Below are 57,671 nucleotides of genomic sequence, written 5' to 3' on the forward strand. Positions count from 1 at the left end.
GTACCATACATTATGTCTGGCTTATGTTCTGTCATAAGGAAACTCCTTAATATTAACTTTACTTTTTAATATTGATTTCTTTTCATACAATGTAAAACTCAATTACTATTGTCCTATTTAAGAACATATACAGCAAAACACAATGATTCAGCATAACTCAATTTGTTGAAAATTGGAAAAATGATATCATTGTTGTCAATGTAAATTACTGCTAAATAGCTTTATATAAACAGTTTGTGCTTTTTAGAGGAAAATTATGAAAAAAATAGCCATAGGGACCTTAGGTGGAACAATTGCAATGACTGCTGATAGTTTTGGTCACATGCAACCGACTTTAACTTCAGATAACCTCATAAAAAGTGTTCCTGATTTAAATAACGTTGCTGATATTCATGCACAAACATTAATGCAAATACCAAGTGGATCTTTATCGTTTCAAATGTTTTTTGAAATAATTAAGTGGGCAAAACAACAAATAAACGCTGGTGCAGAAGGTATTGTTTTAACACAAGGGACTGATACTCTGGAAGAAACAGCTTTTTTTCTTTCTCTTTATTGGAAGGAAGCCGAACCACTCATCATAACCGGCGCTATGCGCATGCCTCATGAAGCAGGCGCCGATGGCCCCGCAAACATTTTAGCAGCCACTCGTGTCGCAGCAGCCACACAAAGTCGTAACAGGGGCGTTCTCGTTGTCATAAATGATGCAATTCATTCACCTTATTGGCTCTATAAAAGCCATACCGTCAAAGTCGAAACATTTCAATCAGGTCTTGCAGGTGTTTTAGGAACTATTTTAGAGGGAAAACTTATTTATTTCAATGATCGAAAATTTTTTCCGACAACGTTTGATCTTCCCCAAAACCATGACCATCAAATTGCACTGCTCTATTCCTCTTTATCATCTGGTGCACAATTAATGAAACTATGCCTTGAAAGTGGGTATTATGCTGGAGTTGTTATTGCTGGTTTTGGTGCAGGACACTGTAGTTTTCAAGAAGCAGACCTTGTACAACAATATGCACAAAAAATACCAATCATTATTGCTAGTCGTTGTTGTAATGGCTCAACAACTCGTATAACTTATGGCTATAAAGGCTCCGAAATTGATATGATTGCTTCTGGTGCTCTCATGTCTGGTTATTTATCAGCCGTAAAAGCGCGTCTACTTTTATGGGCTTTTTTGGCGCAAGGGCACTCATTAGCACAAATCCGTGCAAACTGGAATGACTGGACTATAAGTTAATGAAAAATGATCTATTATCTTAAAAGAAGAGAGCATGCAAAACAAAATTTATATGAAAATAAAGCCGCTCATCTGTCTACTCTTAATCAATTGCTGCTGCAAAAAAATCTCGACAAATACAAATGATTGATACGACTATACAAAAAATTAATCAGAAAGATAATCTGGTCAAATCCGTTTCTGACCGATATTCACCCTATCGTGTTTTTACTGCACAAGAATGGTCAGAGTTTCGTGAAGACACACCTCTTACTTTGACTTTTGATGAAATTAAGCGTTTACGCTCTATTGATGATCCTATCGATCTTAAAGAAGTCCAACGCATTTATCTTTCTTTATCGCGTCTGTTATCATGCCATGTTGAAGCAGTACAGGAACTTTTTCACAAACGTCAGCAGTTTCTCCATCAAGAAGAGAGTAGAAAAACGCCCTTTATTATTGGAATTGCTGGTTCTGTAGCTGTAGGAAAATCAACCACGGCTCGCATTCTTCAAGAACTGTTGAAACGTTGGACATCTAGTCTTAAAGTTGATCTAATCACAACGGATGGTTTTCTCTATCCTAACGCAATCTTACAGCAAAAAAATCGTATGAATCGTAAAGGATTTCCTGATTCCTATGACATTAAAAAACTGCTGTGCTTTCTTTCGGCTATAAAAGCAGGTATCGGAAATGTTCGTGCCCCACTTTACTCACATATGACCTATGATGTTCTAGAAAATCAGACAATTACCATTGATCGTCCTGATATTTTAATTGTTGAAGGTATTAATGTATTACAAGTCAGTGATCTTCCTAAAGATGGAAAAGCTATTCCTTTCGTATCAGATTTTTTTGATTTTTCAATCTATGTCGATGCCGAAACAGAAGTCATTCGTCACTGGTATTTGGAGCGCTTTAAACGTTTGCGTAAAACAACTTTTCAAAATCCTGAATCCTATTTTCATCGTTATGCCCACCTCAATGAAAAAGAAGCCTCAAAAATCGCTGAGGATCTTTGGCAAACGATTAATTTAAAAAATTTACAGGAAAATATATTGCCAACACGACCACGGTCCAATCTCATTCTACGAAAGGGAAAAAATCATTTGGTCGAATATGTCGCACTTAGACGACTATAAGGATCTCATAACTATGCACCACCACATTCATTTTACCTCAACGCGTATCGATAACAGTTGCCCTATCATATTGGTAAACCAAAGAACTCTTGCCAACTTATCACTTGATGCGTCAACAACAGCATGGATAAAAGTTAATGACTTTACTGGTAAAGCAGGACAAATACTCTTTATTCCTCACGAAACGGGGCATTTAAAAAAAGTTTTATTTGGAATTGGCAATGGTAACGATCCTTTTATCACAGGACTGCTTGCTCAAAAGCTTCCTGCTGGTCAATGGCATTTAGAAGGTACAACCTCTGATGAAATAAATACCTATCTTGGATTGGCATTTGGTAGCTATCAATTTAATCGCTATCGTCAAAATTCTTCTTTCAAATCATTATCTATCCATGTCAATGAGGCGATTGATCTCAATGAGCTCCAACGAATTTATGAAGCTGTCTTTTTCGTCCGTGATCTCATTAATATTCCAGCCAATGATATGAACCCTGATACTCTCGAAAAAGAAGCTCGAAAACTAGGAAAAACCTACGGTGCTCATATCAAAAGTATTTGTGGAGACGATCTCTTAATCCATAACTTTCCGATGATTCATGCTGTAGGACGAGCAGGCAGCACTGCACCACGACTGATTGAGTTACTCTGGGGGCAAGAACATCATCCTAAAATAACGTTGGTGGGCAAAGGCGTAACTTTTGATACTGGAGGTCTCGATATTAAATCAGCCAATAACATGTTACTTATGAAAAAAGATATGGGGGGTGGAGCAAACGTTTTGGGATTGGCTAAACTTATCATGGATGCAAAATTGCCTTTCCGTTTACGCGTTTTGATTCCAGCTGTAGAAAATGCAATTTCTGGGAATGCTTACCGACCAGGTGATATTCTCAAAAGTCGTAAAGGTTTAAGTGTTGAAGTAGGTAATACAGATGCTGAAGGGCGCCTTGTCCTTGCCGATGCACTCGCCTATGGTGATGAAGAAAGTCCACAATTCATGCTTTGTATGGCTACTTTAACAGGGGCAGCGCGTATAGCACTAGGACCAGATCTTCCCGCATTTTATTGTAATGATTCAATATGGGCACAACAAATTTCTGAATCTGCTCACGCTGTCTTTGATCCTCTTTGGCAAATGCCCCTTTGGAAACCTTACCAAGAGATGTTATCATCACCAATTGCTGATCTTAACAATGTAACTGGAAACAGCTTTGCTGGTTCTATAACAGCTGCTTTATTTCTTAATTCTTTTGTTGAAAAAGCTGAACATTTTGCGCATTTTGACCTTTATGGATGGGTTCCAAAAGAAAAACCAGGATACCCTATTGGTGGATCAGCACAAACTATTCGTGCCCTTTATAATATTTTTAAAAATGAATTTTGACACAAATATCCACAAAAATGGACAATTTTGCAGCTTAAAGAATAATTGGTCTTACACTGTGTTCTTAGTTTTGTTTGAGGATAAAAACCTTACCAATAGAGTTTTCATGAGTTTGTTTAAAGGTAAGAAGTAACAAAATGGAAAGCAAAAAGATGATCTCTAAAGACCCAAGACTTCATGCATTCAGAGATGATCTAGCAGATCAACGTCTTGAAACAGAAATTACAGCTCAACGCTTTGTTCAAGGTGAAAAAAGACGTGTTAATACAGCGGTCGCTGGACTTTTTAAAGAAAATAGTAAAAAAAGTGAAAGACAAACAGAATGCTTATTGGGAGAAGAACTTCTCATTTTTGAACAAGGGAAAACATTGTCGTGGGGACAATCACTCAAAGATGGTTATGTCGGTTATATTGATACAAAAGTTCTTTGTACATCAACCATAAAACAAACGCATGTGGTTTCAGTACCACGCACATTTAAATATTTACACGCTGACTTACGTGGACCAATAGTATCCCCATTATCTATGGGAAGCAAAGTCAGTGTTGTTGATGAAATTGAAGTCCGTGACACAATGTATTCTATTCTTGAAAATGGAACAGCAATCATTACGAGTCATCTCAACCCCATTGGACGCGTATATGAAGATTATGTCACAGTTGCAGAAACCTTTATCCGTACACCTTATCTTTGGGGTGGTGTCAGCGGTTTTGGAATTGATTGTTCGGGACTCATTCAGCTCTCTATGATGATGACCGATCAAATAGTTTTACGTGACACCGATATGCAGCAAGAAACTATAGGCAGTCCTCTTACAGATACTGATAAACTTCAACGAGGCGATTTAATTTTTTGGAAAGATCATGTTGCTATTATGGTTGATCACGCAAATATTATTCACGCAAATGGTTTTTCTATGGACGTTATGATTGAGCCCTTGGAAAAAGCAATTACGCGTATCGCTAAAAAAAATCAATATCCCATCGCAAAACGCCGTCCAATTCAAGAAACTTCATACATGCCTCCTATAAAAAATTAATTGAATGTTTTATTATTACAATATATTGATTTATAAGGATAATTATCCATCATTCACTCTGCGTCAAGCATTCTAAATATCGTAAGATTTTTTATTTCAAATCTGTTTTTATGTTGGATCAATCAAAGCCGCTTGTCTGTTCATCACAAGCGGAATTGATGTATAAGTAAAAATGATTACGAAAAGAAAAATATCCCTTCTGAATGCCCTCAAATGCCAAGAGCTATCGTAACTAACATTGGAACTAGCTTACTCCTTCATAAGCGTAAAGATAGTGGCGCTCAATAGATTTTATCTTATAAAGCTTTACCATTATACCATTCACGAGTGCCGGCACGAAATGGGCTTTGGAATATTGCGAGATGCCTCTTTTAAACAACCCCGCAAATATGCAACACAATGGCGTTCTATATTACGTAAGCGATATGCCCCTCTTAATCAAAAGCAACATTTTTTGAAATTTTTCCTATTATCGATATCTTATGAAATAAATACTCCTAATATCTCTCGGTGCCTCCAAGACAATCTCTCAATAATAATCGCGAAAAGTATAAATCCATTATCTACCACCATTTTTATGCTTATGAAGCGTGCAAAGGCATCATTATACACTTTGCCAATTCTCAATGTTGCGATAACCCTTGGCTATTGGAGAGTGTTCTTTCAGCACGTATTTTATTTCTTTCTTAAATAATTTTATCCACATGAATCTCCCCGCTTGGAACGTGCAAAAGAATGGTTTTGATTAATTTAACATAAAACAGACTTGAAATGAGAAAAATTTTTACGACTCTGGACTTCCCCATGCAACATAAAAAAATTATAAATTATCATTATAACTCAATATATTAATTTATATTTAAACAATATTTCCTTCTTATAACACATTAAAGAAGGTGATTTTTCAATACCTGAACCAATGGTTTATCAGCATCAGGCATAGGGTATTTATCAAGATCATTAATAAAAACCCATTCTAAATTTTGCCCTTCTCGTCCTTGCGCAACGCCCTCATAATGGTCACAAAGGTACAATGGCATTAAGAGATGAAATGTTTTATAGCTATGGCTCGCAAACGTTAAAGGGTGTAAATTATTTGGTTGAACATAAATACCAAGCTCTTCCTCTAGTTCACGAATTAATGATGCTTCCGGAGTTTCACCTTGCTCAACCTTGCCACCAGGGAACTCCCATAAACCAGCCAGTGATTTTCCTTCAGGACGCTGTGTAAGCAAAACACGATTATTCTGATCTAACAGTGCACATGCAATAACAAGAAGAATGGAACTTTTCATACACATATCACTCCCCAATAGGGAACATAAAGATAACTGACTTTTCTATCATATCCCCTCTGCTCCTAAAAGAGCTCACATACCCCATTTGCTCTGAAAAATAATAAACTGTTAAATATAAAGTGCATCCATTAACTTCTGTAATCGCTATTGATCATAACGTACTCTTTTGTTAAATCGCAAGACCAAACCGTCGCCGTACTCTTACCCAAACCGATATCAACACGAATCGTGATGTGCTTACCTTGCATATAAGTACCTATTGTCTCTTCACAATACTCAGGATCTCGTACGCCATTCACGGCCACACGATGCTCACCAAACCAAATCGTCAATAGATCACGATCGACTTCAACACCGGCCTTCCCAACTGCCATAACGACCCGCCCCCAATTCGCATCTTCACCGGCAATAGCCGTTTTTACGAGCGGTGAATTTGCAATTGATAAAGCAATAGTTTTAGCTGCATTATTTGTTGTAGCACCCACCACATTAACCTCAATTAAATGACGAGCACCTTCACCATCACAAACAACTTGTAGTGCAAGTTCATGCAGAAGTGCACTCAATTGTTTCACAAAAACCCCATAACGCGGATCAGATTTACTTGTAAGACATGGAACATGTTCTTTCCCTGTCGCAAACAACATAAGCGTATCTGAAGTTGAGGTATCGCTATCAACAGTAATTGAATTGAAAGAACCCTCAACTGCCTCTAATAACATGGATTGGAGTGCATCCGAAGAAATGGTAGCATCACTAACCACAAATGACAGCATTGTCGCCATATCGGGTGCAATCATACCAGCACCTTTTGCAATTCCATTAATGGTAACACGCTCTCCCCCACAGTCAAAAGTGCGCGTCGCAAGTTTTGGAAATGTGTCCGTTGTCATTATGGCTTTTGCAGCTTCCAACCAATTTCCCTCTTCTGCTGTCTCTGTCATACTTGGTAAAAGATTGACAATACCCGATGCATCCATTGGCTCACCAATAACACCCGTAGAAGCTATAAAAATTTCATCTTCTCTAACCTTTAAAGCGTTCGCTGCTGCACAAATAATTGCATCGGTTGTGTGCTTTCCTTTGCTTCCTGTAAAAGCATTTGCATTTCCAGAATTCACAACAACACCCCTTGCAACCCCATGAGGAAGCGATGCACGACAATGCTCTACAGGTGCAGATGGACATTTTGAACGAGTAAAAACACCGGCCACACTCACTGGCTTATCGAATATGATGAAAAGAAGATCTGTACGATCTTTATATTTAATCCCAGCTTCAGCTGTTGCTATCCGTACACCAGATAATGGAGAAAGCTCTTGGATCTTTTGAGGCGACAAAGGAGAGATTTTCAAAACCACAATATGCTTTCTATAAAAAAATGAAATGATTGCAGATCAATAACCTCTCATAGAAAACTGCTAGGCTTTTTGAACAAAACTAACCTAGCAAATTATCTATTAAAGAGGCTATCTACTTATTTTTCCTAGCTATTCCGTATCTTCTTCATCAGATGTTTCATCGGGAAGTAGCGTCCCATTTTGATGAAGCGATTCCATGATTTTTGTAACATTAGGATCAGGGTATTTCACATCTATCTTGCTACGCAAATCAACAATCAGTTCTTGATAGCGCTTTTTTATTAGCTGTGTCCGCAACATCTCTTTAACATCATCAAATGCAGGCGGTTGTTTTACACGACGATCTTCTAATTTAATAATATGCCAACCAAAAGGACTTTCAACGGGTTGTTTTGTGTATTCGCCAACTTTCAAACCAAATGCGGCATCTTCAAAAGGCTTGACCATTTGACCATGGCTAAAATAACCAAGATCACCCCCAACGGCAGCAGAACCATCTGTTGAACTTTTCTTTGCAATCTCTTCAAAATTTTCGCCTTTATTTAAATGCTTAATGATAGCTTCTGCTTCTTTTCTCGTTTTGACCAAAATATGACGCGCTTTAACCTCATCCTCTTTAGGTAAAGCAGCAACTTCTTGCTTATAAAGAGCTTCCAAATCAGTATCCGATATTTTATCAACAATCGCCTGTTTAAAATAAAGCTGTTGAAGAACATTGTCACGCATGACTGCCATACGTTTATCGTAAGCTTCTGTCTTATCAAGACCTTTGCTTCTTGCTGCTTTTGCGAGGGCCTGCATATCTAAATAAGCTTTTAGAACCATCATACGGCGTTGTTCATCAGGAAAACGTGCTAAATTAGGATTTATTTCAAGCGCTAAATCATCCAATTGGCCTGCTGTAATATTTTTCCCATCAATAACCGCCATAACATGAGAAGGAGAAACGGCTTTTTCAGAAGTTTTCTCTAAAGTCTTTAAATCACTCGACGATGAATTCAAACCTTCTTGAGCACTCACCCCTAAACTTGTACTTGCCAATAAAGTTGATGCTAAAAAAAGCGTGATAAAGTTAAATTTCATAAATATACTCCTTAAAAATGAAGGCAGGTTCAAGATTCCAATTTTCTTTACCATAACACTTTAATCTTTAAACATAGAGAAATAAATTAGTAATTTTATTTTAAAAAAGTATAAAATTATCCTTTTATCTCAGTTTCTCCAATCCTATCTAATGCAGATGAAAAACATGATAATAGAGAAAAATGACATATTGTATCTTAAATTACTTTGTATTGTATCAGTTAAATAGCATACTTAAAGTTGACATAAAGCGCTTAGCCTCTTATCTCTACTTTATAATTAGAGTGAAAAATTGCACACCAGCAAGTATAATGGTACCATCTGCATTTCATGATGTCACTAATGATATCAGATAATTTGAAGAAAATGTAGAGTATGGGGAGAGCGTATGAATTACCCAACAAGAGTGACAACAATTAAAAGAAAGGGCCAGAGATGGTCAGTTTAGGTGTTTTTGCCCGTAAGTTTTTTGGTTCAGCTCATGAGCGACATCTCAAAGCACTCCGCCAAAAAGTTGCACAAATTAATGCTTTGGAAGAACAATTCGTAAAATTAAGTGATGAGCAGCTTTACCAAAAAACAGATGCCTTTCGTAAACGTCTTAGTGAAGGTGAGGGTGTTGATTTACTCTTACCGGAAGCTTTCGCGACTGTTCGTGAAGCCGCAAAACGTGTTTATGACATGCGTCCTTTTGACGTACAACTTATTGGTGGAATGGTCCTTCACGACTGCGGCATAGCTGAAATGCGTACTGGTGAAGGTAAAACATTAATGGCAACTCTACCAATTTATCTCAATGCATTGGAAGGTAAAGGCGTTCATGTTGTGACAGTAAACGATTATCTCGCCAGTCGTGATGCTGAAACAATGGGGAAAATTTTTAGTTTTCTAGGGCTTACAACAGGCGTGATTCTTCATGATCTTGATAGTGATGCCCGCCGAGAAGCCTATGCATGCGACATCACCTATGCCACAAATAATGAACTAGGTTTTGATTATTTGCGTGATAATATGGCCTTCGATCATAGTCAAATGGTCCAACGTGGACATCATTACGCAATTGTTGATGAAGTTGATTCGATTCTTATTGATGAAGCCCGTACCCCCCTTATTATTTCTGGTCCTCTAGAAGATCGTACTGACTTCTATAACCTTATTGATACATTTATTCCTGCCTTAACTCCAGAGGACTATGAAATAGACGAAAAACAAAAAACAACGACCTTTACCGAAGTTGGTACTGAAAAAATTGAAAAAATGCTCGAACAAGCTGGGCATCTTAAAGGTGAGAGTCTTTATGACATAGAAAATGTCGCTATCGTTCATCATGTCAATAATGCTCTAAAAGCTCATAAACTCTTTGCTCGCGATAAAGATTATATTGTTCGCAATGATGAAATCGTTATTATTGACGAATTTACAGGGCGAATGATGCCTGGGCGGCGTTATTCTGAAGGACTTCATCAAGCGTTAGAAGCTAAAGAGCATGTTGCTATTCAACCAGAAAACCAGACACTTGCTTCCATCACTTTCCAAAATTACTTCCGTATGTATAGAAAATTATCTGGCATGACTGGAACTGCAACAACAGAAGCCGAAGAATTCAGAAATATTTATGGTCTTGATGTTGTCGAAGTCCCTACAAATTTGCCAATACAACGTATTGATGAAGATGATGAGATTTATCGAACAGCAGAAGAGAAATATCGGGCAATTGTGCATGATATCCGTCAAGCTCACGAAAAAGAACAGCCTATTCTTGTTGGAACAACCTCTATTGAAAAGTCAGAACAATTGGCAGAGCGTTTGCGAAAAGAAGGCATTACCGATTTTAGAGTCTTAAATGCTCGCTATCACGAACAAGAAGCATATATCATTGCGCAAGCAGGAGTTCCTAGAGCTCTCACCATTGCAACCAACATGGCAGGACGCGGTACGGATATACAGCTTGGTGGTAATGTTGAAATGCGCATCCGACAAGAGTTACAGGATATCCCAGAAGGTCCAGAGCGGACAGCTAAAATTGAAGAAATAAAAAAAGATGTTCAGAAGCTTAAAGAAAAAGCTTTAGCGGCTGGAGGGCTTTACGTTATCGCTACTGAACGTCATGAAAGCCGTCGTATTGATAACCAACTTCGTGGACGTTCTGGTCGCCAAGGCGATCCTGGTCGCTCAAAATTCTTTCTCTCTCTTCAAGATGATCTTATGCGTATCTTTGGCTCTAACCGTATGGATGGTATGCTGCAAAAACTTGGATTGAAAGAAAATGAAGCTATTATCCATCCATGGATTAATAAAGCCCTTGAAAAAGCACAAAAAAAGGTCGAAGCACGAAACTTTGAAATTCGTAAAAATCTGCTAAAATATGATGATGTCATGAATGATCAACGCAAGGTTATTTTTGAACAGCGTATGGAGGTCATGAACGCAGATGATTTATCAGAAATGATCCTTGAAATGCGCAATGAAGTCGTAGAGGATCTCGTAGAGGCTTATATTCCATCAGGGACATATTCTGAAAAATGGGATGCAAAAACTCTTGAAGAAGAGCTTCAACAACTCTTTAATCTTGAGCTTCCAGTGGAAGAATGGGCAAAAGAAGATGGAATTGCCGAGGAGCAAATTCTAGAGCGTGTATCAGATGCTGTTACAAAACTTGAAAATGAGCGTACTGAACGATATTCTCCAGAAGTTATGGCTTATTTTCACAAAGCAGTATTGCTCGAAACTATTGACACGTTATGGCGTGAACATCTGGTGAGTTTAGACCATTTGCGTTCTGTTGTTGGTTTTCGTGGTTATGCGCAGCGGGATCCGCTCAATGAATATAAGACAGAATCATTTGAACTCTTTCAAAGTATGTTGAAAAATTTGCGCCGAATTGTCACTTCTAAGCTTATGCGCTTTGAAATCATTCAACACCCCACAGAACCGGCCATGCCTGAGCAAACTGATGCTGCTTCTTCTGTCTTTAATGATCAAAGTCAAGAAAATGCTCCCACCTTATGGGCACGATCACAAGAAAATAGATTTGTTAATCCACAAGATCGTGACCCTAACGATATAACCACATGGGGAAAAGTTGGACGTAATGAGCGTTGTCCTTGCGGTTCAGAGAAAAAATACAAACACTGTCATGGAGCCTTTGTTTGAAAAGCAAACTATGCAAATGAATAAAAAGCGAAATTATGAGCAAGAATTGCGCACAGCTGGTTTAAGAGTAACACGTCAACGACGAGTTATTCTTGATATTTTGACTGATACAAATGATCATCCTAATGCATTTGAAATTTTTCAGCGTGCAAACAAAATAGATTCGAATATTTCACTCTCAACTGTTTATCGAACCATGAAAATATTAGAAGGAAATGGAACAATTCATCGCCATAGCTTTAGTGGTGGTCCATCTCGTTTTGAGCAAGCAGATGGGCAACATCATGATCATCTCATTGATATAGAAACAGGACAAGTTATCGAGTTTCATTCTGATGTTATTGAAAAGCTGCAAGAGGAAATTGCAAAATCTCTTGGCTATGATATTATTCATCACCGCCTTGAACTTTACGGAAAAAAAAACTCTTAAAAAAGTAATCATATATCATTAGATAAAATACCTTAGGCAAATCAAATTTTATAAAAATTTACCTTTAAAATATAATAGTTTTCATTGGCAAAAAAAAGAATTGCTTTATTACCCCTCTTTGTATGATGCTATACAGTAATTCATTGCCAATATTATAACAAAAAATCATTGCAACAAAATATTATAAAAATTGTATTATGAAAAATTAGGCCAATATTATCATGGTTTCTTTGCCACAAGATCGTATGAGACAGCTTGAAAAGCGCTTTGAAATAATTGAAAGCCAAATGACGACGAATCCAAATGCTGAAACATATGTCAAATTAGCTTCTGAATATGCAGAACTACAACCCGTTATTACCTCTATACGCGCATTAAATGCTCTTTACGAAGAGATTACAGAATTAGAAACGATTATTAACGATAAACAAACAGATATAGAGATGCGTAATCTTGCCCAGGAAGAGCTATCATCGTTATATAAAAAAGTAGAGCAATTTGAAAAAGAACTCCAGATTCTGCTTTTGCCTAAAGATGTTGCTGATGAAAAAAGCGCTATTATTGAAATTCGAGCAGGAACGGGTGGATCAGAAGCAGCACTTTTTTCCGGTGATCTTTTTCGCATGTATGAACGTTATGCCCATGCTCACCATTGGAAAGTAGAAGTTATTTCACTCAGTGAGGGGGAAGTTGGCGGATATAAAGAGATTATTGCTAGCATTTCAGGAAAAGGTGTTTTTTCTAAATTGAAATATGAATCAGGTGTCCATCGTGTGCAACGCATCCCTGAAACAGAGACAGGTGGACGTATCCATACATCTGCTGCTACCGTTGCTGTACTTCCAGAGGCTGAAGATATTGATATTGATATTCGTCCTGAAGATATTCGTATCGACACAATGCGTGCATCTGGAGCAGGAGGACAGCATGTTAATACAACGGATTCAGCTGTTCGTATCACGCATATTCCAACAGGAATTATGGTCGTACAAGCAGAAAAATCACAACATCAAAACCGAGCACGAGCCCTTCAAATTTTACGGGCACGCTTATTCGATATCGAACGACAAAAAGCGGAAAATGAACGTTCAGCTTCCCGTAAGAGCCAAGTTGGTTCTGGTGATCGTTCAGAACGCATTCGTACCTATAATTTTCCACAAGGACGCATCACGGATCACCGTATTAATCTGACCCTGTATAAGCTTGATCGCATTTTGGAAGGAGATCTTGATGAGCTTATTCATGCACTCATCTCAGATCACCAAACAGCACTGCTGATGGAAATGGACAATAATTGAGCAAATATTCTTTCAAGAATGTTATCCAACAAATGCAAGAAAAATTGCGCACGAAAGGGATTGCTGAAGCCGATCTCGATGCGAGAATACTCGTTGAATGGATAACAGGAATAAATGCTGCTGAAAGAATTTCTAAACCAGATATGCATCTATCTTCTGAGCATATTATACAAATAGAACAGGCTTTACAACGCCGTATTGCAGGCGAACCCATTTACCGTATTATAGGAGCACGAGAATTTTATGGTATATCTTTTACGTTGTCTCAAGAGACGTTAGAACCTCGCCCTGATACAGAAACGCTGATAGATCTTGTTCTCCCTTTTCTCCAAAAACAGATCAAAAACTCGAGAAAAATAACACTCCTTGATATGGGGACAGGAAGTGGCGCCATTGCCATTGCCATTCTTAAACAAATTCCACAATCCTATGCAGTCGCTGTCGATATTTCTGAAGATGCCCTTAAAACAGCGACAAAAAATGCAAAAAATGCTGAAGTAATACATCGCTTCACACCTCTTCTTAGCGATTGGTTTGATTCTGTCACTGGTCACTTTGATTTTATTGTTTCCAATCCACCTTATATTCCCGCAAAAGATATCAAAAAACTTGCAAAAGAAGTGCGCTTACATGATCCATTGCGCGCTCTTGTCGGTGGAAAAGATGGTCTTGATTTTTATCGAAAGCTCGCCCATGAAGCAGCCAACTACTTAAAAGAAAACGGCACTATCGCTGTTGAAATTGGTTACTCTCAAGAAAAAGAAGTATGCAATTTGTTTGAAACAAATGGCTTTCAATGTTTAGAAATGCGCAAAGACCTCAGTGGAATACCCCGCGCACTTCTATTTGCATGCAAACATTAAAATTCCCAATCATCATCCGTAGTAGCAACCGCCTTGCCAATGACATAAGAAGAACCTGCCCCTGAAAAAAAGTCATGATTTTCGTCAGAGTTTGGTGATAAAGCTGCCAAAATAGCGGGATTAACACGACAAACCTCAGGGGGGAAAAGAGCTTCAAAACCTAAATTCATTAAAGCCTTGTTAGCGTTATAATGAAGAAAAATTTTAACATCTTCTGTCAATCCAAGCGCATCATAAAGATCTTCAGTATATTTGCACTCGATGTTATAAAGATCAAAGAGCAGGTTAAAAGCAAAATCTTTAATTTCTTGTCTTTTGGCTTCATCAAGCTTTGCAAAGCCCAATTGGAATTTATAACCTATATAATAACCATGGACTGCTTCATCACGAATGATTAGTCGAATAAGATCTGCTGTATTGGTCAACTTAGCGCGACTGGCCCAATACATGGGCAAATAAAAACCAGAATAAAATAAAAAGCTTTCCAGCAAAGTCGAAGCAATTTTTTTCTTAAGTGGATCATTTGCTTCATAACGCTCAAGTACTAATCTAGCCTTTTTCTGCAAATGAATATTTTCTTCTGACCATCTAAACGCATCATCAACTTCTACCGTCGAACAAAGGGTTGAAAAAATAGAGGAATAAGAACGTGCATGAACCGCTTCCATGAAGGCAATATTCGTCAAAACTGCCTCCTCATGCTCTGTTATCGCATCAGCCAGAAGCGAAATGGCTCCTACAGTGTTTTGAATTGTATCGAGAAGCGTTAGTCCTGTAAAAACACGAATCGTTAGCTTGCGTTCTTCATCCGTTAAGCTTGACCATGAGGGAATATCATTGGAAAGTGGAACTTTCTCAGGTAACCAAAAATTCCCAGTTAAGCGGTTCCATACTTCAAGATCTTTCTCATCATGTAATCTATTCCAATTAACAGCACACACAACAGGATTTTTGGTTGTAATCTTTGTCATATGATGATCTCCTATAAACTGCACGAAACACAGCCATCAACTTCTGTTCCACTTAATGCTACTTGCCGTAATCGTACATAGTAAATACTCTTGATACCCTTTTTCCAAGCATAAATTTGTGCGCGGTTAATATCACGTGTGGTCGCTGTATCAGGAAAAAATAATGTTAATGAAAGACCTTGATCAACATGCTGTGTTGCAGCAGCATAGGTATCTATAATTTTTTCAGGACCAATCTCATAAGCATCTTGGTAAAAATTCAAATTCGTATTATCCATATAAGGAGCGGGATAATAAACGCGCCCAATTTTTCCTTCTTTGCGAATTTCAATTTTTGAAGCAATTGGATGAATGGAAGAAGTGGCATGATTAATATAGGAAATAGATCCCGTAGGTGGAACTGCCTGCAAATTGCGGTTATAAAGCCCATACTCAATAACTAATTTTTTGAGTTCCTGCCAATCCTTTTGATCTGGAATAACAATATTATTCCGTGCAAAAAGCTCTTGCACAAGCGGAAATTGCGGTTTCCATTCTTTTTCAATATATTTTTCGAAAAAACGTCCATCTGCATAAGCTGATTTTTCAAACCCTGCAAACATTTCTTGACGTTCGTGCGCAATTAAATTGGAAGCCCGTATGGCGTGATATGTCACAATATAAAAATAGATATTGGTAAAATCAATCGCTTCTGGAGACCCATAATAGATCTGCTCACGCGCTAGAAACCCATGCAAATTCATTTGTCCCAAACCAATCGCATGACTTTCAGTATTGCCTTTCGCAATGGAAGGCACACAAGCAATATTGCTCATATCCGAAACAGCAGTAAGAGCACGAACAGCAGATTCCACGGTCTGTCCAAAATCAGGACTTTCCATTGCATTGGCAATATTCATGGATCCAAGATTGCAGGATATATCACTTCCAATCGTGCGATAAGTTAAATCTGTCTCCAGTTCACTCGCCTCACTCACCTGCAAAATTTCTGAACATAAATTGCTCATACTTATGCGCCCAGCTATCGGATTCGATCGATTAGCAGTATCCTCAAATAAAATATAGGGATAACCGGACTCAAATTGAATTTCCGCTAATGTCTGGAAAAAAACGCGTGCATTTATTTTCTTTTTACGAATCTTTGCATTATCAACAAAAGAACGATAATGCTCCGTTAAAGAAATATCGCTAAAGGGCTTACCTGTCACACGCTCGATGTCATACGATGAGAAGAGATACATATCCTCATTATTCCGTGCAAGCTCAAAAGTAATATCAGGAATAACGACACCAAGCGAAAGCGTTTTAATTCTAACTTTTTCATCAGCATTTTCACGCTTTGTATCCAAAAACTTCATAATATCTAAATGATGAGCATGCAAATAAACAGCTCCAGCCCCCTGTCGTGCCCCAAGCTGATTGGCGTAAGAAAAAGAATCTTCTAAGAGTTTCATCACCGGTAAAACACCTGAGGACTGATTTTCTATTTGCTTAATTGGCGCCCCTGCTTCCCGCAAATTCGTTAAACAAAGCGCTACACCTCCACCACGTTTTGAAAGCTGCAAAGCCGAATTAACCGAACGACCTATCGATTCCATATTATCTTCAACACGTAGCAAAAAACACGAAACCAATTCACCTCGTTGTTTTTTCCCAGCATTTAAAAATGTCGGTGTTGCCGGTTGAAAACGTCCTGTAATAATTTCATCCACAAAACTTTCAGCAAGAGCTTTATTCCCTTGTGCCAAATATAAAGCTACAAGACAGACGCGATCTTCATAACGTTCAAGATAACGTTTCCCATCAAAAGTTTTCAGTGTATAGCTGGTATAATACTTAAATGCGCCTAAAAAGGTAGGAAAACGAAACTTAAATGCATAAGCACGTTTAAAAAGCTTTTTAATAAAAGAAAAATCATAAAGCTCAAATAAAGCTTTTTCATAATAACCTTCTTCTATTAAGTAATCTATTTTTTCCTTCAGGTTATGAAAAAAAACTGTATTTTGATTAACATGCTGAAGAAAATATTGCCGCGCAGCAAGCCGATCCATATCAAATTGAATATGACCATTTTCATCATAAAGATTAAGCATCGCATTCAACGCATGATAATCAGTAATCTGATCCGATTTCTGCGATTGTCCTATACCAATTGTTTCCAAAATCTTTCCAATCCCTTTTTTACATAAATAACGTCTTCATCAGTTCCACGCAGCTCAAAACGATAAAGGCAAGGTACACAACATTTTTCAGCAATAATTTTACTTGCTAGATTATAATAGCGACCAAAATTACGATTCCCACCGCCAATAACACCACGAATTAATTTTCGGTTCTCAGCTTCATTAAGAAACTGGACAACGGCTTTCGGCACGGCCCCTCTTCCTTCGCCATCTGCATATGTAGGAACAACCAATACATAAGGTTCTCCAACCAATGCAGAAGGCTTTTTTTTATCAATTTTGAAGAGTCGTTGCCCAAGCTGCGAGACAAAATGTTCTGTATTACCCGTTGCACTCGAATAATAAACAATAAGCCCCATTAAGCACAAAGACCACTAATCATATCTGGTCTAAAACCAGACCAATGATTTTCACCACAAACAACGACAGGAACCTGACGATACCCCAGAGATTGAACAAAACTGTATGCTTGTTCATCACAAGAAATATCAACAACACGATAATGAATGCCTTTTGCATCAAAAGCGCGGCGTGTAGCATCACATTGGACACAAGATGGTTTGCTATAAATAGTGATCGACATTTTCTTCAACTTTCACAATTCCAAACAATCAACCCTGAAAGGTCAATCTAATAATTTTATAGGTACTCAAGAATAACAAAAAATAGAAATTGTACGCAAAACATGTGGTTATTTTCAAATAATACACAGCTTCCTGAACATAACAGAATTCCTCTCATCAAATAACTTCAAAAACTATGATGAGAATAAGCGATTATTCTACAACTTAAATGGCAAAGCCCCCTAGTTATAAAACAATCTTTTGCTTGCATTACAATTCCCTCCTGCTGTCTAAAAAACTAATGTTCTAAACTACCGTTTTTCAAGAGCTCTGTTTGCTCTTTTACGGCAAAAATCAATTACAAAAACGAAAGGAAATCCTTCCAAAAGAGACCCTTCAGTAAAAATACTGCTATACCTTTGGCCAATAAACTCTTTACAATAATGGAAATAACTTAGATACCAAACGAAACACACTAACACCCTCTCTTGTGCTTATTTAGAATCACCAATCATTTTGATACTATATATAGTATATACTCTCTCTCTTTCGTCAAGGTGAATTCAATTATTATTTTTAATTTTCCACGATCTTCCCACTAAAATTTTCAGTACTCAAAACTATGTAATAATATAACATTTTGTTGACAAACGTTATATTATTACATAGTTTCCAAAATAATAAGTAACGATGGTAAAAAATATGGATCTGTACTTCAATAAGACAACATTAGGCTATAGGAATAGAATAGCAATAAAGAACTTTTCAGCAAAGTTAAAAGCTGGTTCATTGGTTGCAATAACAGGTGATAATGGCGCTGGAAAATCGACACTGCTAAAAGCCATCGCCGGATTGATTAAACCTCTTAAAGGAAAAATTACAAAACCAAAAAAAAGCCGCATTGCTTATCTTGCTCAGCAATGTGATGTGGATAAAACATTTCCAATTGATGTGAAAACGCTTGTAAAAACAGGACTGTGGTCTTTTTGTGGATTATGGAAGAATCAGCGCCCTTATGATTCTAAGATTCAAAATGCTCTTAAAATGGTTGGGCTTACAGAACTCGCACCCCGTTCGCTTGAAACATTATCAGGCGGGCAATTACAACGCGCTCTTTTTGCACGTATCATTGTACAAGATGCCAATATTATTTTACTTGATGAACCTTTCAATGGTGTAGATCATAATACCCAAAAAGACCTTCTTGCTCTGATCACATACTGGCAACAGCAAGGACGCACAATTCTCACAGCACTCCATAACCCTCTCATCGTGCAAGAATTTTTCCCCCAAATGATTCAAATTGATCAACAAAACGCCTTTTATGGAGAAACAACACAGTTTTTAAACAACACCCTTCATCACGTTATGCCACCTCTCACATCCAATTCTTTTCCTATTAGCGCACAAAAACAAAATCTTCTCATCAATGATCCTCTCTTTCTTAGGTTATAAGACGTGTATACATTTTTTCTTGCCCCCTTTGTTGATTTCCAATTTATGCAAAACGCCCTTATCGGTTCTATTTTTCTGTCTATTAGCGCTTGTCCTGTTGGTGTATTTTTGATGCTCCGTGGAATGAGCTTGACAGGAGATGCTATCTCTCATGCCATTCTTCCTGGTGTTGCAATTGCTTTTCTGATTTGTGGTTTTTCCCTCATATCTATGACACTTGGTGGCATCTTCGCTGGTCTTATTGTTGCTTTAGCAACCATTTTGATTTCACGAAACAGCTTTCAGAAAGAAGATGCATCCATGACCGTCTTTTATCTTATTGCACTCGCAGCAGGTGTTATTATTATCTCACTGAAAGACTCAACAATTGAGCTGCTTCATCTCTTATTCGGATCGGTTCTTGCACTTGATGCACAAGCCCTTTGGTTAATCGCTACTATAATGCTGATTACACTCTGCAGCCTTTGTATTTTTTGGCGTGCACTCGTTTTAGAAAGTTTTGATCCCCTCTTTTTTAAATCACTCTCTCCATTGAGTAAATATATTCATATTTCATTGCTTGGACTTGTGGTGTTGAATCTGGTTGGAGGCTTTCAATCACTAGGAACATTACTTTCCGTTGGTATTATGATGATTCCAGCCATTACAGCCCGTTTTTGGTTTTCACGGCTAGGCCCTATTTGCGCGCTTTCCACTCTTTTTGGAATCATTTCTAGCGTATGTGGTCTCCTGCTTTCTTTTCATCTTTCACTTCCCTCCGGCCCTGCTATCATCATTGCCGCAGGATTTATTTATCTTGTTTCCTGTTTGATAAGTCCACGTGGCTTTATTGTAACATGGTTTCCCCACCTCTTTTATACCTCCTCACTTTAAGGAAAAAAATGTGCCTAAGTTTGCTCAAAAATTTGTTCTTCTTGGAGCTTTATTGCTTGCCCTTTCTCCATTTTCTGCTTCTGCACACAATAAAATCAAAGTTGTTGCGAGCTTTTCTATTCTCGCAGATCTCGTAAAAAATGTAGGAGACAACCATATCTCTATGACCACTTTTGTAGGTCCAAATGCGAATACCCACACTTATGAACCTACCCCCCATGATGCTCAGGCTCTTAGAAATGCTCAAATTATTTTCATCAACGGGCTTCATTTAGAAGGATTTATTGATCGCCTCATTACAGCAAGTGGGACAAAAGCACTTCTTGTCGAAGTTAGCGCTAACATTCCTTCCCTCAAAATGAAAAATCAAGAACATAATGCCCATCACCACCACAGCGTTATTGATCCACACGCTTGGCAAACAATTCCCAATGTCAAAATCTATGTGAAGAATATCGCTGCTGCTTTTTGTAAAATCGATCCACAATCCTGTACCAGCTACAAAAAAAATGCCGAAACCTACATCCAAAAACTTAAAATAGCACAAGATACCCTGAAAACAAAAATTGCTGCCATTCCTAAAGATAAACGTATCATTATCACATCTCATGACGCGTTTGGCTATTTTGCCAAGGAATATGGTTTTACTATCCTTGCCCCTCAAAGTGCTTCAACAGAAGCTGAAGCAACCGCAGCCGATGTTGCCAAGCTTATCCAACAAATTAAAGCGAATAAAGCAGCTGCCCTATTCGTTGAAAATATCTCTAATCCCCGTCTCATAAAACAGATTGCAAAAGAAACAGGTTTAACAATTGGTGGAACACTTTATTCTGATGCATTGTCAAACAAAAATGGCCCTGCAGCAACTTATCTCGATATGATGGAACATAATGTAAATACCATCATTGATGCTATCACGAAACCTTAAAAAATCTTCTACGAAAGAGAGAAGAAAAAAATTCATAAAATCATAGATCTATGATTATGTTACCAATAATACTCAATCCTCATGATTGGTGACAATGATATAAAACAAAGTTGATTTTACAGAAAAAATTTATACCCTATAGATGCTAAAATGGATCAAAGTTAAGATATAAGGTGCATAGTGCCATCATCTATGAATAATTTTCTCTCTCTATTTTTCTTATTCATTCTTTATAAGATACATAAATTATTACATCAGGAAATAGATAATAATAGATTGTTTTTTATTGATAAAGTACCTTTCTAAATGAGAAGAAATATGGTTAATAAATGGTTATTATCTCTTGATGTTTTTCTACAATGAAAAGAACTTTATTATGTTTGATGTTTGAAAATAATATTCTTCTTATAGACCATAAAAGTGCAAGATTTCATTATATGAGCGTTTCGAATATTCTCAACATCATGTGACAATGAACCATTACCAAAACTTTTAAAATTTTATTTTTAATCTCATCGGTTATACTCTGATTTTGTGAATGTAATCGAGAAAGTCAAAATACAACATTATCATGACGCAGCATAAAAGAGAGTCGTATCACATCAATTAATGCTTACTTATTATTTGTGCGCTTTCCTGTGTTTTTATTAAAAGTATGAAAATTCTGATGAGCAACAGTGAAACTTAGTTTTTGACCATAGTCGTGTGTCAAGCGTTCTTTTATTTCAATCGTAAAGATGATACCATTCCAACGCGTTAAAACATGGCAACCTGTTCCAATAAGCTTGATAAGCTCAATTTTTGTGTGAAAGACAGGCCCTTTATCTGGATGTTGGCCCAATAAGATTATTTCAGGTCTGAATGCTAAAAGATCAGTTTCTTCACCATAAGAAAATGAATGCCCTAAATGTTGTTCTAAGACATGGCGATCAAGAAAATTCATAGGAGGAGAACCAATAAAATCAGCAACAAATGTTGTTGCTGGAGTATCGTAAATTTCCATTGGTGTTCCAATTTGCTCGATAGCTCCTTTATTCAAAACGACTATTCTATCAGCTAATGTCATAGCTTCTAGTTGATCATGGGTAACATAGAGGCTCGTTGTTCCTAATGAACGCTGTAGTGTTTTTATTTCAATACACATTTGCGCCCGTAATTTTGCATCAAGATTTGAAAGAGGTTCATCAAAGAGAAAAACACGGGGTTGACGTACAATCACACGCCCCATTGCAACACGCTGACGTTGTCCTCCTGATAATTGTCGTGGTTTACGATCAAGAAATGGTTCTATCTCCAAAAGCTTTGCAGCATGTGCGATACGTTTTTTAATTTCTTCTTTAGGAGTTTTACGATTTTTAAGACCATATTCTAAGTTTCCACGAACTGTCATATGGGGATAAAGGGCATAATTTTGAAAAACCATAGCGATATCACGATCAGCTGGTTCACGATCATTGATACATTCGTTATCAATGCATAATTCACCTGAGGTAACTTGTTCAAGTCCTGCTATAATACGTAATAAGGTCGATTTTCCGCACCCTGAAGGACCGACAAGAACAAGAAGTTCTTTATCGGCAACAGTTAAGTTTAAATCATCAATGACCAGAATGCCGTTGTCATACTGTTTTTTTATATTTGATAACTGGATTATGGCCACAATTACTTCTCCGTTTCAATAAGGCCTTTGATAAAAAGCCGCTGCATGAAGATAACAACAAGAACAGGAGGAACCATGGCAACAACCGATACTGCCATGAGTATATTCCATTGAGGATCATGTTGAAGTGATTCGACAATAAGCTGTTTTAAAATAATAAGGATCGTTTGATGATTTTGATCCGTTGTGATGATAAGAGGCCAGAGATATTGTATCCATCCATAAATGAACATAATGATAAATAAAGCAGCGATATTGCTTTTACTAAGAGGAAGAAGAATATCCTTAAAAAATTTAACTGGACCTGCACCATCAACACGTGCCGCCTCTAAGAGTTCATCTGGAACAGTCAAAAAAAACTGGCGAAATAAAAATGTAGCGGTTGCAGATGCAATAAGTGGAATAATCATTCCACTATAGGTGTTGACCATCCCCAATTTTGCAACAATCTCATAGGTTGGAAGAATACGAACTTCGACAGGGAGCATCAATGTAACAAAAATAAGAACAAAAGCAGTTTTTCGGAAGGGAAAGCGCATGTAGATAATTGCATAAGCAGACAAAAGTGAAATAATAATTTTTCCAACGCTAATCCCAAGAGCCATAATGAATGAATTCATTAAGAGTGGCCAGAGGTTGGGCAAACCCAGCTGTGCAAGGCCATCACCAAAGATTGTTTTATAATTTTCCAGAGCATATTTCCCAGGCAAAAGAGGAAGTGTTCCTGAGTTAAATGCTGCTGAACTATGAGTTGATGCAATGATAGCAACATAAACTGGAAAGCAAATAATGATAATACCAACAATGAGAATAATATGGGTTAGAAATTTCAAAACAGGGCGATTTTCAACCATAATTTGTTTCCTAATATTGTACACGGCGCTCAATCCAGCGAAACTGGATAAACGTTAAGACAATAACCATCAACATCAATATTGTTGATTGTGCTGCTGATGCACCGATTATTTGATTTCTAAAGCCATCGTCATATACTTTATAGACGAGGATGCTCGTTGCACGCGCAGGACCTCCAGAAGTTGTATTATCAATAATACCAAAAGTATCAAACATAACATAATTGACATTGACAATAAGAAGGAAAAACGTCGTTGGTGAAATTTGCGGGAAAACCACTGTCCAAAATCGTTTAAAGGGACCAGCACCATCAATGGCGGCTGCTTCTATTTGAGAACGCGGAACAGACTGAAGACCTGTAAGAAAAAAGAGAAAATTGTAAGAAATTTGTTTCCAACTAGCCGCAATGACAATAAGAATCATTGCTTGAGTGCCATTAATACGATAATTCCATAGCACCCCTATTTTCTCGAGAAAAAAAGGGATAATTCCGATGGTGGGATGAAAGATAAACAGCCACAATATACCTGCCAATACTGGAGCAACAGCATAGGGCCAGAGCAAAAGCATTGTATAAGCCTTTTTTGCACGTATGACACGATCAACACAGACAGCTAAGAGAAGTGATATTGTCATTGAAGCGACAGTAACTGAGATGGAAAATACTGCGGTTGTAAGAAGCGATTGCCGATAAGTAGGATCAGAAAGAACGGTTAGATAATTCTCAAAACCAATAAAGGTTGTTGTAAAGCCAAAAGGGTCTTCACGCTCAAAAGATGATTTTATTGCTTGGGCAGCAGGCCAAAAGAAAAACAAAAAAGTCACAAGAAGCTGAGGAAAAAGCAATCCGTAAGAAAGTAGACTATTTTTAAAATATGCATGTTTTTCTTGCATTCGTAGGGCTCTTTAAATGTAGAGACTTTAAAAAAGTAAACAAAAAGGACTCAACCGTTTTTGTTGAGTCTTTAATGTTTAACAATAAAACGAAATTAATGATTAGATCTTTCAAATTCACGCAAGAGTTTATTTCCACGTTCAACGGTCTCATCTAAACCATCTTTCGGCGTTTTTGAACCACTAAGAACAGCTTCCAACTCTTGATCAAGAATGGCACGAATTTGTGGTAAATTACCAAATCTTATCCCTTTTGAGTTAACTGTTGGTGGATTAAGATTAATCTGTTTGATAGCTATATCCGCACCTGGCGTTTTTTCATAGAAATGTTGTTTTTTGCTCAATTCATAAGTCGCTTTTGTGGTTGGGAGATAACCTGTTTCCTGATGCCATTTTGCTTGATTTTCTGTTTTTGAAAGAAATTTAAGAAAAGCGGCTGCCCCTGCATATTCCTTTGGAGTATGTCCCTTAAACGCCCAAATAGAAGCTCCCCCAATAACTGAATTTTGTGGTGCTCCTTCTGTATCCTTATAGTACGGTAGCATACCAACCCCCACATTAAACTGCGCTTCAGAAACAATCCCAGCATGTGATCCTGAAGATTGCATAAAAATTGCACAATTTTGTGCCATAAACATTGGTGTTGAATCTAATGCACCTGCTGGACCACCGTAACGGAAAATACCTTGATCAGACCACTTTTTCAGGTCAGTCCACATACGCACTTGTAAAGGTCCATTAAATGTAAGTTCTGAATCAAGTCCTTTGAAGCCATTTTCCTTCGTTCCAAAAGGAACATTATGCAACGCTGAAAAATTTTCTATACCAATCCATTGAGCGGCATAAGCCATTGTAAAACCACAAGTCGCCGCTTTAGTCTCAAGAATTTTCTTGGAAAAGTTTTCTATATCTTGCCATGTTCTAGGAGGCTGTTCTGGATCAAGCCCTGCTTTTTTAAAGATATCTTTGTTATAATAAAGGATGGGTGTTGAAATATTAAATGGCATAGAGACGATACGTCCCTGTTCATCGGAGTAATAACCACTAATAGCAGGGAAATAATCTGTAGGATCAAATTCTTGTTTTGTATCAGCCATAAGTTGATAAAATGGGTAGATTGCGCCTTTTGCAGCCATCATAGTTCCAGTACCAACGTCATAAATTTGAGCAAGTACTGGCTGTTTCTTTCCACGAAATGCTGCAATGAGTGAAATCAATCCCTCTTCATATTCACCGCGAAATGAAGAAACAACTTTATACTCAGATTGACTTGCATTAAAATCGTTAATGAGACTTTCAGTTTGCTTTCCTAATTCACCACTCATAGAATGCCAAAAGCTGATTTTTGTCTGTGCAAAACTTTCTGTCATCCCCGCTGTGGACATTATGATAGCAACCGTGGCCGCTATGGAAAGATAAAAACGACTCATGCTTCACCCTTTCTGAAGTGATGGAATACAAACTACCCCTAAATTTATAGTATTACACATGAACATGCTATGACTGTTTTATTTCAGAAACATATTCTCTCATTTAAACAGGAACCACTTAAAGGTCAAATGAATTTGTTTAAATTTATTTATTTTCTTTTATAAGCTTTCTTATGTATTCACGAAATACGCGTTTGTAACTATCTGAAAAAAGTGAGATGGCTTAAATAAGCAAAGTCACTTGGTAAAAAGATATGGATCGTAAATATCATTCAATGACTATTTTAATATCTGGATTTACTTTTTTAAAAAGAATTGTTTATTCTTTTATTATTTGTCTTATAACTTTCGGCTTATAACTTTAACACGATGCTGCTACTGAATTTAAAGAAGAGACAAATAGAATTTTTTTAAAATTAAGAAAATCATTTTGAAGCGCTTAATAGCCTCTTTCCCTGTAACAAGGTCACACCCCTCACGCAAAACAAAATGACACTGTATGACCAATTTCCATGCTGTTAAAAAATCTTTCAATACATCTACATTTCATGATAGAACCTATAAAATAAGCCCTAAAGCCTCTCCATTAAAGTATATAAGACTTTTTGTATGCCATCATTTTTACACTTCATAAAAGTGCAAAACGACATCATCATGTGCGACCCTAATGCTTAAACAAGCCTTGCATTTGAAATATGTTAAATGAATATTTTTATTCTTTTCTCAATCATTTTTTATCCACACTCCAACCCTGCTTGTAATGTTCAAACGAATGATTTTGATTGATTCATTGTAAAAATATTTTAAATAAGAGAATCTTACGTATTAAGGTCTCTTACTCACATGAGTAAAATATTAATTATGATTATAATCAATGTATTATTGTTATATATTAGATAATTTTTCTTCTTTCATTACGCTAACTTTATGAAGATATATAGTTCCTTTTGTGTTGATGTATTTTTACCTTTGTGCACACAATTGTAATGCGAGATCAGGTTGATCTGTCGTAATATAATGTACAGGCATATCAAGCCAATATGATAACCGAGCTTTTCCATTAATTGTCCATACCCCTACAGTAAAACCAGCCTCAAGAGCAGATTCAATAAAGTTCTGTGAAACAATAGAGCCATCTAAACTTAGATCAGAATAACCTAATTGCTTCCATTCAGAAAAATGACGGTACATATCACCTTCAAAATTATCAACACATGGACCAGATGGTATTCCTGCTTCAATAAAAGGACGAAGGATAAAAGGATCAAAACTAATTGCAGAAACCCGTTCTGATAAATTTCGGCTTTTTATTAGCGCAAGCGCTTTTTGGGATAATATTGTTTCGCGCTCCACTTCACCGCATGTCTTGATTTCAAGATGCAATGCAACATTCGTTGGTGCTAAAAGATCAAGCACTTCTTCTAATAAGGGAGGTGCTTCTTGGCTTCCTTTTACGCAGAGTTGTTTGCGCGTTTCATTATCAATGTCGTGAATATACCCCTTTTTTCCAACCAATTGGTCTAGACGGAAGTCATGAAAGACAACCACTTCACCGCTTTTCAGCAAATGAACGTCGCATTCAACTTCATCAACACCTAACGCTATAGCATTATTAAATGCCGAAAGGGTATTTTCAGGATAAAGATGAGCTCCTCCACGGTGTGCAACAATTTTTTTCTCAGACATGCAAAATCCCACACTTCTCAATTTTAAACGATATTGACGTACAGATTGCCAGATAAAGGCTTATATCATATGAAAATACACAATCATTTTTAAATGATTTTTTCTACACTTTTCGAATATCAAACCCTCAGTCATATTTTATTCTTAAAAGACTTATCCTTCATTTTAATTATTCCCATTCAATAGTACTAGGAGGCTTTGAGGTTACATCATATACAACACGATTAATCCCTCTAACTTCGTTAATAATACGTGCTGCTGTCTTACTTAAAAACGCCATATCATAAGGATAAAAATCAGCAGTCATTCCATCTACAGATGTGACGGCGCGAAGAGCACAAACAAATTCATAAGTGCGACCATCCCCCATCACGCCAACAGTTTGAACAGGAAGAAGAACAGCAAAAGCTTGCCAAATTTCGTCATAAAGACCAGCTTTATGGATTTCCTCAAGATAAATAGCATCTGCTTCACGTAAAATTTCTAATTTTTCACGTGTTACAGCACCTGGACAGCGAATTGCAAGACCGGGACCTGGAAAAGGATGGCGACCAATAAACTGCTCTGGTAATCCTAACTCTCGCCCTAGCAAGCGAACCTCATCCTTAAAGAGCTCACGTAACGGTTCTACAAGTTTCATCTTCATCTGTTCTGGTAGCCCACCCACATTATGATGGCTTTTAATGGTTACCGTTTCACCAATAGCAGAAACACTCTCAATCACATCTGGATAAAGTGTTCCTTGTGCTAAAAACTCTGCACCTCCTATTTTTTTCGTTTCTTCTTCAAAAACTTCAATAAAAAGGCGACCAATTGTTTTGCGTTTTTTTTCTGGATCTGTCTCACCTTTTAAAGCATTAAGAAACACATCAGCAGCATTAACGTGAATAAGCTCTATATTATAGTGATCACGAAAGAGCGTGAGAACTTCTTCAGCTTCATTCTTGCGCATCAGCCCATGGTCTACCAAAATACATGTCAGTTGATCTCCTATGGCTTCGTGAAGGAGTACCGCTACAACAGATGAATCCACTCCCCCTGAAAGACCACAAATCACACGACTTTTCCCAACTTTTTGTCGTATCGTAGCAATTTCCTGCTCACGATAAGAAGCCATTGACCAACTACCTTTAATAGCAGAGATCTTATGAACAAAATTTTGCAAAAGTTTTGTACCATCCGGTGTATGGATAACTTCAGGATGAAACTGTACCGCATAAAAATATCTTTTCTCATCAGCAATAGCCGCATAGGGAGCTCCTTTTGAGGTTCCTATGACACGAAAACCTTCTGGTAAAGCTGCCACACGGTCACCATGGCTCATCCATACTTGATAACGAGAACCTTTTTCCCACACTCCATCAAAAAGGGCACTCTCTTCTTGAACTTCCAAAAAAGCACGCCCAAATTCACGCTCATGTCCAGCTTCAACCTTTCCTCCAAGCTGAACACACATGACTTGTTCACCATAGCAAATACCCAAAATCGGAACACCCGCCTCAAAAATTTCCATTGGAGCACGCGGAGAGCCCTCATCAATAACGGAATAAGGACTCCCTGATAAAATAATAGCTTTAGGATTTATGCGGCGCACAGCTTCTAAAGCCAATTGAAAAGGAGTAATTTCACAATACACTCCCATTGCTCGTACCCGTCGTGCAATAAGTTGTGTAACTTGTGAACCAAAGTCAATAATAAGAACAGTGTCTGGATGTGATATGCTCATAGAAAACCAATCAACAATTATAAAAGAAAACTCATGAGAGTTATGATTCAATCTTTCTCTTTTCACAAGCCTGTTTTCTTAAGAAAAAGATTATTCTTGTAAAGTTTATGATAAAAAGTGCAAAAATATGGATCAATGTTTTTTTTGCAACACAGATAAAAAGAACCCATCTGTTTGTGTTGTGGCCGGCGACAAAGTAAGTCCATAATTTGAAAAAACTGGTTGCACAGGAGAAAAACTAAAATGTTTCTGCCAAAGCGCTGGCATATCTATTGGAGAAAAATGAGAATGTTGTTGAAGGAAATGGGAAATTTGTTCCTCATTTTCATCTGTAAAAAGAGAACAGGTAATATAGATTAGGCGCCCATTTGGCTTAAGATAAGCTATCGCTTCATTCAAAATATCCCTCTGTTCTGTTTGGCGTTGTTTCACTTGTTCTAATGTTAAACGCCATTTCGCATCTGGACGACGACGCCATGTTCCTGTCCCACTACATGGTGCATCTAGTAGAACTCTATCCATCTGGCCTATTAATGGCTTCAATTCTTCTTTTTGTGCTCGTGTTTGTACATTACGAACACCAGCACGTCGAAGACGATCAAAAATAGGAGCTAGGCGCACTTTATCAAAATCATAAGCATAAATTTGCCCACGATTGTTCATATCGGAAGCTAAAGCTAATGTTTTGCCCCCAGCACCTGCACAATAATCTAATACCTGCATGCCCTCTTGCGCTTCCACAAGGTGAGCAACAATTTGAGATCCTAAATCCTGTATTTCAAAGTGTCCTTTTTGAAAAGCTGGTTCCACTTGAACATTGGGATGACGATTAAACTTTTCAATCGGTGCAATTCTTAAAGCTTGCCCAAACCATGGAAAAGATTTAAGTTTGGTTTTTGCTAATTCTTTCAGCACCTTTTCTGGTGTTGCCTTTAGGTTATTTACCCGTAGGTCTAAAGAAGGACGCGTTGCTAACGCAGCCGCTTCAGTGATCCAATTATCACCAAATAAAGGACGCAGATGCGCTTGACACCATTGCGGAATATCACCACGAATATAGTCTGGAGCATCCACTAATTGCTGACCTTGCCACGATTTACGCTGTTTAGCCCCTAATAACTGCGGTGCAAACCGATCTTCTGCCAACTCACCGTCAATTTGCTCCAGCGTCATTTTTCCAGAATCTAATAAGGCACCAAAAACGATATCTCGGATATCATCACTCTCCATACGCCATTGTAAAGAATAACGTCGTCTTAAAACATCATAAACGATTGTACCAATAGCTGCACGATCACCTGCTCCAGCAAAGCGATGAGAAAGACCCCAATCCTTTAAAGCTTCTCCTACTGGGCGATGCTTCATTTCTATCTCTGTGAGAACATCTATTGCTGCTTGCAAACGCCCACCTAATCGCATTCATTTCTCCCATTAAAATAATAAAATTTTAAATCATCTAAAAAAATAATATTATCGCCTTCTTGCCAATGAAACCTTCTCAACGCCATAAAAAATTTACATTCAATATTAAAATGATCTGATCATACTTTTTTATAAGATCCAATTTAGAGTATCTAAATTTTTCCTTTCATCTTCTGCCCATTCGTTTTTTATCCTTCTACCTCTTATACTAAAAGATACGTAGCCATCCATAAAAAACTTATTTCCGCCATGCATTACGAAAAAAACAAACTCTTTAATTTATTTGCGTAAAATAAAGTTTACGAGGATTGTCTGAACAATAGAAAAAATCTTCTCATAAAATTAAACAAGCTCATCTTACGTTCAACAAAAAATTAACTTTTTAGAAAATGCTTGGAACCACTATTTGGCATGACCGTTTTTACTCTAATGGCAACTGCCAGACAATTTTAAAGGAGAAAATAATGACTTATAATAATGGAAAAACAACTTCGTCTAAAAGCCGTCATAATACAATGCCCTCAAACAACGGAAAGAAATCCGTCCAAAGTGATCAGACGAACACTCGCCAACGTGCGTCAAAGACTGGACGGAAGACAACAAAAAGTTAATTCTAATTTTATATAACTTATTTCATATAGTCTTAACAGAAAGAATTAGAATTTTAACCTCTAATTCTTTCCTTTTTGGGATTATTACACCAAATTACAAACAGAAAAAAGCGCAGTCTCTCTTTCTTGTTCTCGGAAAATTTTATATTTATGCAATATGATACTAGGCTCTTGTTTCTTTAAACTGGCCCACGATAATTTGGACTCTCTCGTGTGATAGAAACATCATGCGTATGACTTTCATGGAGTCCCGCATTCGTAATACGTACAAACGTTGCTTTTTCACGAAACTCTACGAGATCTTTTGCTCCAACATACCCCATCGAAGCACGAAGTCCACCAGCAAGCTGATGTAGAACTGATGCTATAGGACCTTTATAAGCCACCTGCCCCTCCACACCTTCAGGAACCAACTTAAGTTCATCACGAACATCATCTTGAAAATAGCGATCTGCCGATCCTCGTGCCATAGCACCAACAGATCCCATGCCGCGATAAGCTTTAAAGGATCGTCCTTGATAAAGATAAACTTCGCCAGGACTTTCTTCTGTACCCGCTAAAAGAGAGCCAATCATAGCAGCACAAGCCCCACCTGCTAAGGCTTTAGCAAAATCACCCGAAGCTTTTATCCCCCCATCAGCAATAACGGGAATGCCCGCTTTTTCAGCAACTTCTGCAGCATTCATAATGGCTGCAAGCTGAGGAACACCAACACCTGCAACAATTCGCGTTGTGCAAATAGAACCAGGACCAATCCCAACTTTTATAGCATCCGCACCACTGTCAATCAAAGCCTGTGTTGCTTGAGCAGTCGCCACATTACCAGCAATAATAGCTGGAGAAAACGTCATTTTTTTAATACGCTCAACAGTGTCTAATACACGCTGAGAATGTCCATGTGCAGTATCAATTACTAGAATATCAACGCCTGCATCAATTAATCGTTCAGCCCGCTCAAACCCATCGTTCCCTACACTACTTGCAGCTGCAACACGCAAGCGACCTTGTGAATCTTTGGCAGCGTTTGGATTTAATTTTGCTTTTTCAATATCCTTAACTGTTATCAGTCCGACACAACGATTCTGTTCATCCACAACTAATAATTTTTCAATACGATGATGATGTAAAAGATACTTCGCTTCACTGAGTTGAACATTTTCACGCACTGTGATTAAATTTTCATGCGTCATTAATTCATAAATTTTTTGTTTAGGATCCGATGCAAAACGCACATCCCTATTTGTCAAAATGCCAACAAGCCGTCCAGCAGTTTCACCTTTAGCACCATTTTCAACAACCGGAATACCGGAAATACCATGAGAGCGCATCAAAGATTTTGCTTCTTCAAGTGTTGCATCTGGTCCAATGGTGACTGGATTAACAACCATACCAGATTCAAACTTTTTTACTTGGCGAACTTCTTCTGCCTGCTCTGCAGGAGACATATTACGATGAATAACCCCAAGACCACCAGCTTGAGCCATAGCAATTGCCAAACGCGATTCTGTTACCGTATCCATTGCCGCAGAAAGCAATGGCAAATTGAGCTTAATATCCGCTGCAATGCGCGTACTGAGATCCACTTGACTAGGCATAACAAGAGAATGACCGGGTTGTAAAAGTACATCATCAAAAGTCAGTGCCAATGCACCTGTCCCCGTTTCAACAATCTTTGCCATATCAAAATTCCTTTTATAATAAAACACCGCAAGAAGCTTTAAAATACAACTGCGGTTCTCATACATGGTAGATTGGCAAAAAATTATGCCATGCTACAAACAAAATGAAAAGAAAAATAAATATTTTTTTAAGTGTGGTTTATAAAAATTTACAATTGTGATTCAATAGGTAACCAACTTATTATTTTTGCAAATGCGCGACGCCAAAAATTGCTTTCTGGCTCATAGTCAATGCTATATTTTTTTTCATTTTCAATAAAATCCCAATAAATACGATTATTATCACCAAGACGCAGATGATAGCTCATTTCCCCTGTGGTTTCTTCAGAAAACAACAAATCTAATCTTGCTGTAATGGGAGCACATTCAAAAAGAATGCCCATTTCTGTATTTAATGATGCTGATCTTGGATCAAAATTTAAAGATCCAATAAAAGCTGTTTTACGATCAATTAAAAAAGCTTTGGCATGTAAACTTGCCTTACTCGATCGAAACAATCGTAACCCATGAGTATTGCCTTCCGCTTTTAATTCATAAAGATTAACACCACTTTTCAACAATGCCTTACGATAAGGTACATAACCACCATGCACTAATGCTACATCAGTAGCAGCTAAAGAATTTGTCAGAATTTTGACATCAACACCCTTTGAAACCAAATTACTAAAATTCTGCGTGCCAACCTTACCAGGAACAAAATAAGGTGACGTAATCTGAACCGTTTTTTGGGCATTTCCAATAACCTTTGAAAGTGCCTTCATAAGCCAATTGCTTGCTTTTTTACGCAATGCTTTTTCTGGAGGGTCAGAAAGAACAACAACTTTGTCTGCTAAAAATAACCGCTTTCCTGTTTGGATAAAACAATTAAAGTTAATGTGCTCTTTGACATAATCTAAATAAACTTTTGCAACCTTGGAATCACGAAACTTTCGTAATTTATCTTTCCAATAGCTAAGATCACTTGCGCTTTTAGGAACAACCAAAGTATGAATTGGCAAAACAACAGCACTATTCCAAAAATCATCAAAGATACTTTCTACCTTTTTAACAGAAGGACCGATTAACATCAAATCTAAATCTCGAAAATGGGATTCTTTACCAGCATCAAAATAAGAATCTGCAAGATTACGTCCTCCTACAAAAGCAACCCTGCCATCAACAATAAAAGCTTTATTATGCATTCTACGTGTTACAGTAATTGCCCGTAATATAATTTCTAAACCACGGCGTAAACCACCTTTACGCGATCGCCCTGGATTAAACATTCTCACCTCAATATAAGGATGTTTATCTAGTGCAATATAAGCTGGATCACGTGCCTGAGCATTAATATCATCCAAAAGAAGCCGTACCCGAACCCCTCGATCAGCTGCCTCAACTATTTCACTTAATAATAGGCGCCCCGTTAAATCATCATCCCAAATATAATACATCAGATCAAGGCTACGCCCAGCCTCTGCAGCTCCTATTGCACGAACACAAAACGCATCCAAATTGCTGATAATGAGGGAAAGGGCATCTTTATCAATCCCCAATCCATTTTCTTTCTCAGCTAATTGACTGACGATACGATCAAGCTTAGTTTCATCTTTCTGAAGAGGTAACGCATAAGAACATTTCCCCCTAGCATTTTTCACAAAACGCCCATAGGTGTAGATTGCCAACATAGATGCAATAAAAAAAAAGAGGACAAAACCAATAACAATCTGTAAAAGAGTCAAAGAGGGCAAACTTTCTATTTTAAACTATCACATCATCAGTAATGCAAACGATAACACTAATCACTTTATCTTAATCGTATAGCAGATAAAATGCCACTTCTTGCTTAAGAGAGTATAAATTTAATATTGATGATACAAAAATTTTAGCGGTAGTATTTAAAAGTTTTTAAAAATGCTTCTCTGTTTTAATAAATGTAAACTTAACTAAAATTGTATAAATTGAAACAAACGATTAAAATAGTCACATAAAATTTATATTTGATTTAAATCTACAAAATTATCCTCTATAGATAAATTTTACAATAAATGATTATTTTCTTCAGCTTTCCCCCACGGACTTTATCAAAATCCACTCTATTTTTTTGAAACGCTTGCTTGTCATGAAGAGAAATTTGTTATGAATTTTACTTTCGTTCTTGATTTCTTATTGCTCTCAATTCTTCCATTTTTCTATAAAGTGTAGAGCGACCAATATGAAGGCGGCGCGCAATCTCACTCATATGTCCTTTATAATGTTTAATCGCTTTCTCTATAATATCAAGCTCCATTTCTGCAAAAGTACGTACATGCCCATCAGTATTCAAAAACTTTATCGATTCTTGCTCATTATCTTCTTGCATATTACCCTCAATGATATTGGGAACATTCATTAATGAATTTCCCATTAATTGCGGAAAATCTCGAACAGTTAATAACGGTCCTTCACTGAGTAAAATCGCACGAAATAAAAAGGTTTCAAGCTCATTTCTATTGCCAGGCCAATCATACTGCATAAGCAAGGAAAGAGCAGAGCCTGCTAAACCATGGACATGTGATCGCCCTGTTTCTGTGATAATGCGATCAATCAAACGTTGTGTGATCTCTGGAAAATCATCCCTTAATTCTCGTAAAGCAGGAACGCTAATAGACAAGTGAGAAAATTGTTCAAACAAACTATGCAAAAAAAAGTTCTCATTAACCAAGTCCTTTAAACGCGATGTTGAAATAGCGATGATCCGAAAAGGAAAAAAATCTCCTTTTGTATCCCTTTCCCTTTCTTTAAGGTAATGAGCAAACCGTTTTTGCTGTATGGGCTCAAGTCGATCAATATCACAAAGGCAAAGTGTCCCTTTTTCAAGAGAAGAAACCAATGGTAGGAATTCTTTAAACCACTGCTGATTTTCTTCTTCTGGATCAACGATGGCTGAACATTGAAAGCGAACAAAAACACCCTCCGAAAATAATCCCTCATGATGAATAATCCGAGCTAATGTCTCACGTCCTGTTCCAGCTTCTCCCTCTATCAAAAGATTCTGTAAAGAAGTTGCTGCTTGTCTCGATTGTTCTAATACTATCTGCATAGCTCTACTTTTTACGCAAAGATCAGAAAACCGTAAATGATTCTCTTTTTTTCGCCGAATATCTCGAACCTCATGCTCCAAGGCAGAAATAAGAGCAAGGATATCCAAAGTAACTCTTACACGTAATAATGTTACTGGATGGATCCAATAATCAATAGCTCCAGCTGTTAAAGCTTTCTGGAGTAAATGCTGATTCTCTTGTTGTGCTATAACGACAATAGGAACAGAAACACCAGCAACTCTAATCATTTTAATCAAATCGCTCACACTCAAATCACTCATAACGACATCAAGGAGTGCAAGCACAATGTTTTTACGCCTGTGTAAAAGATCAATCGTACGGAGACCATTTTCTGCTTCAATGACACGATAACCAAAACCTCGCAGCATAGAAGAAAGTTCTATACGTCTTCCATAATCTTCACTCGCAACAAGAATGGGACCAACCATAATGTCAATAATCTCCTTTGAGACTACTTAGCAGCTTAATATAAAAATTGTTGTAAACCATAAGAAATATTTTACCTCTTGTGTTTCACTTACGAAATTCATCAAGCTGTCAATTAAATACAACATTAAGGCATTTTTTTCCATTTTTTTGCTTTTTCATTGATTTTTATCAAATTTTTCATATTGACTCATGGGGTAATTTAATAATGTTATAGAAACTAGAGAGCAAAATAATCTAAATAGAGTGCAATAAATGAAACATACCTATCATATTTTATGTCTTACAATTACCGCCTTGCTGTTAAGTGCCTGTAACTTTTCGCGATATTATAACTCAAATATGCCAACTGGAATTGATGGAAAATGGGTTGATGAGAATGGTATTATTTCTTCTTTCCACAATGGTGTTTTTGAAACGCATGCAGCAGATACAGAAGAAAAACTATCAGAAGGAGCATATAATTATCTCAATGCCCAAAATATAGAAATTGAAATACGCTCTATTCTCCGTGGAACAATTTCTAGAGTCAATTGTACAATGTCATATGACGCCACACAACTTCTCTGCACCTCACATACAGGAGCACAGTTTTTCCTTAAGCGGAAATCTTAAACAAAGTACAAGGGAAACCTCTCTTAAGAACAGAGGGAGCACACACATTAAGCAGGAGGCGATATCCTTTCTCCTCCTGATAGAAAATCCTCTCTAAAATACGCAAAGAGGCTGGTATAATCTTTACCCTGAAAATTTTCTAAACATTATGAAATGCGTAAAATAATCATTTTCTTCCACAAAATATCAGTAAAGCCACCTCACAATAAAATTGTAACTTTGTATCCTGCAATCTATTTCAACCTAAAATAACATTTTATTTGATAGGGAACTTTAATCTAAGCAGCTCCAATGCGCAAAAGATCATGAAAATGAACAATTCCTATCGGTTTTTTATCTTCAACCACAAAAAATGCACCAATCTGATGATCATTAATAAAAGCTGTTGCTGCACCAACAAGTGTATTTGGCTTTACAACTTTAGGAGCTTTGGTCATCACCTCGTCAACATTAAATTTTGATAAATTAAAATGAATGTTACGTGCAAGATCGCCATCAGTTACAATTCCGATTAGTTCACCTTCTTGATTCACAACACCAACACAACCAAAATGTTTTTCCACCAAAACATTCATCGCTTCAGTCATAGCTGTTCCCTGCATAACCAAAGGAATATTATCACCCTCATGCATAATATCACACACGTATTTAAGGCTTGCACCAAGAGAACCACCAGGATGATATATTTTGAAATCCGTTGCGGTAAAACCACGCATTTCTAAAAGAGAAACCGCTAATGCATCTCCCATTGCCAATTGCATAATTGTTGAAGTTGTAGGGGCTAAACCATGGGGGCAAGCCTCTTCTATCTTTGGTAATAATAGCACAATATCAGCTTGCCGCCCTAACACAGAGTGCTTACTTGATGTCATCGCAATAAGGGGAATACGAAAACGCGCCGCATAACTCATAATACCACTTAACTCTTGAGTTTCACCAGACCATGATAACGCAAGAATAACGTCATCAGAGCCAATCATACCAAGATCACCATGATTGGCTTCTGCAGCGTGCACAAAAAAGGCAGGTGTTCCAGTTGAGGCTAAGGTTGCTGCAATTTTTGTCCCTATATGACCACTTTTTCCAAGGCCAGTAATGACCACATGTCCACGCGCATTTCTAATAGTTTGAACAGCCGCTTCAAAAGAAGAAGAAAGACTTTCCAGCAGAGCTTTTTCAAGAGCTTCAAGCCCCTGCTTTTCACTAGCAAGTGTTTTAAGCGCTGATGCTACTGCACCTTGCAAAGCCATATGAGGAGACGGTATTGTCATAATCAAATTCGATCAATAAAATTAAGTGAGAGATCTATATCACTTTTCAACATTAATGGTTTCCAGTAAATTTTTCAATGAAGCAGAAACGTGGCTGTGCATATCAGCGCGTGCCAAAGAAAATGCAACGTTGGCTTCAATAAAACCAGCTTTAGAACCGCAATCAAAAGTGCGCCCTTTTACTTGCAAACCCCAAAAATCTTGCTCATTTGAAAGCCATATCATAGCATCTGTTAATTGAATTTCATTTCCTGTTCCCCGTTCTTGAGTGGAAAGAATATTAAAAATTTCTGGCTGCAAAATATAACGTCCATTGATGTACAAATTTGATGGTGCCGTTCCTTGTGCCGGTTTCTCTACCATTTTTGTGATTTCAAAACCATTTGCAATCTGTTTGCCTTTCCCAACAATACCATATTTATGTGTTTCTCTAGGATCGCATTCCTGAACTGCTATAATATTCCCCCCACCCACCTTTTCATAAAGGCTCATCATTTCAGAAAGACAGCCCTTTTTCGCCTGTATCAACATATCGGGTAATAATAAAGCAAAAGGTTCCCCTGCAACTAATTCACGCGCACACCAAAGAGCATGCCCTAATCCCAAAGGTTGCTGTTGCCGAGTGAAAGAAGTTGACCCTGGTAATGGCTGTAAACGGTATAAGTTTGCAAGATCTTCTTTCTTTCCACATTCAGCAAGTGTCGTGTATAATTCAACTTGCGCATCAAAATAATCCTCAATGACTGCTTTGTTGCGTCCAGTCACAAAAATAAAATGCTCAATACCAGCTTCCCTCGCCTCATCCACAACATATTGAATAACAGGTTTATCAACAACTGTTAGCATTTCTTTAGGAATCGTTTTTGTCGCAGGAAGGAAACGCGTACCAAGACCTGCTACTGGGAATACTGCTTTCCGGATTTTACGCACACTCACCCTCCTCAATGAATTCATATAACTTTTTTGTTTTATTTATCATATGTTTTTACGAAATGGTAAAAAAGATATCTTATTGTTTTGATTATCATTATAATGGGCAATCAAAATGTAAAAAGAGTCTGAGAATTTATTGAAAGGATTAAAACGAGTTATTTATTTCAGTTTTTTCCTCTTCTTGATCATATTATCGATTAAACTAAATACAAAATAAAGTTATTGCACATCTAATGAATTGAATATTAATGGGGATTTCAAAATGCAAAAAACAGAATTGAAGAGTTTCTCTTTTTTTTTAGAGAAGTCAATAGCTTGGAGACCCCTTGTCACTGGCTCTGCCATTCTTTTGTCTGCTTTTTTAATGTTTTTTGCATCATTTTCACATGCGGATAGCGGATTTAAACACTGGATTAAAGAATTTAAAAAAATAGCTATTGCTCACAATATTACCCCTTCTACGTTTCATATGGCGTTTAAAGGTGTTAATGCCATTGATCCTGAAGTTCTAAAAAGCGCCGCATACCAACCGGAATTTGTTGCTCCTTCCTGGAACTATTTCGATAATCGTGTCCATGATATCGCAATTGTGGAAGGACGGCGCCAAGCAAAAAAATGGAACAAATGGCTTCTTCAAATTGAAGAACGTTTTGGTGTTGACCGTAATATTCTGCTTGCTATTTGGTCAATGGAAAGCAATTATGGGAAAATTTTAGCCAATAAAAGTGTAATGCGTGATGCCATTCGCTCACTTGCAACCCTAGCCTATGCCGATAAAAAACGCGAAAAATACGCATATACACAGCTGATTGCTGCTATGAAAATTCTACAAAGTGGTGAAATTAAACGCTCTCAACTCACTGGATCTTGGGCCGGAGCATTGGGACATACACAATTTATTCCAAGCAGTTATCTCGCCTATGCTGTTGATATAAATCAAGATGGACGGCGTGATATCTGGAACTTTGTTCCAGATGCTCTGGCTACTGCTGCTAACCTTCTCCACAAAAATGGCTGGCAACCTAATCTTATTTGGGGAGTAGAGGTAAAAGTGCCACAGGGGAAAAACCTTCCTGAAGGCTGGTATTCCTTTGAACAATGGAAAAAATTAGGTGTAAAACACGCAAATGGGCACCCTCTTCCTACATCAGCTGAACAAGCAATATTAAAATATCCAGATGGAGCAAAAGGACCTATATTTTTAGTCACAAAAAATTTCTTTGTTCTGAAACATTATAATAATGCAGATCGTTATGCGTTTGCTGTTTCCCTTCTTGCTGATCGTATTGCTGGACATCTTGGATTAGTGCATGATTGGCAAAGACCTTTTCAGCCTATTACCTTCCAAGAGTGCAAAGAACTGCAATCTCGCTTAAGTGCATTGGGATATTATAAAGGAGATATTGATGGACAAATCGGAACAGCCTCTCGCAAAGCAATCAAAGCTTTTCAGCTGCATTACGGTCTAAAAGAAAATGGATATCCATCATCTCAAGTGCTTTTTATCCTTCGCAAACAATAATGGAGACTAAGGTTTTGTCTTCTTTTCGCCTGATATACTTGACATTATTGCTGTTTTCACTTTCTATTGTGGGGATCTTACAGCCATCCCCAAGTAAAGCAACGAACTTCTTCAAATGGTTATCACAACAAAACAAACAGACACAGCAGCCACCGCAAATTATAGAACAAAAAATAGACAAGCCGCAAAAAAAAATCGTAACACAAAAAAACATACAAAAGCTAAAAAATGAGAATGCAAAACGCATTCTTGTTGTAGGGGATTTTGCAGCCTCTGCTGTTGCCGATGCACTTAAAAAGTTTTTTATAAATAATAGCGATATCGTTATCATGAACAACACAATACCAGCTTCCGGCTTAGTTCGAACGGATTATTATTCTTGGCAAAGCAATATTTCTAAACTCATTGACCAAAATAGCCCCGATGTTATTATCATGATGATCGGTGCAAATGATAATCAACCCATCACAGACTCTCATAACATGATTAACACAGATCAGTCAGAATGGATACGCATCTACAAACAAAGAATTATCGAAATTACTGAAAGTCTTCACGCCTCTGGAAAATCATGGATATGGATAGGTCAACCTTCTTTTGGAAATGACCTTTTGACACAAAAAATGAAAATTTTTAATGCGCTCTATAAACAAGAAACAGAAACAGCAGGAGGGTATTTTCTCGATATCTGGAGCGGCTTTAGTGATGAAGAAGGATTTTTTTCTTTTTCAGGCTATGATATTAATGGAAAAACAACCAAATTACGCACCAATAATGGCATGCATTTCACCCCTGAAGGAAAGAAAAAACTTACCTCTTATTTAGAAAAACCATTGAAAAACATTTTAAATTTTCACGCCTTTTCTCATGAAAATTCATACTCAACCGATAAAGCTATTCAAAAACTTATACAAGAATCAGAGAATCAAGAGCGGAGTAAAATTATGCGTCAGCTTCCAATGAGCCTCGATGATATGGTACAAAAAAACACTCACCTTTTAGGCAAAAGAAAGTCAAGTTTTATAAAAAAATCATGGTTTCCACCAAATGGGCATCAAAAAGATCGAGCTGATAATTTTTCTTTCCCATAATGTCTATTTAAAATACAAAATCTATTTTCCTCTATAAACAAAAAGCGAATAAGATAAAAAAACTCTGTTTACAGAGCTATAATGAAGAAAAAATTTGCATAAATCGCAACTGCACCTTTCGAATAATATGAAAACGGCATGGTGTTAACCATACCGTTATATCTTATAGTCCACGTTTGTTAATCATTGCCTCTGGTAAAGGCATTCGTCCCCGAAAAGCTTTATAAAGCTCCTCTGGATCACGACTTCCTCCAGCGGAGTAAATAAAACGTTTCAACTTATCAGCAAGCTCTGAATTAAAAACATCTTCCGTTTCTTCAAAAGCTTGAAAAGCATCAGCATCAAGGACTTCCGACCACATATAAGAATAGTAACCAGATGCATAACCATCCCCCGCAAACACGTGCATAAAATGTGGGGGACGATGACGCATAATAATTGTATCAGGCATTTGCAACTTTTCTAATTCTTGGCGTTCAAACACTGTTGGATCAGTGACTGTTTCGCCTTGATGAAAAGCCATATCCACTAAAGCTGATGAGATAAATTCAACGGCAGAAAATCCTGCATTAAATGTCTGTGCTACTAAGACTTTATCTATCAACTCTTGTGGCATAGGATGACCTGTTTTTGTATGTATAGCATAAGATTTTAATATCTCTGGTACTGTTAACCAATGTTCGTAAAGTTGAGAAGGTAGCTCAACAAAATCACGTGAAACAGATGTTCCCGACACAGATGGCCATGTGACATCAGAAAGCAAACCATGCAATGCATGTCCAAATTCGTGGAAAAGCGTACGTGCATCATCAAGTGATAAAAGAGCAACTTCCCCTTTAGGTGGTTTAGCAAAATTACAAACATTGTAGATAATAGGCTTTTGTCCGCCATCCAATTTATGTTGTGATTGCAAACTACTCATCCACGCACCGGAGCGTTTTGAAGAACGCGCAAAATAATCACCAATAAAATGCCCAAGTAGACTTCCATCAGACTTTTTTACTTCCCACAAACGTGCATCAGGATGCCAAAGTGTAACAGCGTTTTTTTCTTCAAATGTAATGCTAAAGAGTTTTTCGGCTACCCCAAAAGCCGCTTTAATCATAAGATCAAGCTGAAAATAATATTTAATCTCAGCGCTATCGAAAGAAAGTTTTTCAGTGCGAAGTCTTTCAGCATAATAACGCCAATCCCAAGCAGCTAAAGATTCATTGCTGCCCTGATTGTTGGCAAAATTTTGTAAGTCAATTTGCTCAGTAGAAGCTTTCGCTCTTGCGCGCTCCCATACAGGCATAAGCAAATCCATAACGGAATCAACACTTTTAGCCATAGTATTATCGAGCTTCAAATCTGCGAAAGATTTATATCCCAATAATTTAGCCTGCTCATCTCGAAGCGCAACAATCTCTACAATAATTGTTTTATTATCATTCTTGTTATTATTTTCACCACGTTTAGCCCAAGCTTGGAATGCAACCTCACGCAAATCACGACGATCAGAGAATTTTAAAAAAGGTTCAACAATCGAACGTGCTAGTGTTAATGCATACGCTTCTTCATTGCCTCTTTCACACGCAATTTCCTTCATTGAAGCAATGAGATCTTGCGGTAAACCAGATAAGTCTGTTTGTTTTAAAAACAGAATCCATTCAGCTTCATCATTTAAGACATTTTGTCCAAAAGTAGCATTTAAAAAAGCAAGTCTTTCATTAATTTCCAAAAGCCGTTTCTTAGCTTTTTCATCGAGTTTTGCCCCATGACAAACAAACTTTTTCCACCATAATTCAAGAACACGTGTTGTTTCACTCTCAAATTTGCCCAACTGCGACCGTTTATAAAGCATATCTATTTTCGCAAATATCCGTGCATCCATCATCATTTTTGAAGAATAACGAGAAAGTTTTACAACGAACTCTTGCTCTAGCTGTTGAATTAATACATTCGTATGAGCACTGGTGCGTAAGAAAAATATTGAACAGACACGATCAAGCGCTTTACCGCAAAGCTCAAAAGGCTGCAAAAAATTCTCAAGCGTTGGTGGTTCTTGCACCATCGCAATTGCCTCTAGTTCTTCTTCTGCTTCTTGAAGTGCCTGTTCAAAAGCGGGTTTAAAATCTTCGTCACTTATAGAAGAAAAATCAGGAAGACCTGAAAATCCCTTCCAGTCCAGCACTGCTGCTTTTGTCATAATACTTTATGTCTCCATTATAAATTTAAACTGTAACAATTATCTTTACGACACAAATTGATAACATACTAAAACTATTTCGTGAGTTTCAAAACTACCTTTCAAAACGCTATTGAATAAAAAACCTGAAAATCGTAAAGTTCTTTCATTCAAACCATATTATATTGAAGCAATAAAGATTATTCGCTCGCACATCACAATAGAATTGCATATTAACAAAAACACTTGGAGAAAAGCATAATCTCCACTCTTTATAAAATATTGCTGTAGATTCTTTTGAAAATCGCAAACTGCATTAAAGAAATGATGGTAAAATCAGAACTGATTTTTACATTTACGTTTTTATATTATCCTCAAATTAAGCTGTATTCTCGTTTTAGTGATTCAGAAACTTGTTTATAACTTACAATTTACCCTTGACTTTACTTCAAATATTAACAATTGGGAATATAGCTGGGGAGTTTTTTTAAATCTTCCATAAACTTTTGTTTTTATCTCATCTATTATCTAGATTTACAACTCTCCAACTCTTCAGGAGGTACTTTATCATGACTGAAATCAAAACGGCCTTCGACTTCAAAAATTTTTCTCCTGAAGCTCTCGCTGAAAAGTTAAAGAACCAGCATTTTGCAGACTCTATTGATATCATCAATGAGCTCGATATCATGGAACGTGTAACTATTCTTAGTCTTCTGCCTCTTGATTATGTTATCGAACTTTTTGATAAACCAGAGCTTGAGCAACCTGCTGCCATCCTAGAACTTCTCCCTATAAATCGTGCTGTTGAAATTCTTGACGGCATGTCTGCTGATGCTGCTGCAGACGTCTTTCAAGAAATGAATAAGAAAACCCGTACACGACTTTATGCCTTGCTTAACCCCTTAACGCGCGCTGAACTTAAAAAACTCACCAGTTATCCTGATCATACAGCAGGAGCACTGATGACAACAGAGTTTATAGCCGTTCCTTCAAACTGGACCATACAAAAAACTTTGGATCACATTCGTGAGGTCGAGCGAACACGTGAAACAGTTTATACCAGCTATGTAATTGACCCCAAAACAGGTACTCTTCTCAAAGCTGTTTCCCTGCGTAACCTTATTCTTGCCTCACCTGATGAACAAATTCTTAATGTCCCTACCCATGACTCGCCCATTACAATATCACCTTTCACACATCATGAAGATATCGCACGCCTTTTCCAGCGCCATGATCTTCTCTCTGTGCCTGTAGTTGATGAAAGTAACCATGTCATTGGCATTGTAACCGTTGATGACGTGCTTGATACTATGGTCGATGAAATGAATGAAGATGCCTATAAATTTGGGGGTATGGAAGCACTTAATAAGCCCTATATGCAAATTAAGTTTCCTGAAATGATGAAAAAACGCGGAGGCTGGCTCGCTTTACTCTTTATCGGTGAAATGCTGACAGCAAGCGCTATGCAACATTTCGAAACAGAACTCGAAAAAGCGATTATTCTTACACTGTTCATACCTCTCATTATGAGCTCAGGAGGAAATTCCGGCTCACAGGCTACATCCCTTATTATACGTGCATTGGCTTTACGTGAACTCACGTTGAAAGACTGGTGGAAAGTGATCATTCGTGAAATTCCAACAGGACTATCCCTTGGTCTCTTACTAGGAATTATTGGTGTTACGCGCATTGCTCTTTGGCAAAAACTAGGTATCTACGACTATGGCCAACATTGGATTGCTATTTCGACAACAGTGGGTACAGCTTTAGTTGGAATCGTTACCTTTGGTTCTCTTTCTGGATCTATGTTGCCTTTTATTCTTAAAGGTTTAAAATTTGATCCAGCAAGTGCTTCTGCTCCTTTTGTGGCAACTTTAGTAGATGTCATGGGCATTATAATCTACTTTTCTGTAGCTTCTCTCATTTTGTCAGGAACTCTTCTTTAAACATGTAAAGTAAAAACTCTTACTTATGGAAAAATCTTGTCATGTAACCTAAGATTCTTTCCATAAGAGAATAAGCTTTATTATTTATTTTCTAGCACACCGCTCTATAGATAATTTATTATTTTTTTGAATAACAGCTCCGAATAACGTAATTTTACCTCATCATAAAGCTTCTCATATTAAATCGATTAAAGTCATCTTCTTGCCAGTCACAAACGAGATCGGTGTATGGCTAAAAACTATTCAAGAAAAAATAAAATACTTCTTATATCCTCTCTCGTATCAAAAACTGGCGCAATATTGACAGCTGAGAAAGAATAATAATGATGATACTCAACAGGCTTTATATTTCTTCACAAAGGCGTTAATAGTATACTATTCGCGTATGTTATATCATTTATGAGCCCTATCATGGAATGGATGTAGTGTACGTTAAGTAATCTCTCTTAAGTACATGAATATGCAACAAAAAGTATATTCTGTTTAAAGTGTTCTGTTTGGCATGAAAAGCATACTCCTATTAGAGAGTGCAATTAACAAAAGTGTAAGGCAATGCACTATCTCCATGGTTTAAAAGATATTACTTTAGATGCTTTTGAAATCATAAATTGGATTAACGGCAAAGATGGGAATTTTCTTTGGATGCCTTCATATTCTTTCTAAATAAGACTGTATTCCGAGTTCATAAATAAATCAAACAGATATAACTCTTGCCCTAATCTGGCATACAAAAGCTAGAACTTCTTATAAAATTCTTAATCGTCTCAATATTTACCTCAAATACACGGTTGCATTAGATCTGGATTTTGATTGACAAGTTATGGAATAAGAAAAAGCTTTATTTAGAATAAAAATATTGTAAAGTTGTCAATAAATTGGCTATGGATTAAGAGATATTCCGGATTTTTATCAATCTCTTTGCAAAACAACAACAACAACAATATCGCTAGCTTTATACTTACTTACTCTTACAAGAATTCATATAAATTTCTTGTGTCATATTGATAAAAATCAAATTGACTGTGATTTTTGGGATAATTTTTAGCTCGAGAATAGAACATACGTACTATAAAAAACTTTTACGAAGCTTCAGAAATTGAAGCTCAATAGAGCCTTAAAGACTTGGATAAATAGTTTTGCCATAAAAATATTGCCTCCATCTTCCAAAATTATAAAAAAACATGTAAAAGGTTTTTTAATAGTCAGGCAAAGAATGTAAAGACTTTGCCTCAAATGAAATTTCATTAAACGAAAAGAAGAAAATTTATGCAATTGCGTAACATTGCCATCATTGCCCACGTTGACCATGGGAAAACAACGCTTGTAGACGGGCTTCTCAAGCAATCAGGAAACTTCCGTGATAATCAGCGTACAAGCGAACGTATGATGGATTCAAACGATATTGAGAAAGAACGCGGAATTACAATCCTAGCGAAAGTGACATCTGTTGTTTGGAAAGATACTCGAATTAATATTGTTGATACACCAGGACACGCTGACTTTGGTGGAGAAGTTGAACGCATCCTCAATATGGTTGATGGAGCCATTGTACTTGTTGATGCTGCTGAAGGACCAATGCCACAAACAAAATTTGTCGTTGGCAAAGCATTGAAAGTAGGATTGCGCCCTATTGTTGCTATTAATAAAATTGACCGACCGGATGCACGCGTTGATGAAGTCATTAATGAGGTTTTTGACCTTTTCGCTGCTCTTGACGCAACCGATGAACAGCTTGATTTTCCTATTCTTTATGGATCTGGACGCGATGGATGGATGGCTGAAGCCCCAGAGGGACCAAAAGATCAGGGATTAGGTCCTTTATTTGATCTTGTGACGCAGCATGTCCCTTCTCCTAGTGTAGCAGAAGGACCGTTTCGCATGATTGGAACTATTCTTGAAGCGGATCCGTTTTTGGGACGAATTATTACAGGACGGATTCATTCTGGCTCTCTAAAACCCAATCAAAATGTCAAGGTTCTTGGACAAGATGGAAAACTTTTAGAAACTGGGCGTATTTCAAAAATTTTAGCATTTCGTGGCTTAGAACGGCAACCTATTGAAGAAGGAAGTGCTGGTGATATTGTTGCGATTGCAGGTCTACAAAAAGGTACCGTTGCTGATACTTTCTGTGACCCTACTGTCAATGAACCCCTTACTGCCCAACCAATTGATCCTCCTACTGTTACTATGAGTTTTCTCGTCAACGATAGTCCCCTTGCTGGAACTGAAGGCGATAAAGTAACAAGTCGTGTCATTCGTGACCGATTGTTAAAAGAAGCAGAAGGCAATGTCGCTCTTAAAATTGAAGAATCAGTCGATAAAGATTCTTTCTACGTTTCAGGACGAGGAGAATTACAGCTTGCAGTTCTCATTGAAAATATGCGCCGTGAAGGATTTGAACTTAGTGTTTCACGCCCACGTGTTGTTATGCAAAAAGATGAAAATGGAATAACTCTTGAGCCAATCGAAGAAGTTGTTATCGATGTTGATGAAGAATATTCCGGTACTGTTGTACAAAAAATGTCTGAACGTAAAGGCGAAATGGTGGAATTACGTCCTTCTGGAGGTAATCGTGTCCGCCTTGTCTTTTATGCACCAACCCGAGGACTCATTGGTTATCAATCTGAACTTTTAACGGACACACGTGGTACAGCAATTATGAATCGCCTTTTCCATGCTTATGAACCTTATAAAGGAGGCATTGCTGGTCGTGTTAATGGTGTTATGATTTCAAATGACAACGGTGAATCTGTCGCTTATGCTCTTTTTAATCTTGAAGATCGTGGACCTATGATCATCGATGCGGGTGTGAAAGTCTATCAAGGTATGATTATTGGCATCCACTCACGAGATAATGACTTAGAAGTCAATGTCTTAAAAGGGAAAAAACTCACCAATATGCGCGCTTCTGGAAAAGATGAGGCCGTAAAGTTAACGCCTCCCATTAAAATGACATTAGAACGCGCCTTATCGTGGATACAAGATGATGAACTTGTGGAAGTAACCCCTAAAAATATTCGTCTCCGCAAACTCTATCTTGATCCTAATGAACGTAAACGTTTTGAAAAAACACGTACATCAATTTCAAGTTAATTTCATAATCTCTTTGGTAAAATATTTAATTGTATTGAGCCTCACTATATTCCAGAAAGGATGTCTCTATGAATATTAAGGAAATACCCGTAGGCAAAAATCCACCAGAAGATATTAACGTTATTGTGGAAGTCTCCCTTGGTGGTCAACCAATAAAATATGAGATGGATAAAAAGTCGGGTGCATTATTTGTTGACCGTTTTCTTCATACATCAATGGTTTATCCTGGAAATTACGGTTTTGTCCCTCATACGCTTTCAGATGATGGTGATCCTATTGATGTCCTTATCTGTAATACCCGTCCACTTATGCCTGGTTGTGTTATCAATGTTCGCCCCATCGGAGCTCTAATGATGGAAGATGATGGTGGTAAAGATGAAAAAATTATTGCCATTCCCACTACAAAATTAACAAAACGCTATATCAATATTCATGACTACACAGACTTGCCTGAGATTACACTTAAACAAATCGAACATTTCTTCAAGCATTATAAAGATTTGGAACCTGGGAAATGGGCCAAAATTGAAGGGTGGCGTGATAAAAACTTTGCTCATGAATTAATTAAGCAAGCTGTTGAACGCAATAAAAAAATATAACGATTTTAATAAAATAAAGCCTATTTAAAAATAGGCTTTATTCTTTATTTTTTCTACGAGATGCAATCTCTAAAGGATTGCCATATCTGCTGTAATTCTTCTAAATGTGTCGAAAAGTAAAGTTGTTTGTAGCGAGATGTTGCGCCGCTTTTCAGAGAAATAGAAGAAGCTGAAATCTTCCACTGCTTCGCAAGAAATTTAATGAGAGCTTTATTCGCTTTTCCATCTTCAGGAACAGCACGAAGGCGTATAACCAGATATTGTTTTTCACCATCCCTACATTCAATCCCTATTATTTTGTCAACGGATGATTTGGGAATGAGATATACAAACAAAATCAAGTTATTTTTATCAACTTGATAAAACATGTATTCGCCTCAAGTAATATTTCTATACATATATGTTTGCGTAAACGCGCCACATGAAAACACGAATAAAATAAATAATAATGAACACTACAATAGGTGAAATATCAATCGTTCCCAAATTTGGTAAAATTTTCCGGATACGGCTTAGAACGGGATTTGTAAAACGATATAGAAAGCTTCCTATCAAAACAACAAAGCGATTGCGTGAATTTATGATATTAAAGACATAAAGCCAAGAAAAAATGACACTAGCGATTAAAATATCAATATAAATCTCAAAAATCAAATCAATCGTTCGAAGCAATGCATAAATCATGCGTCATCCCTTTCAATCAAGGAAACAGAAGAGCGTATAGAAAACCTTCATTAAAGCAGGTCTGTGTATCAAAAAATGGTTTTATATTTCAATACTCTTTTTTCTTGAATAAAAACCAGACATCTAAATTCTTCATCTCTCTATTTAATGACGATGCAGTTAGAAAACAAATATCAAAATTAAAAATAGCACATAAAATAGAAGAAACGGCAAAAAATCTGAATATCTCTTATAGGATTAATCTTAAATCTCATCGTTTTAATTATTAATTATAAAAAAACAAACAAACTAAAAACGGCCTTTTAAAGGCCGCTTCTAGTTCTAAAATTATTTCTGCAAAGCAGTCAAACGATTAAGAGCACTACTAAAACCATCTAGCTGAACAAATAAATCATTCAAAGCTGGTTCACCTGCAGCAGCAATTGTCATTGCCAACTTTAACTGTTTTCCAGAACGTAAAGCTGCTACGTGATTTTTGTCAAAAACGACAGGAACCACACAACCTGCTGGTACACAAGTCCGGATACCGGTTTCGATAACAGCTTTTCCCTCATCAACTTGTAAACGAACAGGCTTAGAAACCAAAATGCCAAAAGGAACTGTTAAATTACCAGATACAACACCCTCAGCATCGAGAGTAAGGCCCATAGCCACAACAACACGCCCCTGCTCATTCACTTCTTGACGGTGCATAAAACAAATTCTTTTCCCTTCTTGTATACCACAGTTAATAGTCCACAAACCGTAGGTTTCAGTCAAAGAAGAAGCTCCATTTGGCAATGTCGCTGCCGCATCTTTTGATGCAGGAGGCTTTGAACTTGTTGCAAATGCAACAGATGAAATACTCAAGAGAGTAAAAACTATAAGTAAATTAAATAACTTTTTCATTTTATATTCCTGTTCTTTACATAAAAGATAAACATGTTTATTATTTATTATAATATAAAGCATCTTAATAAAAAAAGCTTTCTCGTAATCATATAGCTTTTATAATGGTCTAAGGCTACCTCGAAATTCGCTGACAACTTTCGTATAAACGTGCTTTTTAAAAGAAACAGCAATCAACGGAAGGGTTTCTAGATCAATCCATTTCCATTGATCGAATTCCGCTTTATTGCCATCTGGTGGCGGATTAATCGCAATTTCAGAAAGCTTTCCTGTAAACTGGAAAGCAAACCATTTTTGTATTTGCCCACGATATTTATTTGTTAATGTGCACCCAATAAGTTCTTGTGGAAAATCATAATGGAACCAATTTTGTGCTTCTTTAATCAACTTCACAGATCGAATACCCGTTTCTTCATAAAGTTCACGATATGCTGCATCTAATGGTTTTTCATTTTCATCAATCCCTCCTTGAGGAAGCTGCCAACGATGAGATATTTCAATATCTGCATGAATGGGCATCATTAAACGACGCCCAACCCACACTTTACCCTCATGATTAAAAATAACAATCCCAACACATTTGCGATATGGAAGAATCTTCAAATTAATACCTGCATCCATTTAATATTCCTCAAAATCGCAAGCTATAGATATCAATTCTCACTTTAATACATCCTTATTGGGATCTGGTGGAAATGCTGCATTTGACATTTCACCTCGTAACAGTTTATAGGCCTCATTCAATTGAATATCATCTTTAGGGTCTTTGGGAACAAAAGCAGCTGAACCAGATCCTTTATTACTTTCTCTTTTTCCTTTGATATGTCCTTTTAATGCAGACTCACCAACTTTTACATCATAACCTTTATATTTTTCAGGGAGTGGTTGCTCTACAATAATATCAGGCGTAATCCCTGTTCCTTGAATAGAAGTGCCTGATGGCGTGTAATAAAGTGCTGTTGTTAAGCGTAAAGCCCCATTTTCACCCAAAGGAATAATTGTTTGAACAGATCCTTTACCAAAAGACTGCGTCCCTAAAATTGTTGCACGACGATGATCTTGCAATGCACCCGCAACAATTTCAGAAGCACTTGCTGAACCACCATTAATAAGAACAATGAGCGGTTTTCCATTGATGACATCACCTGGCTTCGCATCAAATCTTGTCACATCACTCTTTTTGCGCCCACGAGTCGACACAATTTCACCCTTATTGAGAAAAGCACTCGAAACATTAACAGCTTGATCTAAAAGCCCACCCGGATTAAGCCGCAAATCAAGGACGTAACCTTTTAGCTTATCTTCAGGAATTTTAGATTGGATATCTTTAATTGCCGCTAGAAGATTATTTAATGTCTGTTCAGAAAACTGGATAACTCTTAAATATCCAATATCACCCTCAACCCGATATTTCACCGCTTTTACTTTGATAATATCACGAACAATCTTCACTTCAAATGGCTTATCAACGCCAGAACGAATAATTGTTAAGGTAATTGGTGTTCCAGGAGCACCTCGCATCTTATTAACAGCTTCATTCAATGTTTGACCATTCGTTTGTACATCATCAATTTTTGAAATAAGGTCTCCTGCTAGAATACCTGCTTTTGAAGCGGGAGTATCATCCATTGGTGAAACAACTTTAATTAAGTTTTTTTCCATAGTGACCTCAATACCAAGACCTCCGAACTCTCCTTTCGTAGAATCCCGCATATCCTTGGCTTCTTCAGCATTCAAATAAGATGAATGAGGGTCCAGTGATGTGAGCATGCCATTGATAGCGTTTTCAATAAGCTTTTTATCATCTGGAACTGTAACGTATTGCATACGCACACGCTCAAAAACATCGCCAAATATAGCTAGCTTTTTATATGCATTATCTTCATTATTCGCAGCAACAGACTGCACCATAATCATTGAACAGGCGCCGAGCAATACCCCAGCGACCAAAAGAATAACTTTACGAATCATTTTGGCTCCTTCTTATTTTTTCAGTCTGCCACCAAGGAGTTGGATTTACAGGTTTTCCCTGCTTTCTAAACTCAATGTAAAGCATTGGAGAAGTTTTTCCTATATCCAATGCAACACTGTTTGAAATAAATTGCATCTCCATTATACCCAGAGGCTCACCTGAAAGAACAAACTGCCCCTGTTTTACATTAATTCTCGACATTCCAGTAAGAATGATATGATAACCATTTCCAACATTGAGAATGATTAAATGTCCGTAAGAACGAAATGGCCCAGCAAAAGCAACAAAAGCATCTACAGGTGATATAACAACAGCTCCTGACTCTGTTTCTATCGTTTCACCAAAGCGCGTAATCTGCGAACTTTTATTAGAGTGACGTATTCTTTTTCCTGAAACAGGAAAAAGTAAAGAACCTTTTCGGCTTTCAAAATTGGACTGTTCTAACAATTGCAAACTTTTCCTTACCTGTACTGATGCATCAGAGCTAAATTTTGACTGGCGGTCGAGCTCTAAAATCAATTCTTCCAAAGACTGCGCTTTTTTAGCAAGAGCAATATTTTTTTGTTGCTGTTCTGTAAGTTCTTTTTCTGATTTTTTTTGTAGTTTGTTTTTTTGGTCTAATAAAAGCTCTAGACGTTTTCGCTGCTCTGCTTGATTTTGCAGTTTTGTCTTTAATGCCTTATATTCCGTAGTAATGGAATTACTCAAATTGGTCAACTCCTTGAGTTTTTCTGTTAAATCTCGCGTTTTCTCTTGCATCTGAGGAATAACAGTACCTAATAAAACGGAACTACGTATAGAAGCCAACGCGTCCTCTGGCTGTATCATAAGAGCAGGAGGCGGATTCAATCCCATACGCTCCAAAAGTGCAAGAACTTCCGCAAATTCAGCACGACGATTTTTTAAACTTTGATAGACTTGTACCCGCTTTTCTATCATTTTTTTAAGCTTTTCTTCCCTTTTAGCAATATCATCTGCTACTATACGTTCTTCTTTAGCCGCCTTTATGAGTGCATCACTCAAAACACGTTGATCTTTTTTTAAATGCTCAACTTGATGCATAAGAAAAGCAACACGCTCACGCGAAAGTGAAATATTTTGGCGAATTTCTCCTAATTCTTTATGGACTTCCGTACTCCTCATTGTATCTTCCGCATGCGATACAGAAAAGCAAAAAAATATACTCAAGAGCAGAATGACAAATATGACGCACTCCTCATATAAATATAGCATCTTTCTATGAAGAAGCTTTTTCATTTGCAAAAACCATGACACCTCATCGTATACATTAGAGATGCTTTAAATGGTGTCAGCTAAAACAATATTAATAAACATATAAATAAGTGCTAAAAATTGAACAAAAATATTAAAAACGATGATACGGATGATGATTTTCAATTGTTACAGCGCGGTAAAGTTGTTCTGTAAGAAGAATACGTGCAATTTGATGTGGCCACGTCATCAAACCAAAAGATAAAAGAAAATCAGCACGCTTCCTTATTTGTTCATTATGCCCATCAGGTCCTCCCAAAGCAATGACGACATCTCGAATGCCCTCATCACGATAACACCTCAATTTTTCAGAAAAAGAAATTGACGAAATCGATTCTCCACGCTCATCTAACACAATTAATCGACATTTTTCAGGTAAAAATTCAATAAGTTTTCTCCCCTCTTCCTCCATACGTTGATAAACTGTTTGAGCACGACTTTCTGGTATCTCTTGTAACTTTTTTAAATGAAAGCCTACATCTCCAGAAATTTTAGAAAAACGATCCAAATAATGCTGAACTAATTTTTGCTCCGCCCCACTTTTCATACGACCAACCGCAAAAATAGAAATTTGCATTTTAATGCTCTCCGAAGAGAAGCAAAGCCGTATCGTTTAAATCCGGCGTCATCCATATTTTTTCTAAATTATAAAAAAGACGAATTTCTGGACGAAAAAGATGAACGATAATATCACCTGTATCAATCAATACCCAGTCACCTCCAGCAAGCCCTTCTACACGCGCAAGCCCCTGCCCACTATCTTTCCAAGTATGCAATAAATGATCAGCAACAGACGATACATGACGCTGCGAATTTGCTGAAGCTATGACCATATAATCAGCCAAAGATGACTTCCCTCGAATATCAATAGCAACAATATCTTCTGCTTTTGTATCTTCTAAACTCTTGAGAATAACTTCAAGACTCTCACTAACAGAAAAAACTTTTTTTTCTTTTGAAGGCATAATATCGTAAGAGTGTTTGTGTGCAACGTTTTTCAGATCAATATCCTTTCTTATCGTTGTGGAATCTAAAAAAGAGACTTCTCTAAAGAGAAGCAGAATCTTATGAAATGTTCAAGAAAAATCATTCTTCTTCAAACGAAGGTTTGTTGAAGATTGAAAAGATAAAGGTCCATGCAAATAAGTCCAAACTGGTGGCTTGATAAAAGGTAATCGCTTACTTTCTCTCTCATCCAAACGAAAACGGCGATAAATATGTGCCATAGGAGAGGAAAGTGCTGACCGATTGCCTAAAGGACGATCAATAATCGCAATAGGAAGCATAGAGACGATATCATGCCATCGATACCAATGATGTATCGTCGCAAAACTATCTGCCCCCATAATCCATACAAAATTTACGCCACTGTAATGAGTAAGAATATGAAAAATCGTATCTACTGATACTTTGCTCCCTATAGCCTGTTCAAAACCTGTTAAGCGAATTTTTGGATGGTCAATAAATTTAAAACTTAATTGCATTCTCTCCTCTAAAGAGGGTAACTGTGTACAATCCTTTAAAGGATTTCCTGGAGAGATCATCCACCATAACTGATCAAGATGCAAACGCCGAATGGCAATTTTTGCAACAAGAAGATGCCCCGCATGCGGTGGATTAAAGGAACCACCAAAAAGACCCACAACATTAGATCTTTCAACATGTGGCATACAATTTTTCCATGGAAAAAATGGTGTTCTCAAGCTCTAACCTGACCATTTCCTTTAACGTGATATTGAAATGATGTTAGCTGTTCAACACCTATGGGACCACGTGCATGCATTTTTCCTGTTGCGATACCAATTTCCATTCCAAAACCAAATTCACCTCCATCAGCAAATTGTGTAGATGCATTGTGTAATAAAATAGCTGAATCTAAATGATTAAAAAAATTCTTCACCACTTCTAAATCCTCAGCAATAATCGATTCCGTATGTCCTGATGAATAACGCTTGATATGAGAAATGGCTCCCTCAACACCCTCAACCGTTTTAACAGAAAGAATAGCATCAAGATATTCATGCGACCAATCTTCTTCAGAAGCTAATTTGACATCTGGCATAAGAAAAACAATATCTTCTGTGGCACGAATTTCACACCCCTTTTCCTGTAAAGCAGTTAAAACAGGAAGAAATTTTTTTAATGCTTGGCCGTCAATGAGAACTGTCTCAACAGCACCGCATATCCCTGTTCGCCGCAGCTTTGCATTTAAAACAATATTGCGTGCCATATCTAAATCTGCCGATTTATCAATATAAATATGACAAAGTCCCTCCAAATGAGCAAAAATTGGAACACGTGCATCAGACTGAACGCGGGCAACAAGGCTCTTTCCACCACGTGGTACGATCACATCAATCGCTCCATCCAATCCTTTGAGCATTTCCCCAACGGCAGCACGATCTGTCGTTCCAACCATTTGGATGGCATCTTTAGGTAAACCAGAGCGCTCTAAACCTTGTACCAAAGCTAAATGAAGAGCATGAGAAGAATGAAAGCTATCCGAACCACCGCGCAAAATCGCAGCATTGCCAGCTTTTAAGCACAAAGCACTCGCATCAACTGTAACATTTGGACGACTTTCATAAATAATGCCAATCACACCAAGAGGTGTTCGTACACGACTTATATGAAGCCCATTTGGACGCGTCCATTCATCCATCACTTGCCCAACAGGATCAGATAAACGAGTAACTTGGCGAACACTATCTATCATTGCACGTAAACGCAAATCATCTAATTTTAGCCGATCAATCATTGCAGCTTTCAAATTATTCTGAGCAGCATTCTCTAAATCTTGACAATTCGCCCGTAAAATTTCATCTGACTGAGCCTCTAGACTTAAAGCGATCATTTCTAATGCATTGTTCTTTTGCTCAGAAGAAGCAACGGCCAA

The 57,671-nt window shown here is 37.3% G+C and carries 49 protein-coding genes (2 of these 49 cut by a window edge); 18 read left to right on the forward strand and 31 right to left on the reverse strand.

Annotated features, from left to right (window positions below; genetic code table 11):
* On the reverse strand, nt 1–35 hold the start of the coding sequence (hslV, locus tag ACFINM_RS00245) for an ATP-dependent protease subunit HslV (protein ID WP_375611823.1). The gene continues 547 nt to the left of window position 1, outside the view; 35 of the gene's 582 nt are visible here — the first part of the coding sequence; its start codon is at nt 33–35; its stop codon lies off the left edge, out of view.
* A 221-nt stretch (nt 36–256) separates the two neighbouring features.
* Between hslV and ACFINM_RS00250 the strand changes: the two genes are divergently transcribed.
* From ACFINM_RS00250 to ACFINM_RS00265, 4 genes are all read left to right on the forward strand, one after another.
* Nucleotides 257–1,246 carry an asparaginase gene (locus ACFINM_RS00250; RefSeq protein ID WP_375621189.1) on the forward strand — a complete coding sequence of 330 codons (990 nt, stop codon included), beginning with the start codon at nt 257–259 and terminating at the stop codon, nt 1,244–1,246.
* A gap of 122 nt (nt 1,247–1,368) precedes the next feature.
* Nucleotides 1,369–2,367 (forward strand): type I pantothenate kinase, encoded by a 999-nt coding sequence (gene coaA / locus ACFINM_RS00255; protein WP_273790598.1) that lies wholly within the window; start codon nt 1,369–1,371, stop codon nt 2,365–2,367.
* A 13-nt stretch (nt 2,368–2,380) separates the two neighbouring features.
* A complete protein-coding gene (locus tag ACFINM_RS00260; RefSeq protein ID WP_375621188.1) occupies nt 2,381–3,751 on the forward strand; it encodes a M17 family metallopeptidase in 1,371 nt (456 codons plus the stop codon).
* Between the two features lie 152 nt (nt 3,752–3,903).
* Complete coding sequence (locus ACFINM_RS00265; RefSeq protein WP_375621220.1) at nt 3,904–4,791, forward strand: NlpC/P60 family protein; 888 nt, start codon at nt 3,904–3,906, stop codon at nt 4,789–4,791.
* Nucleotides 4,792–5,678: 887 nt separating this feature from the next.
* Here ACFINM_RS00265 and mutT read toward each other — a convergent pair.
* The 3 genes from mutT to ACFINM_RS00280 all read right to left on the reverse strand — a co-directional run bounded on the left by mutT (nt 5,679) and on the right by ACFINM_RS00280 (nt 8,533).
* Nucleotides 5,679–6,092: an 8-oxo-dGTP diphosphatase MutT gene (gene mutT, locus ACFINM_RS00270; RefSeq protein ID WP_375621187.1), complete on the reverse strand. Its 414-nt coding sequence runs from the start codon at nt 6,090–6,092 to the stop codon at nt 5,679–5,681.
* A 125-nt stretch (nt 6,093–6,217) separates the two neighbouring features.
* Nucleotides 6,218–7,450, reverse strand: a complete 1,233-nt coding sequence (gene argJ, locus ACFINM_RS00275; RefSeq protein WP_375621186.1) for a bifunctional glutamate N-acetyltransferase/amino-acid acetyltransferase ArgJ — start codon at nt 7,448–7,450, stop codon at nt 6,218–6,220.
* 129 nt (nt 7,451–7,579) lie between these two features.
* Nucleotides 7,580–8,533, reverse strand: coding sequence for a peptidylprolyl isomerase (locus ACFINM_RS00280; RefSeq protein WP_375621185.1), 954 nt, complete (start codon nt 8,531–8,533; stop codon nt 7,580–7,582).
* A gap of 435 nt (nt 8,534–8,968) precedes the next feature.
* Between ACFINM_RS00280 and secA the strand changes: the two genes are divergently transcribed.
* From secA to prmC, 4 genes are all read left to right on the forward strand, one after another.
* Nucleotides 8,969–11,686 carry a preprotein translocase subunit SecA gene (gene secA, locus ACFINM_RS00285; RefSeq protein ID WP_375639500.1) on the forward strand — a complete coding sequence of 906 codons (2,718 nt, stop codon included), beginning with the start codon at nt 8,969–8,971 and terminating at the stop codon, nt 11,684–11,686.
* Nucleotides 11,625–12,116 carry a Fur family transcriptional regulator gene (locus ACFINM_RS00290; protein WP_375611830.1) on the forward strand — a complete coding sequence of 164 codons (492 nt, stop codon included), beginning with the start codon at nt 11,625–11,627 and terminating at the stop codon, nt 12,114–12,116. The genes secA and ACFINM_RS00290 overlap by 62 nt, the downstream gene beginning before the upstream one ends.
* Before the next feature lie 221 nt (nt 12,117–12,337).
* Complete coding sequence (gene prfA, locus ACFINM_RS00295) at nt 12,338–13,414, forward strand: peptide chain release factor 1 (protein ID WP_375630001.1); 1,077 nt, start codon at nt 12,338–12,340, stop codon at nt 13,412–13,414.
* Nucleotides 13,411–14,277, forward strand: coding sequence for a peptide chain release factor N(5)-glutamine methyltransferase (prmC, locus tag ACFINM_RS00300; RefSeq protein WP_375621182.1), 867 nt, complete (start codon nt 13,411–13,413; stop codon nt 14,275–14,277). The genes prfA and prmC overlap by 4 nt, the downstream gene beginning before the upstream one ends.
* Here prmC and nrdF read toward each other — a convergent pair.
* Genes nrdF through nrdH form a run of 4 tightly spaced genes read right to left on the reverse strand, consistent with a single transcriptional unit; the run spans nt 14,274 to nt 18,014 of the window.
* Nucleotides 14,274–15,248: a class 1b ribonucleoside-diphosphate reductase subunit beta gene (nrdF, locus tag ACFINM_RS00305; RefSeq protein WP_273722534.1), complete on the reverse strand. Its 975-nt coding sequence runs from the start codon at nt 15,246–15,248 to the stop codon at nt 14,274–14,276. The two genes, prmC and nrdF, sit on opposite strands and share 4 nt — an antisense overlap.
* An 11-nt stretch (nt 15,249–15,259) precedes the next feature.
* Nucleotides 15,260–17,410 (reverse strand): class 1b ribonucleoside-diphosphate reductase subunit alpha, encoded by a 2,151-nt coding sequence (gene nrdE, locus ACFINM_RS00310; RefSeq protein WP_375621181.1) that lies wholly within the window; start codon nt 17,408–17,410, stop codon nt 15,260–15,262.
* Nucleotides 17,392–17,790 (reverse strand): class Ib ribonucleoside-diphosphate reductase assembly flavoprotein NrdI, encoded by a 399-nt coding sequence (gene nrdI / locus ACFINM_RS00315; RefSeq protein ID WP_375621180.1) that lies wholly within the window; start codon nt 17,788–17,790, stop codon nt 17,392–17,394. Before nrdI ends, nrdE begins: the two co-directional genes overlap by 19 nt.
* Nucleotides 17,790–18,014 (reverse strand): glutaredoxin-like protein NrdH, encoded by a 225-nt coding sequence (gene nrdH / locus ACFINM_RS00320; protein WP_005774163.1) that lies wholly within the window; start codon nt 18,012–18,014, stop codon nt 17,790–17,792. The genes nrdI and nrdH overlap by 1 nt, the downstream gene beginning before the upstream one ends.
* Nucleotides 18,015–18,696: 682 nt before the next feature.
* Here nrdH and ACFINM_RS00325 point away from each other — a divergent pair.
* Genes ACFINM_RS00325 through ACFINM_RS00335 form a run of 3 tightly spaced genes read left to right on the forward strand, consistent with a single transcriptional unit; the run spans nt 18,697 to nt 21,250 of the window.
* Entirely contained in the window at nt 18,697–19,449 is a 753-nt protein-coding gene (locus tag ACFINM_RS00325; RefSeq protein WP_375621179.1) for an ABC transporter ATP-binding protein, read from the forward strand.
* A gap of 3 nt (nt 19,450–19,452) precedes the next feature.
* Nucleotides 19,453–20,322 carry a metal ABC transporter permease gene (locus ACFINM_RS00330; protein WP_375630000.1) on the forward strand — a complete coding sequence of 290 codons (870 nt, stop codon included), beginning with the start codon at nt 19,453–19,455 and terminating at the stop codon, nt 20,320–20,322.
* Nucleotides 20,323–20,332: 10 nt separating this feature from the next.
* The gene (locus ACFINM_RS00335; protein ID WP_375621177.1) at nt 20,333–21,250 is read left to right on the forward strand and encodes a metal ABC transporter solute-binding protein, Zn/Mn family; all 918 of its coding nucleotides are present in this window, start codon (nt 20,333–20,335) and stop codon (nt 21,248–21,250) included.
* 613 nt (nt 21,251–21,863) lie between these two features.
* Here ACFINM_RS00335 and ACFINM_RS00340 read toward each other — a convergent pair.
* The 7 genes from ACFINM_RS00340 to ACFINM_RS00370 all read right to left on the reverse strand — a co-directional run bounded on the left by ACFINM_RS00340 (nt 21,864) and on the right by ACFINM_RS00370 (nt 30,920).
* Nucleotides 21,864–22,910 (reverse strand): sn-glycerol-3-phosphate import ATP-binding protein UgpC, encoded by a 1,047-nt coding sequence (locus ACFINM_RS00340; protein ID WP_375621176.1) that lies wholly within the window; start codon nt 22,908–22,910, stop codon nt 21,864–21,866.
* Nucleotides 22,911–22,912: 2 nt separating this feature from the next.
* Nucleotides 22,913–23,764, reverse strand: coding sequence for a sn-glycerol-3-phosphate ABC transporter permease UgpE (gene ugpE / locus ACFINM_RS00345; protein ID WP_375613289.1), 852 nt, complete (start codon nt 23,762–23,764; stop codon nt 22,913–22,915).
* Between the two features lie 10 nt (nt 23,765–23,774).
* Nucleotides 23,775–24,659, reverse strand: a complete 885-nt coding sequence (gene ugpA / locus ACFINM_RS00350; protein WP_375621175.1) for a sn-glycerol-3-phosphate ABC transporter permease UgpA — start codon at nt 24,657–24,659, stop codon at nt 23,775–23,777.
* A gap of 95 nt (nt 24,660–24,754) precedes the next feature.
* Nucleotides 24,755–26,089 carry a sn-glycerol-3-phosphate ABC transporter substrate-binding protein UgpB gene (gene ugpB, locus ACFINM_RS00355; RefSeq protein WP_375618067.1) on the reverse strand — a complete coding sequence of 445 codons (1,335 nt, stop codon included), beginning with the start codon at nt 26,087–26,089 and terminating at the stop codon, nt 24,755–24,757.
* A 963-nt stretch (nt 26,090–27,052) separates the two neighbouring features.
* Nucleotides 27,053–27,775 carry a glycerophosphodiester phosphodiesterase gene (locus ACFINM_RS00360; protein WP_375611843.1) on the reverse strand — a complete coding sequence of 241 codons (723 nt, stop codon included), beginning with the start codon at nt 27,773–27,775 and terminating at the stop codon, nt 27,053–27,055.
* Between the two features lie 169 nt (nt 27,776–27,944).
* Entirely contained in the window at nt 27,945–29,501 is a 1,557-nt protein-coding gene (gene guaA, locus ACFINM_RS00365) for a glutamine-hydrolyzing GMP synthase (protein WP_375639990.1), read from the reverse strand.
* Nucleotides 29,502–29,633: 132 nt separating this feature from the next.
* Nucleotides 29,634–30,920, reverse strand: a complete 1,287-nt coding sequence (locus ACFINM_RS00370; RefSeq protein ID WP_375639504.1) for an RsmB/NOP family class I SAM-dependent RNA methyltransferase — start codon at nt 30,918–30,920, stop codon at nt 29,634–29,636.
* A 467-nt stretch (nt 30,921–31,387) separates the two neighbouring features.
* On the opposite strand from ACFINM_RS00370, the gene ACFINM_RS00375 reads away from it, so the two are divergent.
* Nucleotides 31,388–31,534: a hypothetical protein gene (locus tag ACFINM_RS00375; protein ID WP_273722522.1), complete on the forward strand. Its 147-nt coding sequence runs from the start codon at nt 31,388–31,390 to the stop codon at nt 31,532–31,534.
* Nucleotides 31,535–31,713: 179 nt separating this feature from the next.
* On the opposite strand, the gene guaB is transcribed toward ACFINM_RS00375, so the two are convergent.
* From guaB to ACFINM_RS00390, 3 genes are all read right to left on the reverse strand, one after another.
* Nucleotides 31,714–33,213, reverse strand: a complete 1,500-nt coding sequence (gene guaB, locus ACFINM_RS00380; RefSeq protein ID WP_375629996.1) for an IMP dehydrogenase — start codon at nt 33,211–33,213, stop codon at nt 31,714–31,716.
* Between the two features lie 149 nt (nt 33,214–33,362).
* Nucleotides 33,363–34,934: a phospholipase D family protein gene (locus tag ACFINM_RS00385; RefSeq protein WP_375629995.1), complete on the reverse strand. Its 1,572-nt coding sequence runs from the start codon at nt 34,932–34,934 to the stop codon at nt 33,363–33,365.
* 404 nt (nt 34,935–35,338) lie between these two features.
* On the reverse strand, nt 35,339–36,724 hold the full coding sequence (locus tag ACFINM_RS00390) for a sigma-54-dependent transcriptional regulator (protein WP_375639507.1): 1,386 nt from the start codon (nt 36,722–36,724) through the stop codon (nt 35,339–35,341).
* Between the two features lie 253 nt (nt 36,725–36,977).
* Between ACFINM_RS00390 and ACFINM_RS00395 the strand changes: the two genes are divergently transcribed.
* Nucleotides 36,978–37,337, forward strand: a complete 360-nt coding sequence (locus tag ACFINM_RS00395; RefSeq protein ID WP_375611849.1) for a hypothetical protein — start codon at nt 36,978–36,980, stop codon at nt 37,335–37,337.
* 278 nt (nt 37,338–37,615) lie between these two features.
* On the opposite strand, the gene ACFINM_RS00400 is transcribed toward ACFINM_RS00395, so the two are convergent.
* Together ACFINM_RS00400 and ACFINM_RS00405 are read right to left on the reverse strand one after the other, a co-directional pair.
* Nucleotides 37,616–38,608: an SIS domain-containing protein gene (locus tag ACFINM_RS00400; protein ID WP_375611850.1), complete on the reverse strand. Its 993-nt coding sequence runs from the start codon at nt 38,606–38,608 to the stop codon at nt 37,616–37,618.
* A gap of 39 nt (nt 38,609–38,647) precedes the next feature.
* Nucleotides 38,648–39,538 (reverse strand): UTP--glucose-1-phosphate uridylyltransferase, encoded by an 891-nt coding sequence (locus ACFINM_RS00405; RefSeq protein WP_375639512.1) that lies wholly within the window; start codon nt 39,536–39,538, stop codon nt 38,648–38,650.
* Between the two features lie 265 nt (nt 39,539–39,803).
* On the opposite strand from ACFINM_RS00405, the gene ACFINM_RS00410 reads away from it, so the two are divergent.
* Together ACFINM_RS00410 and ACFINM_RS00415 are read left to right on the forward strand one after the other, a co-directional pair.
* Nucleotides 39,804–41,063, forward strand: a complete 1,260-nt coding sequence (locus tag ACFINM_RS00410; protein WP_375639517.1) for a lytic murein transglycosylase — start codon at nt 39,804–39,806, stop codon at nt 41,061–41,063.
* Between the two features lie 14 nt (nt 41,064–41,077).
* Nucleotides 41,078–42,154 carry an SGNH family hydrolase gene (locus ACFINM_RS00415; RefSeq protein WP_375629994.1) on the forward strand — a complete coding sequence of 359 codons (1,077 nt, stop codon included), beginning with the start codon at nt 41,078–41,080 and terminating at the stop codon, nt 42,152–42,154.
* Between the two features lie 163 nt (nt 42,155–42,317).
* On the opposite strand, the gene ACFINM_RS00420 is transcribed toward ACFINM_RS00415, so the two are convergent.
* The gene (locus ACFINM_RS00420) at nt 42,318–44,342 is read right to left on the reverse strand and encodes a M3 family metallopeptidase (RefSeq protein ID WP_375639522.1); all 2,025 of its coding nucleotides are present in this window, start codon (nt 44,340–44,342) and stop codon (nt 42,318–42,320) included.
* Between the two features lie 548 nt (nt 44,343–44,890).
* Here ACFINM_RS00420 and mgtE point away from each other — a divergent pair.
* The 3 genes from mgtE (at nt 44,891) to ppa (ending at nt 49,959) form a co-directional block, all read left to right on the forward strand.
* Nucleotides 44,891–46,267 (forward strand): magnesium transporter, encoded by a 1,377-nt coding sequence (mgtE, locus tag ACFINM_RS00425; RefSeq protein WP_375621166.1) that lies wholly within the window; start codon nt 44,891–44,893, stop codon nt 46,265–46,267.
* A 1,266-nt stretch (nt 46,268–47,533) separates the two neighbouring features.
* Nucleotides 47,534–49,360, forward strand: a complete 1,827-nt coding sequence (typA, locus tag ACFINM_RS00430; protein ID WP_375639526.1) for a translational GTPase TypA — start codon at nt 47,534–47,536, stop codon at nt 49,358–49,360.
* 68 nt (nt 49,361–49,428) lie between these two features.
* The gene (ppa, locus tag ACFINM_RS00435; protein ID WP_273790629.1) at nt 49,429–49,959 is read left to right on the forward strand and encodes an inorganic diphosphatase; all 531 of its coding nucleotides are present in this window, start codon (nt 49,429–49,431) and stop codon (nt 49,957–49,959) included.
* A gap of 53 nt (nt 49,960–50,012) precedes the next feature.
* Here the strand turns inward: ppa and ACFINM_RS00440 are convergent, their stop codons facing one another.
* The 10 genes from ACFINM_RS00440 to ACFINM_RS00485 all read right to left on the reverse strand — a co-directional run.
* Nucleotides 50,013–50,327: a DUF167 domain-containing protein gene (locus ACFINM_RS00440; RefSeq protein WP_375621163.1), complete on the reverse strand. Its 315-nt coding sequence runs from the start codon at nt 50,325–50,327 to the stop codon at nt 50,013–50,015.
* 22 nt (nt 50,328–50,349) lie between these two features.
* Nucleotides 50,350–50,643 carry a YggT family protein gene (locus ACFINM_RS00445; protein ID WP_375621162.1) on the reverse strand — a complete coding sequence of 98 codons (294 nt, stop codon included), beginning with the start codon at nt 50,641–50,643 and terminating at the stop codon, nt 50,350–50,352.
* A 327-nt stretch (nt 50,644–50,970) separates the two neighbouring features.
* Entirely contained in the window at nt 50,971–51,531 is a 561-nt protein-coding gene (locus tag ACFINM_RS00450) for an invasion associated locus B family protein (protein ID WP_273790632.1), read from the reverse strand.
* 99 nt (nt 51,532–51,630) lie between these two features.
* Complete coding sequence (locus ACFINM_RS00455) at nt 51,631–52,152, reverse strand: RNA pyrophosphohydrolase (RefSeq protein ID WP_375621161.1); 522 nt, start codon at nt 52,150–52,152, stop codon at nt 51,631–51,633.
* 39 nt (nt 52,153–52,191) lie between these two features.
* Nucleotides 52,192–53,502, reverse strand: coding sequence for a S41 family peptidase (locus tag ACFINM_RS00460; RefSeq protein WP_375621160.1), 1,311 nt, complete (start codon nt 53,500–53,502; stop codon nt 52,192–52,194).
* Nucleotides 53,492–54,736 carry a murein hydrolase activator EnvC family protein gene (locus tag ACFINM_RS00465; RefSeq protein ID WP_375630013.1) on the reverse strand — a complete coding sequence of 415 codons (1,245 nt, stop codon included), beginning with the start codon at nt 54,734–54,736 and terminating at the stop codon, nt 53,492–53,494. Before ACFINM_RS00465 ends, ACFINM_RS00460 begins: the two co-directional genes overlap by 11 nt.
* Before the next feature lie 133 nt (nt 54,737–54,869).
* Nucleotides 54,870–55,352: a 23S rRNA (pseudouridine(1915)-N(3))-methyltransferase RlmH gene (rlmH, locus tag ACFINM_RS00470; protein WP_375621159.1), complete on the reverse strand. Its 483-nt coding sequence runs from the start codon at nt 55,350–55,352 to the stop codon at nt 54,870–54,872.
* A gap of 1 nt (nt 55,353) precedes the next feature.
* Nucleotides 55,354–55,740 (reverse strand): ribosome silencing factor, encoded by a 387-nt coding sequence (gene rsfS, locus ACFINM_RS00475; protein WP_375621158.1) that lies wholly within the window; start codon nt 55,738–55,740, stop codon nt 55,354–55,356.
* A gap of 111 nt (nt 55,741–55,851) precedes the next feature.
* Entirely contained in the window at nt 55,852–56,445 is a 594-nt protein-coding gene (locus ACFINM_RS00480; RefSeq protein ID WP_375639532.1) for a nicotinate-nucleotide adenylyltransferase, read from the reverse strand.
* Between the two features lie 29 nt (nt 56,446–56,474).
* On the reverse strand, nt 56,475–57,671 hold the 3' portion of the coding sequence (locus ACFINM_RS00485) for a glutamate-5-semialdehyde dehydrogenase (RefSeq protein ID WP_375621156.1). It continues 60 nt past the right edge of the window; the window shows 1,197 of its 1,257 coding nt (coding positions 61–1,257); the start codon falls outside the window, past its right edge — the gene reads right to left on this strand; its stop codon occupies nt 56,475–56,477.

The organism is Bartonella sp. AA168HLJHH, from assembly GCF_042197365.1.
GTDB lineage: Bacteria > Pseudomonadota > Alphaproteobacteria > Rhizobiales > Rhizobiaceae > Bartonella.

Excerpts from the sequence above, each read along its gene's own strand:
- ACFINM_RS00250 (WP_375621189.1), top strand. The coding sequence starts at position 257 with ATGAAAAAAATAGCCATAGGGACCTTAGGTGGAACAATTGCAATGACT.
- coaA (WP_273790598.1), top strand. The coding sequence starts at position 1,369 with ATGATTGATACGACTATACAAAAAATTAATCAGAAAGATAATCTGGTC.
- ACFINM_RS00260 (WP_375621188.1), top strand. The coding sequence starts at position 2,381 with ATGCACCACCACATTCATTTTACCTCAACGCGTATCGATAACAGTTGC.
- ACFINM_RS00265 (WP_375621220.1), top strand. The coding sequence starts at position 3,904 with ATGATCTCTAAAGACCCAAGACTTCATGCATTCAGAGATGATCTAGCA.
- mutT (WP_375621187.1), bottom strand. The coding sequence starts at position 6,092 with ATGTGTATGAAAAGTTCCATTCTTCTTGTTATTGCATGTGCACTGTTA.
- ACFINM_RS00280 (WP_375621185.1), bottom strand. The coding sequence starts at position 8,533 with ATGAAATTTAACTTTATCACGCTTTTTTTAGCATCAACTTTATTGGCA.
- secA (WP_375639500.1), top strand. The coding sequence starts at position 8,969 with ATGGTCAGTTTAGGTGTTTTTGCCCGTAAGTTTTTTGGTTCAGCTCAT.
- ACFINM_RS00290 (WP_375611830.1), top strand. The coding sequence starts at position 11,625 with ATGAGCGTTGTCCTTGCGGTTCAGAGAAAAAATACAAACACTGTCATG.
- prfA (WP_375630001.1), top strand. The coding sequence starts at position 12,338 with ATGGTTTCTTTGCCACAAGATCGTATGAGACAGCTTGAAAAGCGCTTT.
- nrdF (WP_273722534.1), bottom strand. The coding sequence starts at position 15,248 with ATGACAAAGATTACAACCAAAAATCCTGTTGTGTGTGCTGTTAATTGG.
- nrdI (WP_375621180.1), bottom strand. The coding sequence starts at position 17,790 with ATGGGGCTTATTGTTTATTATTCGAGTGCAACGGGTAATACAGAACAT.
- nrdH (WP_005774163.1), bottom strand. The coding sequence starts at position 18,014 with ATGTCGATCACTATTTATAGCAAACCATCTTGTGTCCAATGTGATGCT.
- ACFINM_RS00325 (WP_375621179.1), top strand. The coding sequence starts at position 18,697 with ATGGATCTGTACTTCAATAAGACAACATTAGGCTATAGGAATAGAATA.
- ugpE (WP_375613289.1), bottom strand. The coding sequence starts at position 23,764 with ATGGTTGAAAATCGCCCTGTTTTGAAATTTCTAACCCATATTATTCTC.
- ugpA (WP_375621175.1), bottom strand. The coding sequence starts at position 24,659 with ATGCAAGAAAAACATGCATATTTTAAAAATAGTCTACTTTCTTACGGA.
- ugpB (WP_375618067.1), bottom strand. The coding sequence starts at position 26,089 with ATGAGTCGTTTTTATCTTTCCATAGCGGCCACGGTTGCTATCATAATG.
- ACFINM_RS00360 (WP_375611843.1), bottom strand. The coding sequence starts at position 27,775 with ATGTCTGAGAAAAAAATTGTTGCACACCGTGGAGGAGCTCATCTTTAT.
- guaA (WP_375639990.1), bottom strand. The coding sequence starts at position 29,501 with ATGAGCATATCACATCCAGACACTGTTCTTATTATTGACTTTGGTTCA.
- ACFINM_RS00370 (WP_375639504.1), bottom strand. The coding sequence starts at position 30,920 with ATGCGATTAGGTGGGCGTTTGCAAGCAGCAATAGATGTTCTCACAGAG.
- ACFINM_RS00375 (WP_273722522.1), top strand. The coding sequence starts at position 31,388 with ATGACTTATAATAATGGAAAAACAACTTCGTCTAAAAGCCGTCATAAT.
- guaB (WP_375629996.1), bottom strand. The coding sequence starts at position 33,213 with ATGGCAAAGATTGTTGAAACGGGGACAGGTGCATTGGCACTGACTTTT.
- ACFINM_RS00390 (WP_375639507.1), bottom strand. The coding sequence starts at position 36,724 with ATGGTTGGTCCCATTCTTGTTGCGAGTGAAGATTATGGAAGACGTATA.
- ACFINM_RS00395 (WP_375611849.1), top strand. The coding sequence starts at position 36,978 with ATGAAACATACCTATCATATTTTATGTCTTACAATTACCGCCTTGCTG.
- ACFINM_RS00400 (WP_375611850.1), bottom strand. The coding sequence starts at position 38,608 with ATGACAATACCGTCTCCTCATATGGCTTTGCAAGGTGCAGTAGCATCA.
- ACFINM_RS00410 (WP_375639517.1), top strand. The coding sequence starts at position 39,804 with ATGCAAAAAACAGAATTGAAGAGTTTCTCTTTTTTTTTAGAGAAGTCA.
- ACFINM_RS00420 (WP_375639522.1), bottom strand. The coding sequence starts at position 44,342 with ATGACAAAAGCAGCAGTGCTGGACTGGAAGGGATTTTCAGGTCTTCCT.
- mgtE (WP_375621166.1), top strand. The coding sequence starts at position 44,891 with ATGACTGAAATCAAAACGGCCTTCGACTTCAAAAATTTTTCTCCTGAA.
- typA (WP_375639526.1), top strand. The coding sequence starts at position 47,534 with ATGCAATTGCGTAACATTGCCATCATTGCCCACGTTGACCATGGGAAA.
- ppa (WP_273790629.1), top strand. The coding sequence starts at position 49,429 with ATGAATATTAAGGAAATACCCGTAGGCAAAAATCCACCAGAAGATATT.
- ACFINM_RS00440 (WP_375621163.1), bottom strand. The coding sequence starts at position 50,327 with ATGTTTTATCAAGTTGATAAAAATAACTTGATTTTGTTTGTATATCTC.
- ACFINM_RS00445 (WP_375621162.1), bottom strand. The coding sequence starts at position 50,643 with ATGATTTATGCATTGCTTCGAACGATTGATTTGATTTTTGAGATTTAT.
- ACFINM_RS00450 (WP_273790632.1), bottom strand. The coding sequence starts at position 51,531 with ATGAAAAAGTTATTTAATTTACTTATAGTTTTTACTCTCTTGAGTATT.
- ACFINM_RS00455 (WP_375621161.1), bottom strand. The coding sequence starts at position 52,152 with ATGGATGCAGGTATTAATTTGAAGATTCTTCCATATCGCAAATGTGTT.
- ACFINM_RS00460 (WP_375621160.1), bottom strand. The coding sequence starts at position 53,502 with ATGATTCGTAAAGTTATTCTTTTGGTCGCTGGGGTATTGCTCGGCGCC.
- ACFINM_RS00465 (WP_375630013.1), bottom strand. The coding sequence starts at position 54,736 with ATGCTATATTTATATGAGGAGTGCGTCATATTTGTCATTCTGCTCTTG.
- rlmH (WP_375621159.1), bottom strand. The coding sequence starts at position 55,352 with ATGCAAATTTCTATTTTTGCGGTTGGTCGTATGAAAAGTGGGGCGGAG.
- rsfS (WP_375621158.1), bottom strand. The coding sequence starts at position 55,740 with ATGCCTTCAAAAGAAAAAAAAGTTTTTTCTGTTAGTGAGAGTCTTGAA.
- ACFINM_RS00480 (WP_375639532.1), bottom strand. The coding sequence starts at position 56,445 with ATGCCACATGTTGAAAGATCTAATGTTGTGGGTCTTTTTGGTGGTTCC.